At 56.8% G+C, this 54,251-nt stretch carries 59 protein-coding genes and 1 pseudogene; 53 read left to right on the plus strand and 7 right to left on the minus strand.

Annotated elements, in window-relative coordinates; translation table 11 throughout:
- The first annotated feature begins 39 nt into the window (after window positions 1–39).
- The 23 genes from rpsS to rplQ all read left to right on the plus strand — a co-directional run bounded on the left by rpsS (window position 40) and on the right by rplQ (window position 10,860).
- Window positions 40–315 carry a 30S ribosomal protein S19 gene (gene rpsS, locus ACESMK_RS17620; protein WP_007154011.1) on the plus strand — a complete coding sequence of 92 codons (276 nt, stop codon included), beginning with the start codon at window positions 40–42 and terminating at the stop codon, window positions 313–315.
- A gap of 16 nt (window positions 316–331) precedes the next feature.
- Window positions 332–664, plus strand: a complete 333-nt coding sequence (gene rplV / locus ACESMK_RS17625; protein WP_373001523.1) for a 50S ribosomal protein L22 — start codon at window positions 332–334, stop codon at window positions 662–664.
- 11 nt (window positions 665–675) lie between these two features.
- Window positions 676–1,359, plus strand: coding sequence for a 30S ribosomal protein S3 (gene rpsC / locus ACESMK_RS17630; protein WP_029655325.1), 684 nt, complete (start codon window positions 676–678; stop codon window positions 1,357–1,359).
- Between the two features lie 12 nt (window positions 1,360–1,371).
- Window positions 1,372–1,785, plus strand: a complete 414-nt coding sequence (gene rplP, locus ACESMK_RS17635; RefSeq protein ID WP_008174875.1) for a 50S ribosomal protein L16 — start codon at window positions 1,372–1,374, stop codon at window positions 1,783–1,785.
- Window positions 1,785–1,976 carry a 50S ribosomal protein L29 gene (gene rpmC, locus ACESMK_RS17640; RefSeq protein WP_008174877.1) on the plus strand — a complete coding sequence of 64 codons (192 nt, stop codon included), beginning with the start codon at window positions 1,785–1,787 and terminating at the stop codon, window positions 1,974–1,976. The genes rplP and rpmC overlap by 1 nt, the downstream gene beginning before the upstream one ends.
- A 1-nt stretch (window position 1,977) precedes the next feature.
- Window positions 1,978–2,244, plus strand: a complete 267-nt coding sequence (gene rpsQ, locus ACESMK_RS17645) for a 30S ribosomal protein S17 (RefSeq protein WP_008174879.1) — start codon at window positions 1,978–1,980, stop codon at window positions 2,242–2,244.
- A gap of 18 nt (window positions 2,245–2,262) precedes the next feature.
- The gene (gene rplN / locus ACESMK_RS17650) at window positions 2,263–2,631 is read left to right on the plus strand and encodes a 50S ribosomal protein L14 (RefSeq protein WP_007154005.1); all 369 of its coding nucleotides are present in this window, start codon (window positions 2,263–2,265) and stop codon (window positions 2,629–2,631) included.
- Window positions 2,632–2,648: 17 nt separating this feature from the next.
- Window positions 2,649–2,969 (plus strand): 50S ribosomal protein L24, encoded by a 321-nt coding sequence (gene rplX / locus ACESMK_RS17655; RefSeq protein ID WP_069185083.1) that lies wholly within the window; start codon window positions 2,649–2,651, stop codon window positions 2,967–2,969.
- Window positions 2,970–2,984: 15 nt separating this feature from the next.
- Window positions 2,985–3,524, plus strand: coding sequence for a 50S ribosomal protein L5 (gene rplE, locus ACESMK_RS17660; RefSeq protein ID WP_373001526.1), 540 nt, complete (start codon window positions 2,985–2,987; stop codon window positions 3,522–3,524).
- A 12-nt stretch (window positions 3,525–3,536) separates the two neighbouring features.
- Complete coding sequence (rpsN, locus tag ACESMK_RS17665) at window positions 3,537–3,842, plus strand: 30S ribosomal protein S14 (protein WP_008174884.1); 306 nt, start codon at window positions 3,537–3,539, stop codon at window positions 3,840–3,842.
- A gap of 88 nt (window positions 3,843–3,930) precedes the next feature.
- Window positions 3,931–4,323 carry a 30S ribosomal protein S8 gene (gene rpsH / locus ACESMK_RS17670; RefSeq protein WP_069185084.1) on the plus strand — a complete coding sequence of 131 codons (393 nt, stop codon included), beginning with the start codon at window positions 3,931–3,933 and terminating at the stop codon, window positions 4,321–4,323.
- Between the two features lie 9 nt (window positions 4,324–4,332).
- A complete protein-coding gene (gene rplF / locus ACESMK_RS17675) occupies window positions 4,333–4,866 on the plus strand; it encodes a 50S ribosomal protein L6 (RefSeq protein WP_117619475.1) in 534 nt (177 codons plus the stop codon).
- Window positions 4,867–4,875: 9 nt separating this feature from the next.
- A complete protein-coding gene (gene rplR / locus ACESMK_RS17680) occupies window positions 4,876–5,223 on the plus strand; it encodes a 50S ribosomal protein L18 (protein ID WP_373001528.1) in 348 nt (115 codons plus the stop codon).
- A 12-nt stretch (window positions 5,224–5,235) separates the two neighbouring features.
- Window positions 5,236–5,736, plus strand: coding sequence for a 30S ribosomal protein S5 (gene rpsE, locus ACESMK_RS17685; protein ID WP_008174892.1), 501 nt, complete (start codon window positions 5,236–5,238; stop codon window positions 5,734–5,736).
- Window positions 5,737–5,740: 4 nt separating this feature from the next.
- A complete protein-coding gene (gene rpmD / locus ACESMK_RS17690; RefSeq protein ID WP_012139786.1) occupies window positions 5,741–5,929 on the plus strand; it encodes a 50S ribosomal protein L30 in 189 nt (62 codons plus the stop codon).
- Between the two features lies 1 nt (window position 5,930).
- Window positions 5,931–6,365 carry a 50S ribosomal protein L15 gene (gene rplO / locus ACESMK_RS17695; RefSeq protein WP_088558160.1) on the plus strand — a complete coding sequence of 145 codons (435 nt, stop codon included), beginning with the start codon at window positions 5,931–5,933 and terminating at the stop codon, window positions 6,363–6,365.
- A 17-nt stretch (window positions 6,366–6,382) separates the two neighbouring features.
- Window positions 6,383–7,705 (plus strand): preprotein translocase subunit SecY, encoded by a 1,323-nt coding sequence (gene secY / locus ACESMK_RS17700; RefSeq protein WP_008174899.1) that lies wholly within the window; start codon window positions 6,383–6,385, stop codon window positions 7,703–7,705.
- Between the two features lie 30 nt (window positions 7,706–7,735).
- A complete protein-coding gene (rpmJ, locus tag ACESMK_RS17705) occupies window positions 7,736–7,849 on the plus strand; it encodes a 50S ribosomal protein L36 (RefSeq protein ID WP_008174902.1) in 114 nt (37 codons plus the stop codon).
- A gap of 140 nt (window positions 7,850–7,989) precedes the next feature.
- A complete protein-coding gene (rpsM, locus tag ACESMK_RS17710) occupies window positions 7,990–8,346 on the plus strand; it encodes a 30S ribosomal protein S13 (RefSeq protein WP_048497755.1) in 357 nt (118 codons plus the stop codon).
- 13 nt (window positions 8,347–8,359) lie between these two features.
- Window positions 8,360–8,749: a 30S ribosomal protein S11 gene (rpsK, locus tag ACESMK_RS17715; protein ID WP_007153992.1), complete on the plus strand. Its 390-nt coding sequence runs from the start codon at window positions 8,360–8,362 to the stop codon at window positions 8,747–8,749.
- Between the two features lie 18 nt (window positions 8,750–8,767).
- Entirely contained in the window at window positions 8,768–9,388 is a 621-nt protein-coding gene (rpsD, locus tag ACESMK_RS17720) for a 30S ribosomal protein S4 (RefSeq protein WP_053114301.1), read from the plus strand.
- Between the two features lie 35 nt (window positions 9,389–9,423).
- Window positions 9,424–10,428 carry a DNA-directed RNA polymerase subunit alpha gene (locus ACESMK_RS17725; protein ID WP_008174911.1) on the plus strand — a complete coding sequence of 335 codons (1,005 nt, stop codon included), beginning with the start codon at window positions 9,424–9,426 and terminating at the stop codon, window positions 10,426–10,428.
- A 33-nt stretch (window positions 10,429–10,461) separates the two neighbouring features.
- Window positions 10,462–10,860, plus strand: coding sequence for a 50S ribosomal protein L17 (gene rplQ / locus ACESMK_RS17730; protein WP_064230334.1), 399 nt, complete (start codon window positions 10,462–10,464; stop codon window positions 10,858–10,860).
- Between the two features lie 107 nt (window positions 10,861–10,967).
- Here rplQ and uvrA read toward each other — a convergent pair whose 3' ends face one another.
- Window positions 10,968–13,811 (minus strand): excinuclease ABC subunit UvrA, encoded by a 2,844-nt coding sequence (uvrA, locus tag ACESMK_RS17735; RefSeq protein ID WP_373001531.1) that lies wholly within the window; start codon window positions 13,809–13,811, stop codon window positions 10,968–10,970.
- 185 nt (window positions 13,812–13,996) lie between these two features.
- On the opposite strand from uvrA, the gene ACESMK_RS17740 reads away from it, so the two are divergent.
- From ACESMK_RS17740 to ACESMK_RS17830, 19 genes are all read left to right on the plus strand, one after another.
- Entirely contained in the window at window positions 13,997–15,367 is a 1,371-nt protein-coding gene (locus ACESMK_RS17740) for an MFS transporter (RefSeq protein ID WP_373001533.1), read from the plus strand.
- 57 nt (window positions 15,368–15,424) lie between these two features.
- On the plus strand, window positions 15,425–15,955 hold the full coding sequence (gene ssb, locus ACESMK_RS17745) for a single-stranded DNA-binding protein (protein ID WP_373001535.1): 531 nt from the start codon (window positions 15,425–15,427) through the stop codon (window positions 15,953–15,955).
- A 230-nt stretch (window positions 15,956–16,185) separates the two neighbouring features.
- On the plus strand, window positions 16,186–17,118 hold the full coding sequence (locus ACESMK_RS17750; protein WP_373001537.1) for a biogenesis protein MshI: 933 nt from the start codon (window positions 16,186–16,188) through the stop codon (window positions 17,116–17,118).
- Window positions 17,115–17,720: a PilN domain-containing protein gene (locus tag ACESMK_RS17755; protein WP_373001539.1), complete on the plus strand. Its 606-nt coding sequence runs from the start codon at window positions 17,115–17,117 to the stop codon at window positions 17,718–17,720. The genes ACESMK_RS17750 and ACESMK_RS17755 overlap by 4 nt, the downstream gene beginning before the upstream one ends.
- Window positions 17,720–18,409 carry an MSHA biogenesis protein MshJ gene (locus ACESMK_RS17760; RefSeq protein ID WP_373001541.1) on the plus strand — a complete coding sequence of 230 codons (690 nt, stop codon included), beginning with the start codon at window positions 17,720–17,722 and terminating at the stop codon, window positions 18,407–18,409. The genes ACESMK_RS17755 and ACESMK_RS17760 overlap by 1 nt, the downstream gene beginning before the upstream one ends.
- Window position 18,410: 1 nt before the next feature.
- On the plus strand, window positions 18,411–18,758 hold the full coding sequence (locus ACESMK_RS17765; protein ID WP_373001543.1) for a hypothetical protein: 348 nt from the start codon (window positions 18,411–18,413) through the stop codon (window positions 18,756–18,758).
- A 17-nt stretch (window positions 18,759–18,775) separates the two neighbouring features.
- Window positions 18,776–20,488: a pilus (MSHA type) biogenesis protein MshL gene (gene mshL, locus ACESMK_RS17770; RefSeq protein ID WP_373001545.1), complete on the plus strand. Its 1,713-nt coding sequence runs from the start codon at window positions 18,776–18,778 to the stop codon at window positions 20,486–20,488.
- 1 nt (window position 20,489) lies between these two features.
- Window positions 20,490–21,329 carry an ExeA family protein gene (locus ACESMK_RS17775; RefSeq protein ID WP_373001547.1) on the plus strand — a complete coding sequence of 280 codons (840 nt, stop codon included), beginning with the start codon at window positions 20,490–20,492 and terminating at the stop codon, window positions 21,327–21,329.
- The gene (locus ACESMK_RS17780; protein WP_373001549.1) at window positions 21,326–22,456 is read left to right on the plus strand and encodes an MSHA biogenesis protein MshN; all 1,131 of its coding nucleotides are present in this window, start codon (window positions 21,326–21,328) and stop codon (window positions 22,454–22,456) included. Before ACESMK_RS17775 ends, ACESMK_RS17780 begins: the two co-directional genes overlap by 4 nt.
- Window positions 22,456–24,225 carry a GspE/PulE family protein gene (locus tag ACESMK_RS17785; RefSeq protein ID WP_373001551.1) on the plus strand — a complete coding sequence of 590 codons (1,770 nt, stop codon included), beginning with the start codon at window positions 22,456–22,458 and terminating at the stop codon, window positions 24,223–24,225. Before ACESMK_RS17780 ends, ACESMK_RS17785 begins: the two co-directional genes overlap by 1 nt.
- Window positions 24,225–25,454 (plus strand): type II secretion system F family protein, encoded by a 1,230-nt coding sequence (locus tag ACESMK_RS17790; protein WP_373001553.1) that lies wholly within the window; start codon window positions 24,225–24,227, stop codon window positions 25,452–25,454. Before ACESMK_RS17785 ends, ACESMK_RS17790 begins: the two co-directional genes overlap by 1 nt.
- Window positions 25,455–26,036, plus strand: coding sequence for a hypothetical protein (locus ACESMK_RS17795; RefSeq protein WP_373001555.1), 582 nt, complete (start codon window positions 25,455–25,457; stop codon window positions 26,034–26,036).
- Between the two features lie 36 nt (window positions 26,037–26,072).
- A complete protein-coding gene (locus ACESMK_RS17800) occupies window positions 26,073–26,585 on the plus strand; it encodes a prepilin-type N-terminal cleavage/methylation domain-containing protein (RefSeq protein WP_373001557.1) in 513 nt (170 codons plus the stop codon).
- Window positions 26,586–26,626: 41 nt separating this feature from the next.
- Window positions 26,627–27,103: a type II secretion system protein gene (locus ACESMK_RS17805; protein WP_373001559.1), complete on the plus strand. Its 477-nt coding sequence runs from the start codon at window positions 26,627–26,629 to the stop codon at window positions 27,101–27,103.
- 75 nt (window positions 27,104–27,178) lie between these two features.
- Window positions 27,179–27,640: a Tfp pilus assembly protein FimT/FimU gene (locus ACESMK_RS17810; RefSeq protein ID WP_373001561.1), complete on the plus strand. Its 462-nt coding sequence runs from the start codon at window positions 27,179–27,181 to the stop codon at window positions 27,638–27,640.
- Window positions 27,637–28,128 carry a prepilin-type N-terminal cleavage/methylation domain-containing protein gene (locus ACESMK_RS17815; RefSeq protein WP_373001563.1) on the plus strand — a complete coding sequence of 164 codons (492 nt, stop codon included), beginning with the start codon at window positions 27,637–27,639 and terminating at the stop codon, window positions 28,126–28,128. The genes ACESMK_RS17810 and ACESMK_RS17815 overlap by 4 nt, the downstream gene beginning before the upstream one ends.
- Window positions 28,128–28,913, plus strand: coding sequence for a type II secretion system protein J (locus tag ACESMK_RS17820; protein ID WP_373001565.1), 786 nt, complete (start codon window positions 28,128–28,130; stop codon window positions 28,911–28,913). The genes ACESMK_RS17815 and ACESMK_RS17820 overlap by 1 nt, the downstream gene beginning before the upstream one ends.
- Window positions 28,903–29,316, plus strand: a complete 414-nt coding sequence (locus tag ACESMK_RS17825; protein ID WP_373001567.1) for a hypothetical protein — start codon at window positions 28,903–28,905, stop codon at window positions 29,314–29,316. The genes ACESMK_RS17820 and ACESMK_RS17825 overlap by 11 nt, the downstream gene beginning before the upstream one ends.
- Window positions 29,313–33,737: a DUF2341 domain-containing protein gene (locus ACESMK_RS17830; RefSeq protein WP_373001569.1), complete on the plus strand. Its 4,425-nt coding sequence runs from the start codon at window positions 29,313–29,315 to the stop codon at window positions 33,735–33,737. Before ACESMK_RS17825 ends, ACESMK_RS17830 begins: the two co-directional genes overlap by 4 nt.
- Before the next feature lie 63 nt (window positions 33,738–33,800).
- Here the strand turns inward: ACESMK_RS17830 and ntrC are convergent, their stop codons facing one another.
- The 4 genes from ntrC to glnA form a co-directional block, all read right to left on the minus strand.
- Entirely contained in the window at window positions 33,801–35,228 is a 1,428-nt protein-coding gene (ntrC, locus tag ACESMK_RS17835; protein WP_373001571.1) for a nitrogen regulation protein NR(I), read from the minus strand.
- Complete coding sequence (glnL, locus tag ACESMK_RS17840) at window positions 35,225–36,319, minus strand: nitrogen regulation protein NR(II) (RefSeq protein ID WP_373001573.1); 1,095 nt, start codon at window positions 36,317–36,319, stop codon at window positions 35,225–35,227. Before glnL ends, ntrC begins: the two co-directional genes overlap by 4 nt.
- Before the next feature lie 254 nt (window positions 36,320–36,573).
- A complete protein-coding gene (locus ACESMK_RS17845) occupies window positions 36,574–37,098 on the minus strand; it encodes a DUF4124 domain-containing protein (RefSeq protein WP_373001575.1) in 525 nt (174 codons plus the stop codon).
- A gap of 176 nt (window positions 37,099–37,274) precedes the next feature.
- The gene (gene glnA, locus ACESMK_RS17850; protein WP_373001577.1) at window positions 37,275–38,678 is read right to left on the minus strand and encodes a glutamate--ammonia ligase; all 1,404 of its coding nucleotides are present in this window, start codon (window positions 38,676–38,678) and stop codon (window positions 37,275–37,277) included.
- A gap of 560 nt (window positions 38,679–39,238) precedes the next feature.
- Here glnA and typA point away from each other — a divergent pair.
- The 5 genes from typA (at window position 39,239) to ACESMK_RS17875 (ending at window position 45,132) form a co-directional block, all read left to right on the plus strand.
- Complete coding sequence (gene typA / locus ACESMK_RS17855; RefSeq protein WP_373001579.1) at window positions 39,239–41,050, plus strand: translational GTPase TypA; 1,812 nt, start codon at window positions 39,239–39,241, stop codon at window positions 41,048–41,050.
- Between the two features lie 117 nt (window positions 41,051–41,167).
- Window positions 41,168–42,130, plus strand: coding sequence for a prolyl aminopeptidase (gene pip, locus ACESMK_RS17860; protein WP_373001581.1), 963 nt, complete (start codon window positions 41,168–41,170; stop codon window positions 42,128–42,130).
- Between the two features lie 92 nt (window positions 42,131–42,222).
- Window positions 42,223–42,681 (plus strand): D-aminoacyl-tRNA deacylase, encoded by a 459-nt coding sequence (gene dtd / locus ACESMK_RS17865; RefSeq protein WP_373001583.1) that lies wholly within the window; start codon window positions 42,223–42,225, stop codon window positions 42,679–42,681.
- Window positions 42,682–43,179: 498 nt separating this feature from the next.
- On the plus strand, window positions 43,180–44,172 hold the full coding sequence (locus tag ACESMK_RS17870; RefSeq protein WP_373001585.1) for a porin: 993 nt from the start codon (window positions 43,180–43,182) through the stop codon (window positions 44,170–44,172).
- Between the two features lie 93 nt (window positions 44,173–44,265).
- Window positions 44,266–45,132, plus strand: a complete 867-nt coding sequence (locus tag ACESMK_RS17875) for a CYTH domain-containing protein (RefSeq protein ID WP_373001587.1) — start codon at window positions 44,266–44,268, stop codon at window positions 45,130–45,132.
- A 26-nt stretch (window positions 45,133–45,158) separates the two neighbouring features.
- Here ACESMK_RS17875 and ACESMK_RS17880 read toward each other — a convergent pair whose 3' ends face one another.
- The gene (locus ACESMK_RS17880) at window positions 45,159–46,337 is read right to left on the minus strand and encodes an ion channel (protein WP_373001589.1); all 1,179 of its coding nucleotides are present in this window, start codon (window positions 46,335–46,337) and stop codon (window positions 45,159–45,161) included.
- Window positions 46,338–46,417: 80 nt separating this feature from the next.
- Between ACESMK_RS17880 and glnE the strand changes: the two genes are divergently transcribed.
- From glnE to ACESMK_RS17895, 3 genes are all read left to right on the plus strand, one after another.
- Window positions 46,418–49,324 carry a bifunctional [glutamate--ammonia ligase]-adenylyl-L-tyrosine phosphorylase/[glutamate--ammonia-ligase] adenylyltransferase gene (gene glnE / locus ACESMK_RS17885; protein ID WP_373001591.1) on the plus strand — a complete coding sequence of 969 codons (2,907 nt, stop codon included), beginning with the start codon at window positions 46,418–46,420 and terminating at the stop codon, window positions 49,322–49,324.
- A 76-nt stretch (window positions 49,325–49,400) separates the two neighbouring features.
- Window positions 49,401–50,327, plus strand: coding sequence for a branched-chain amino acid transaminase (locus tag ACESMK_RS17890; protein WP_373001593.1), 927 nt, complete (start codon window positions 49,401–49,403; stop codon window positions 50,325–50,327).
- 87 nt (window positions 50,328–50,414) lie between these two features.
- The gene (locus ACESMK_RS17895; protein WP_373001595.1) at window positions 50,415–50,822 is read left to right on the plus strand and encodes a DUF6165 family protein; all 408 of its coding nucleotides are present in this window, start codon (window positions 50,415–50,417) and stop codon (window positions 50,820–50,822) included.
- 44 nt (window positions 50,823–50,866) lie between these two features.
- On the opposite strand, the gene ACESMK_RS17900 is transcribed toward ACESMK_RS17895, so the two are convergent.
- Window positions 50,867–51,904, minus strand: a complete 1,038-nt coding sequence (locus ACESMK_RS17900) for a glycosyltransferase family 9 protein (protein ID WP_373001597.1) — start codon at window positions 51,902–51,904, stop codon at window positions 50,867–50,869.
- Between the two features lie 157 nt (window positions 51,905–52,061).
- On the opposite strand from ACESMK_RS17900, the gene ACESMK_RS17905 reads away from it, so the two are divergent.
- From ACESMK_RS17905 to ACESMK_RS17915, 3 genes and pseudogenes are all read left to right on the plus strand, one after another.
- A complete protein-coding gene (locus ACESMK_RS17905) occupies window positions 52,062–52,778 on the plus strand; it encodes a 3-deoxy-D-manno-octulosonic acid kinase (RefSeq protein WP_373001599.1) in 717 nt (238 codons plus the stop codon).
- Window positions 52,779–52,807: 29 nt separating this feature from the next.
- On the plus strand, window positions 52,808–53,920 hold the full coding sequence (locus ACESMK_RS17910) for a glycosyltransferase family 4 protein (RefSeq protein ID WP_373001601.1): 1,113 nt from the start codon (window positions 52,808–52,810) through the stop codon (window positions 53,918–53,920).
- Window positions 53,917–54,251 (plus strand): annotated as a pseudogene (locus tag ACESMK_RS17915) (CDP-glycerol--glycerophosphate glycerophosphotransferase); the annotation flags it as partial. The gene ACESMK_RS17910 and the pseudogene ACESMK_RS17915, both read left to right, overlap by 4 nt.

A 54,251-nucleotide genomic window follows, 5' to 3' on the forward strand; every position in this document is an offset into this window, starting at 1 on the left:
TCGTTCGGCCAAGTAAACGACTACATAGAGGTAATTGCTGTGCCACGTTCTTTGAAGAAAGGTCCTTTTATAGACCTGCATCTGTTGAAGAAGGTCGAGGCAGCTCTGGAAGCTAACGACAAGCGGCCGATCAAAACCTGGTCCCGCCGGTCGACAGTCTTTCCGGAGATGGTAGGCCTGACCATTGCAGTCCACAACGGCAAGCAGCACGTGCCGGTTTATGTCACCGAAGATATGGTTGGACATAAGCTGGGTGAGTTCGCGGCAACGCGTACTTATCGTGGTCATGCGGCCGACAAGAAAGCTAAACGCTGATTCTGAGGTAATCGAAATGGAAGTAGCAGCCAAGTATAAGGGCGCTCGCCTCTCAGCTCAGAAAGCACGTCTTGTCGCTGACCAAGTACGCGGCAAGGCTGTTGAGGACGCCCTGAACATTCTGACTTTCAGCCCGAAGAAGGCGGCGGGCGTGATCAAGAAAGCTCTTGAGTCCGCCATCGCCAACGCTGAGCATAACGAAGGTCTGGACGTTGACGAACTGCGGGTTTCCACCGTCATGGTGGATGAGGGTCCGACGCTCAAGCGAATCAAAGCTCGAGCCAAGGGGCGCGCTGACCGTATTTTCAAGCGCACCTGCCATATCACCGTCAAGGTCGCCGACAAGTAGGAGATGCTCAGATGGGTCATAAAGTAAATCCAACCGGCATTCGCCTGGGTGTGATCAAAGAGCACAACTCAGTCTGGTATGCCGACAAAAAGGAATATGCGAAAAACCTGTTGAACGACATTCAGGTTCGTGAATTCCTCGACAAGCGCCTGGTTAAGGCGTCTGTCAGCAAGATTGTGATCGAGCGCCCTGCTCAGAACGCCCGTATCACGATCCATACTGCCCGTCCCGGTATTGTTATCGGTAAGAAGGGTGAAGATGTTGATCGTCTGCGTCGCGAAGTCAGCGACATGATGGGTGTGCCTGTGCACATCAACATCGAAGAAGTCCGCAAGCCGGACCTCGATGCCCGCCTGGTAGCGCAAAACGTTGCCGGCCAGCTGGAGCGTCGTGTGATGTTCCGTCGCGCTATGAAGCGTGCGGTACAGAACGCCATGCGCCAGGGTGCCAAGGGTATCAAGATCCAGGTAGGCGGTCGTCTCGGGGGTGCTGAAATCGCGCGTTCCGAGTGGTATCGCGAAGGTCGTGTTCCTCTGCACACACTGCGTGCAGATATTGATTACGCAACCTACGAAGCGCATACCACTTACGGCGTAATCGGCGTCAAGGTATGGATCTTCAAAGGTGAGATTCTTGGTGGTATGGAGCAGGTCCGTGCTGACAAGAAAGCCTCTGGGAAGAAAGGTTCTAAGTAAAGGGGCACTCTTATGCTGCAACCAAAACGCACCAAATTCCGCAAGGTAATGAAAGGCCGTAACACCGGTCTTGCTCACCGCGCCAACAAGGTGAGCTTCGGTGAATACGGATTGAAGGCTACGAGCCGTGGGCGTATAACTGCGCGCCAGATTGAGGCAGCGCGTCGTACCATGACTCGTCGCATCAAGCGGGGCGGGAAGATCTGGATCCGGGTATTCCCGGACAAGCCGATCACCGGTAAGCCGCTTGAAGTTCGAATGGGTAAAGGTAAGGGTTCTGTCGAGTATTGGGTGGCTGAAATCCAGCCAGGCCGCATGCTCTACGAGATGGAAGGTGTTTCTGAGGAAATTGCTCGGGATGCGTTCACTCTCGCCGCGGCCAAACTGCCGGTACAGACCACCTTTGTAACGAGGACGGTGATGTGATGAAAGCAACAGAGCTGCGTGAAAAGTCAGTCGAGGAGCTGAACAAAGAGCTGATCGACCTCCTGAAGGAGCAGTTCAACCTGCGCATGCGTAAGGCGACAGGTCAGCTGAATCAGTCTCACCTTCTCGGCAAGGTGAAGCGCGATATCGCTCGCGTGAAAACAGTATTGAACGAAAAGGCAGGACAGTGACATGACCGAAGCTACCCAAACTGCCAGAACTCTGAGCGGCAAGGTCGTGAGCAACAAGATGGAGAAATCCATCGTGGTGTTGGTCGAGCGTCAGGTGAAACACCCGCTGTACGGTAAGTACATGAAGCGTTCAACCAAGATCCACGCTCACGATGAGAGCAATCAGTGCAACATTGGTGACACTGTGACCATTCAGGAAACCCGTCCGGTCTCCAAGACCAAGAGCTGGGCCCTGGTGGAAGTCACTGAACGTGCATCCAAGGTGTAATTCGCCCGGAGAACAACCATGATTCAGACTCAAACAATGCTTGAAGTCGCGGATAACAGCGGTGCGCGTCAGGTGATGTGCATCAAGGTCCTGGGCGGTTCACATCGGCGTTATGCCAGCGTAGGGGATATCATCAAGGTGACCGTAAAGGAAGCCATCCCCCGCGGTAAAGTGAAGAAAGGCCAGGTCCTGAAAGCTGTCGTGGTACGCACCCGCAAGGGTGTTCGCCGTCCCGACGGTTCGCTGATCCGTTTCGACGGAAACGCGGCAGTACTTCTGAACAATCAGGACGCTCCTATTGGTACCCGTATCTTCGGACCGGTTACCCGTGAACTGCGTAATGAAAAGTTCATGAAAATTATCTCACTGGCACCCGAAGTACTTTAAAGGACCAGAGGCCGGTTATGAAAAAGATCAAACGAGATGACGAAGTAATCGTCACCACGGGGAAAGATAAAGGCAAACGTGGTAAAGTTCTGAAGGTTCAGGACGATGGCCGTATGGTTGTTTCTGGTATCAATATGATCAAGAAGCACACCAAGCCGAACCCGATGCTGGGCACCCCAGGTGGCATCGTCGAAAAAGAAGCACCTATCCAGGCTTCCAACGTGGCTATTTTTAATCCGCAGACCGGCAAAGCCGATCGTGTAGGCTTCCAGATCAAGGAAGACGGCGCGAAAGTGCGGATCTTCAAGTCCACGAACGAAGCTGTCGATAACCAGTAAGCGGTGGTGGTTACGATGCTTAATATGAAAGAGCAGTACAGTAAGGAAGTGGTACCCGCCCTGCAGAAAGAGTTCGGCTACAAGAACATTATGCAGGTGCCGCGTATCGAAAAGATCACCCTTAACATGGGTGTCGGCGAAGCGGTTGGTGACAAGAAGCTGATTGAAAATGCCGTGGCGGATCTTGAGCGCCTGGCAGGCCAGAAAGTGGTTGTTACCAAGGCGCGTAAATCCGTTGCGGGTTTCAAGATCCGTGAGGGTTGGCCTATCGGTTGTAAGGTTACCCTCCGCGGCGAGCGTATGTGGGACTTCTTCGATCGCCTGGTTCACATTGCGGTTCCCCGCATTCGTGACTTCCGCGGTCTGAATCCCAAATCGTTCGACGGTCGCGGTAACTACAGCATGGGTGTGCGTGAGCAGATCATTTTCCCTGAGATCGAGTACGACAAGGTCGACAAGATCCGTGGTCTGGACATCACCATTACCACCACTGCCGGTACCGACGATGAAGGTCGTGAACTGTTGAAAGCCTTTGGCTTTCCGTTCAAGAAATAAGGAACGAGTGTAATGGCTAAGGTTTCCATGAAGAACCGTGAGCTGAAGCGCGAAAAGACCGTTGCGAAGTTTGCAGCGAAGCGCGCTGAACTCAAGGCGATTATCAAGAACCCGAATACCAGCGATGATGACCGTTGGGACGCACAGATGAAGCTGCAGCAGCTTCCTCGCGATGCTTCTCCTTCGCGTCTTCGTAATCGTTGCCAGGTGACTGGTCGTCCCCACGGCGTTTTGCGCAAGTTCGAGCTTTCACGGATCAAACTCCGTGAATACGGCATGCGTGGCGACGTTCCGGGCCTGACCAAGGCAAGCTGGTAAGATAGGCACCCTGACCTCGGTCAGGTGCCTGTTGGTAAGCGGTGCGGCAAGCCGCTGCACAACTAAAAAGATCAGGAGCCTCATACCAATGAGTATGCAAGACACGCTTGCGGATATGTTTACCCGTATCCGTAATGCACAGATGGCATCAAAAGCAGATGTTACGATGCCATCCTCAAAGATGAAGATCTCCGTAGCCCAGGTCCTGAAGGACGAAGGTTACGTTGACGATTTCTCCGTTTCAGCCGACGCGAAGCCCGAGCTGACGATCACCCTGAAATATTTCGGCGGTAAGCCGGTTATTGAAGAGATCAAACGGGTCAGCCGTCCGAGTCTGCGCCAGTATAAAGGCGCTGGGGAGCTGCCGAAGGTATCCGGTGGTCTGGGAGTCGCGATTGTCTCAACGTCCAAGGGCGTTATGACAGACCGCGCCGCACGTGCTGCTGGCGTGGGTGGCGAAGTCATCTGCACCGTATTCTAGGAGAACCACATGTCCAGGGTTGCCAATAATCCTGTCGTGCTGCCTTCCGGTGTTGAGGTTAAGCTGAACGGACAGGAAATTAATGTGAAGGGTTCCAAGGGAGCGCTTCAAATCACCATTCACCAGGCGGTTGAAGTAAAGCAGGAAGAAAATGTTCTGCGCTTTGCGGCCCGCGATGGTGCTAAACAGTCCCGCGCTCTTGCTGGTACTACTCGTGCACTGGTCAACAACATGGTGACCGGTGTTTCCACAGGCTGGGAGCGTAAACTCCAGCTGACGGGCGTAGGTTACCGTGCCCAGGCGCAAGGTAAGAAGCTCAATCTGACACTGGGTTTTTCACACCCGGTCGAGTATGAGCTGCCCGAGGGGATTACCGCAGAAACTCCGTCCAATACGGAAGTAGTGATTCGCGGTATCGACAAGCAACAGGTTGGCCAGGTCGCTGCGGAAGTCCGCGCGTTCCGTCCGCCCGAGCCTTATAAGGGCAAGGGTGTTCGTTATGCGGATGAGCAGGTCAGACGCAAAGAAGCCAAGAAGAAATAAGGCGGGACTATGAGCGCGAATAACGAAAGATTGCGTCGCGCACGCAAAGTGCGCATGAAGATCCGTGAGCTGGGTACCAATCGTCTGTGCGTTCATCGCACACCGCGTCACATGTACGCCCAGGTCACCACTGCAGATGGCAGCAAAGTGCTTGCCACTGCCTCCACGTTGGATAAGGAACTGCGCCAGGGTGCAACCGGTAACGTGGACGCTGCCAAAAAGGTCGGTCAGTTGATTGCTGAGCGTGCCAAGGCGGCAGGTGTTGAGCAGGTTGCTTTTGACCGCTCCGGTTACCGTTATCACGGCCGGGTTCAGGCTCTGGCCGACGCAGCCCGTGAAGCTGGCTTGCAATTCTAAGAGGTGGAGAAGATGAGCGTTAACGAACAGAAGGCGCCTGAGCTCCAGGAGAAGCTGGTTCAGGTCAATCGTGTCGCCAAGGTTGTCAAGGGTGGCCGTATTTTCGCCTTCACCGCACTGACTGTAGTGGGTGATGGTAAAGGTCGCGTTGGTTTCGGTCGTGGCAAGGCGCGTGAAGTGCCGGTCGCCATCCAGAAGGCCATGGAGGCTGCGCGCAAGAACATGGTAGAAGTTCCGCTTGACGGTACTACCCTGCAATACCCGGTCAAGGCTCAGCATGGCGGCTCCAAGGTTTACATGCAGCCAGCGTCCGAAGGTACTGGTATCATCGCCGGCGGTGCGATGCGTGCAGTACTGGAAGTGGCGGGTGTTCAGAACGTACTGTCCAAGTGTTACGGGTCTACTAACCCGGTGAACGTGGTACGTTCCACCATCAAGGGTCTCCAGGCGACACAGGCGCCTGAAGATATTGCAGCCAAGCGCGGTAAGACCGTGGAAGAGATTCTGGGTTGAAGTCATGGCGAACGCAAAAACGATCAAAGTAACTCTGACCCGCAGCCCCATCGGCTGCCAGCCCAAGCACAAGTTGTGTGTGAAGGGCCTGGGTCTTCGTAAAATCGGTCACACCGTGGAAGTGGAAGATACACCTTCTATCCGCGGCATGATCAACCGGGTTGATTACCTGGTTCGGGTTGAGGAGAACTAAGATGCGTCTGAACGAACTTAGTCCGGAGCCCGGTTCACGTCAGGCCCCCAAGCGGGTTGGTCGTGGTATCGGTAGCGGTCTCGGTAAAACCGGCGGTCGTGGTCATAAAGGTCTGAAAGCCCGTTCCGGTGGCAGCGTGGCGCCTGGTTTTGAGGGTGGCCAGCAGCCATTGGCCCGTCGTCTGCCGAAATTTGGCTTCACGTCTCGTCAGCAGCGTTACGTTGCTGAGATTCGCCTGAATGAACTGGCTAAGGTAGAAGGCGATGTGGTTGATCTGGAGGCTCTGAAGAAGGCGGATATCATTCGCGGAGAGATCCGTGAAGCCAAGGTTATCCTGTCCGGCGAACTGAGCCGTGCGGTAACCGTGAAGGGACTTCGGGTAACCAAAGGCGCGCGCGAGGCAATTTCTGCCGCGGGTGGTAAAGTCGAAGACTAAGGCGAGTCGAGGACTAAATGGCCAAGAACGCATCATTGCCTGCGGGCGCGGGTAAAGGACTGGCAGAGCTGCGATCGCGGCTCTGGTTTGTCTTCCTGGCATTGCTGGTGTACCGGATTGGTGCCCACATTCCGGTGCCGGGTATCAACCCCGACCGTCTGGCGGCACTGTTTGAACAGAACCAGGGCACAATCCTGAGCATGTTCAACATGTTTTCTGGTGGTGCGCTTGAGCGCATGAGTATCTTCGCTCTCGGTATCATGCCGTACATTTCGGCCTCCATTATCATGCAGCTCATGACTGCGGTGAGTCCGCAGCTTGAGCAGTTGAAGAAGGAAGGCGAAGCTGGCCGTCGAAAGATCAGTCAGTACACCCGGTATGGTACGGTTATCCTGGCCCTGGTTCAGGGCTTTGGTATTTCTGTCGGTCTGGCATCTCAGGGTGTCACCTTCAATGACAGCTTCAGCTTCCACTTCGTGGCGGTTGTGTCATTCGTAAGTGGCGCCGTGTTCATGATGTGGCTGGGTGAGCAGATCACTGAGCGAGGTGTCGGCAACGGCATTTCACTGCTGATCTTCGCCGGTATTGTGGCCGGGTTGCCCGGCGCTATCGGTCAGACGCTCGAACAGGCTCGTAACGGTGAGATGAGCCTGCTGGTCGTGCTCGGCATTGGCGTTCTGGCTGTTGCGGTCATTGGCTTCGTGGTGTTTATGGAGCGTGGTCAGCGTCGGTTGACGATCAACTACGCCAAGCGCCAACAGGGTCGCCGGGTGTTCGCCCAGCAATCCAGCCATCTGCCCCTGAAAGTGAATATGGCCGGTGTAATCCCGCCCATCTTTGCTTCGTCCATCCTGCTTTTCCCGGCATCGCTGGGTCAGTGGTTTGGTCAGGGCGAGGGCATGGAGTGGCTGAGCGATGTCTCCCAGGCTCTGGCGCCAAGCCAGCCGTTGTATATCATCCTGTTTGCGGCAGCAGTGGTTTTCTTCTGCTTCTTCTACACAGCGTTGATGTATAACCCGAAAGAAGTTGCGGATAACCTCAAGCGCTCTGGAGCGTTTATTCCGGGCATTCGTCCTGGTGATCAGACCGCCAAGTATATCGATGGTGTTCTGACGCGCCTGACGCTGTTCGGTGCAATGTACATTGCAGCAGTTTCCCTGTTCCCTCAGTTCCTGATGGTGGCCGGGAATGTTCCGTTCTATCTGGGCGGAACCTCTCTGCTGATTGTTGTAGTCGTGGTGATGGATTTCATGGCTCAGGTTCAGTCGCACCTGATGTCCCATCAGTATGAATCACTGATGAAGAAGTCCAATCTCAAGGGCTATGGTCGGAACGGTTAATCCCGTTCCCCTTGAAAACTGGAGTCGACAATGAAAGTACGCGCTTCGGTAAAGAAAATTTGCCGTAACTGCAAAGTAATTCGTCGCAATGGCTCGGTACGAGTCATTTGCTCGGAGCCTCGTCACAAGCAACGCCAGGGCTGATTCCGAAAGGAAGCCTTCCTGACATTGCAGGGTTTCGAAATGATGGCGCTTGACTCCATGCGGGGTCAGGCGCTATTATTTCGCGCCCTTTTTGTGGCGGAAAATTCACACAGCAAAGCTTTGAACGCGGAGTAATTTGGATGGCACGTATAGCCGGTGTCAATATACCCGATCACAAACATGCTGTTATCTCGCTGACCTATATCTTTGGTGTTGGCAAGACAACAGCCCAGAAGCTTTGCGATGCAACCGGCGTTAAGCCGGACGTCAAGGTCAAAGACCTTAGCGACGAGCAGCTTGAAGCACTTCGTACTGAAGTGGGCAAGGTGTCTGTCGAAGGCGATCTGCGTCGTGAAGTACAGATGAACATCAAGCGTTTGAAGGATCTCGGATGCCACCGTGGTCTGCGTCATCGTCATGGGCTTCCAGTCCGTGGCCAGCGCACCAAGACCAACGCACGCACCCGTAAAGGTCCACGCAAACCTATTCGTAAGTAACAGGTAGGCAAACATGGCAAAGCCAGGTACACGTACCCGTAAAAAGGTGAAAAAGACGGTTGTTGATGGCGTCGCGCACATTCACGCGTCCTTCAACAACACTATCGTGACCATTTCTGACCGTCAGGGCAACGTCCTGTCCTGGGCTACCTCTGGTGGTTCCGGTTTCCGTGGGTCACGCAAGAGTACACCTTTTGCTGCGCAGGTAGCAGCTGAAAGAGCCGGTAATGCGGCTGCTGAATACGGCCTTAAAAACCTGGACGTAGAGGTTAAGGGTCCTGGGCCCGGACGTGAGTCTGCAGTTCGCGCGCTGAATGCGTGTGGCTACAAGATCACCAACATCACAGATGTGACGCCGATTCCCCACAACGGCTGTCGTCCGCCCAAGAAGCGCCGCGTCTAACACAGGAGACAGTGAATTATGGCTCGTTATATAGGCCCGAAGTGCAAGCTGTCTCGTCGTGAAGGGACAGATCTTTTTCTGAAGAGCGGTGTTCGCGCGCTCGATTCAAAGTGCAACATCGAGACTCCGCCGGGTATGCACGGCGCGCGTCGCGGTCGTCTGTCCGAGTACGGCGTACAGCTGCGTGAAAAACAGAAAGTTCGTCGTATCTACGGCGTTCTGGAAAAGCAGTTCCGTAACTACTACAAAGAGGCAGCCCGAGGAAAAGGTGCAACCGGTGAAAACCTGCTGCAGCTCCTGGAAGGTCGTCTCGATAACGTTGTATATCGCATGGGCTTTGGTTCTACCCGTGCAGAAGCCCGTCAGCTCGTCTCTCACAAGGCGATCCTGGTCAACGACAAGACGGTAAACATTCCGTCCTACCAGGTCCGTCCGGGTGATGTTGTGAGCGTGCGTGAAAAGGCGAAGAACCAGCTGCGTGTTAAAGGCGCACTGGATCTGTCTGCAAGCCGTGCACCGGTGAGCTGGGTAGAGGTCGACGCCAACAAGATGTCCGGCGTTTACAAGTCAGTACCCGAGCGTACTGAACTGCCGGCCGACATCAACGAGAACCTCATCGTCGAGCTTTACTCCAAGTAAAGCCCAGTTAGCAACGATAGCAGATAGGGGCGTCTATGCAGCGTTCAGTACATGAGTTATTGACACCTCGTACCATTGACGTGAAGGAATCAAGCGCCACACGTGCCAAGGTTACGCTTGAGCCTCTTGAAAGGGGCTTTGGCCACACCCTGGGCAGCGCATTGCGCCGGATTCTCTTGTCTTCGATGCCGGGCTGCGCCGTGACTGAAGCGCAGATTGACGGTGTCCTGCACGAGTACAGCGCCATTGAGGGTGTCCAGGAAGATGTCATTGAGATTCTGCTGAATCTCAAAGGCGTCGCCGTAAAAATGAACGGTCGGGACGATGCCGAGCTCACGCTCAGCAAAAAAGGCCCGGGCGTTGTGACAGCCGGTGATATCAAGCTGGATCATGACGTCGAGATTGCCAACCCGGAGCACGTGATCTGTCACCTGAGCGAGAATGGTGAAGTGAACATGCGTCTCCGTGTTGCCCGCGGTCGCGGCTATGAGCCGGCAGACCAGCGTGGTCTTGACGAGGACGAAACTCGCGCCATCGGACGCCTGCAGCTGGATGCAACATTCAGCCCGGTTCGCCGCGTGGCTTACGCCGTGGAAAGTGCACGGGTAGAGCAGCGGACCGATCTGGACAAGCTGGTTATTGATCTGGAGACCAATGGCACCATCGACCCGGAAGAAGCAATTCGCCGGGCGGCCACCATCCTCCAGCAGCAACTGGCGGTGTTTGTTGATTTCGATCATGAGAAAGAGCCCGAGCGCGTTGAGGAAGAGGAAGAAATCGATCCGATCCTTTTGCGTCCGGTTGATGATCTGGAATTGACAGTGCGTTCAGCTAACTGCTTGAAGGCTGAGAACATTTACTACATCGGCGATCTTATCCAGCGCACAGAAGTTGAGCTGTTGAAGACGCCTAACCTTGGTAAAAAGTCGCTGACCGAGATCAAGGACGTTCTGGCGTCCCGTGGTCTGTCACTGGGCATGCGTCTTGATAACTGGCCGCCGGCTAGCCTTCGTGGCGACGACCGGGTTCTGGGCGGTTAATCGCCGATTAGTTTAAGGTAAGGAATCAGAGCAATGCGTCATCGTAAGAGTGGTCGTAAGTTCAGCAGGACCAGTGCGCATCGCAAGGCCATGTTCCGTAACATGACTGCGTCACTGGTTGAACACGAGCTGATCAAAACAACGCTGCCGAAAGCCAAAGAGCTTCGTCGTGTAGCTGAGCCTTTGATCACGCTCTCCAAGAATGATTCGGTCGCGAATCGTCGTCTGGCGTTCTCACGCCTGCGTGACGATGCAGCGGTTGCCAAGCTGTTTGATGAGCTTGGTCCCCGTTACAGCGAGCGTCCGGGTGGATACCTTCGTATCCTGAAGTGCGGCTTCCGTGCCGGCGACAACGCCCCTATGGCGTTTGTTGAGCTGGTTGGTCGTCCGCTGGATATCGAAGCCGAAGAGGTGGACGAAGACGAGGATTAATCGCCTCGGATTCGCCCCTGAAAAAACCGGGTTCCGAAAGGTACCCGGTTTTTTTGTGCCTGGAGTTAAACTTGGGGGCAGGAGAAAGCTTTCTTCTGACCCCGTGTTCAGGTCTGAGGCTTCAATTTACCTTTTCCCAGCATCGGCTTGAGATAGCGGCCGGTATGGGATGACGGGTTGTTCGCAACCTCCTCCGGTGTGCCCTCAGCGATGATCTGACCGCCCCCGGAGCCGCCTTCCGGGCCCAGGTCGATAATCCAGTCTGCGGTCTTGATGACATCCAGGTTGTGTTCGATCACCACAATGGTATTGCCGTGATCTCGTAACCGCTCCAAGACGTTCAGCAGTTGCTGGATGTCGTAGAAGTGCAGGCCGGTGGTGGGCTCGTCCAGAATATAGAGCGTCTTGCCGGTATCCCGCTTGGACAGTTCCTTGGCCAGTTTGACCCGCTGGGCTTCGCCCCCGGAAAGTGTCACGGCGCTCTGGCCCAGGCGAATGTAGGAGAGGCCCACGTCGATCAGTGTCTGGAGTTTACGGGCCAGGAAAGGAACGGCGTCGAAGAACTCGCGCCCCTCCTCAACGGTCATTTCCAGCACTTCGTTGATGTTCTTGCCCTTGTAGCGCACTTCCAGAGTCTCACGGTTATAGCGCTTGCCCTTGCAGACATCGCAGGGAACGTAGACATCCGGCAGGAAGTGCATTTCCACCTTGATCACGCCGTCGCCCTGGCAGGCTTCGCACCGGCCACCTTTGACGTTGAAGGAAAAACGCCCGGGCTTGTAGCCGCGGGAGCGTGCCTCCTGGGTGCCCGCGAAGAGTTCGCGGATCGGGGTGAACAGGCCGGTATAGGTGGCCGGGTTTGAGCGTGGGGTGCGGCCGATAGGGCTCTGGTCAATGTCGATGACCTTGTCCAGGTTATCCAGCCCCTTGAGTGATTGATAGGGCGCATGGTTAAGGCTGGTCGCCTTGTTGAGTTTGGCTGCGGCGACCGGATAGAGGGTGCTGTTGATCAGAGTCGACTTGCCGGACCCGGACACGCCGGTGATGCAGGTCATGATGCCCAAAGGCAGGTTCAGGGTCACGTCTTTCAGGTTGTTGCCCGTGGCGCCAGCCAGTGTTACCGACTTCCCGCTGCCCTTGTTTCGCTGCTTGGGGATCGCTATCTCCCGGGACCCATTCAGATACTGGCCGGTAAGAGAGTCGGGGTTTTCGATGATCTGTTGTGGCGTTCCCTGGCCGATAATGTGGCCGCCGTGGACCCCGGCGCCCGGACCGATATCAATCACATGATCGGCGGCGCGGATGGCGTCCTCATCGTGCTCGACAACAATCACCGTGTTGCCCAGGTCCCGCAGGTGGGTGAGGGTGGCCAGCAGCCGGTCATTGTCCCGCTGGTGTAGCCCGATGGACGGTTCGTCCAGAATGTACATAACGCCCACCAGCCCGGCGCCAATCTGGCTTGCCAGGCGAATGCGCTGCGCCTCGCCGCCGGAGAGGGTATCGGCGCTGCGCTCAAGAGTCAGGTATTCGAGGCCGACGTTTACCAGGAACTGAAGCCTCTGGCGTACTTCCTTCAGGATTTTCTCGGCAATTTCGCCTTTTCGGCCCGGGAGCGCCAGGGTTTCGAAGTAATTGTGGGCCTCGCCAACCGGCAAGTGGGTAACATCAGAAATATTGTTTTCTTCAATAAAGACATGGCGGGCGCTTCGGCGCAGTCGGGACCCTCCGCACTCCTTGCACGGTTGGGTGCTCAGGTTCCGAGCCAGTTCCTCCCGCATGCTCTGTGAGTCGGTCTCACGGTAGCGCCGCTCAAGGTTGGGCAGAATGCCCTCGAACGGATGAGCCTTCTCCATGATATGGCCACGGGAGTTCACGTAGCGAAAAGGAATGTCTTCATCGCCTGAGCCAAACAACAGTACGTTGCGGAAGTCCTCGGGTAGGTCCACCCACGGCGTTTCCAGGTCAATACCGTAATGGTCTGCCACGCTGCCCAGCATCTGGAAGTAGTAGACGGCCCGGCGGTCCCAGCCCTTGATGGCCCCGGATGCCAGGGTTGCCTCGGGATGGTGGACAATTTTCTCGGGATCGAAGAACTGTTTGACGCCCAGACCGTCGCAGGTAGGGCAGGCGCCTGCGGGATTGTTAAAGGAAAACAGTTTTGGCTCGAGTTCGCTCAGGGCGTAGCCGCATTGGGTGCAGGCGTAACGGGCGGAGAAGGTGTGTTCTTCCCCTTCGCCGGTCATAGGCGCGACCAGGGCAATACCGTCTGCGAGTTGCAGGGCGGTTTCGAAACTCTCTGCCAGCCGCTGCTCCAGGCCCGGCTTGACCTTGAACCGATCAACGACCACATCAATCTGGTGCTTGCGTTTCTTGTCCAGGTCCGGCACATCGTCAATGTCGTAAACCGTTCCATCCACTCGCAGGCGGATGAAGCCCTGGCTGCGCATGGTTTCAATGACTTGCAGATGCTCGCCCTTCCGGTCCCGGATCACCGGAGCCAGGATCATCAGCTTGCTGTCCTCTGGCATGGCGACCACCTGGTCTACCATCTGGCTGATGGTCTGCGCCTCCAGGGGTTGCCCATGGTCGGGGCATCGGGGCTCGCCGGCCCGGGCAAAGAGCAGGCGCAGGTAATCGTAGATTTCGGTGATGGTGCCTACGGTGGAGCGGGGGTTGTGGGAGGTGGACTTCTGCTCGATGGAGATGGCCGGCGACAGGCCTTCGATGTGGTCCACATCCGGCTTCTCCATCATCGAGAGAAACTGGCGGGCATAGGTGGACAACGACTCCACGTAGCGGCGCTGACCTTCGGCATAGAGTGTATCGAACGCAAGGGACGATTTGCCGGAACCAGAGAGGCCGGTGATTACGATGAGTTTGTCCCTTGGCATATCCAGGTCGATGTTCTTCAGGTTGTGGGTTCGCGCCCCTTTGATCTGGATATGGTCCATAACACCTCGCTCGGATAAAAACGAAAATTATACCGCGTTGGGCCCGCTGCGGCGAAAATGATGGCGGATCAGGCGCTTCGTGATCGGTCCCCCGTTTCGGAACCTTCTGCTACAATGCGCCGCCTGCGAGGGATATGTGCCCTCAATCTGACCGCTTTCAACCCCGGCTGAGGTACGTACTTGCCATGAATGCGCTGGAAAAACGCTCCGTTTCGGCCCTGGCGTCTGTCTACGCCATGCGCATGCTCGGACTGTTCATGGTCATGCCGGTGTTCATGCTGCTCGGAGAAGACCTGAAAGGTGCCACGCCGGCCCTGCTTGGCTTCGCCATTGGCGCCTACGGGCTCAGTCAGGCCCTGTTACAGATTCCCTTCGGCATGCTGTCTGACCGGGTTGGCCGCAAGCGAATGATTTACATCGGCCTTGTGCTCTTTGCTGCCGGCAGTCTTCTGGCCGGGGCCACGGATTCCATATACGTTGTGATTGCCGGTCGGATTCTTCAGGGCGCCGGTGCGATCGCCAGTGTCCTGATGGCGCTTCTCAGTGACTTGACCCGGGAAGAAGAGCGAACCAAGGCCATGGCGTCCGTGGGCATCACCATTGGCTTGTCGTTTTCTGTCTCACTGGTGCTTGGGCCTCTTCTTGGCGCCTGGTGGGGATTGTCTGGTATTTTCTATGTGACGGCGGCGCTGGCCGTGCTGGCTCTGGTAATTGTTCATCGCCTGGTTCCGACCCCTCATCAACACAAAACCAGCGCCGATACTCATCCCGCCAGGGAGATGCTGGGTCGCGTGCTTTCGGACGGCCGCCTGTTGCGTCTTGATTTCGGAATTTTCGCGCTACATCTCGTTCTGACGGCTTTGTTTCTGGTGTTTCCTTCAATGTTACAGGAGCAGTTTGGTCTGGCCACCGGTTCCCATTGGTGGTTCTACCTGAGCGTGATGGTGACGTCGTTCTTTGCCATGGTGCCCTTTATCATCATCGGGGAGAAAAAACGCAAGATGAAGCCAGTGCTGTGCGGGGCGATTGCGCTGCTGACACTGGCTACCGCCGGGTTTGCTGGTGTATCTGGTAGTCTGATGGCGGCCTGGGGCGTGCTGTTTTTCTTCTTCATGGCCTTCAATCTGCTTGAGGCCAGTCTGCCGTCACTGATCAGCAAGGAAGCGCCTGCCGCCAGCAAAGGGACCGCCATGGGTGTCTATTCCACCTCCCAGTTCATGGGCGCATTCCTCGGTGGCGCGTTGGGTGGTTTCCTGCTGGAGGTGGCAGGCATCCAGGCTGTGCTCTGGTTTATGGTGGCGGTGCTTGGCCTCTGGTTGCTGGTGGCGCTTACCATGCCGGCACCCGGCTATACCGCCAGTTTCGTGGTACAGTTGCACCAGGTTATGAGCGGGCAGTACGACGATATTGATGACAATCTCCGTCGCCTTCCAGGCGTGCAGGACGTGGTGATTGTGGAAGAGGCTGGCACCGCCTATCTTAAGGTGGATCGGCAGCAATTTGATGAAGCGTTACTTGCGGACTTTTCCTTTGTCCGGCAGGCTAGCAATTCTTGAAATCCGGAAGCCCGCACGGAACGCGGGCATCCCTGAAAACAGAGTCAGGAGCAGAACATGGCACGAGGCGTTAATAAAGTAATTCTAATCGGTAATCTGGGACAGGACCCGGATACCCGCTACACCCCCAACGGCAATGCCGTGGTGAACCTGAATCTTGCAACCGACGAAAGCTACAAGGATCGTCAGACCGGTCAGCTGGTTCCAAAAACGGAATGGCACCGGGTGGTTCTGTTCGGGAAAGTGGCAGAGGTGGCGGGCCAGTACCTGCGCAAGGGCTCCAAGGTTTACATTGAGGGCAAACTTCAGACCCGCAAATGGCAGAACAAGGAAGGGCAGGATGTATACACCACCGAGGTTGTGGTGGATATCAGCGGCCAGATGCAGATGCTGGACAGCCGTGGAGGCGAAGGCGGGATGAACCAGGGTGCCCCGGCGGGCCGCCCGCAGCAGTCCGGCTACAACGCGCCGGCCGGCCAGCAGAACAATCCGCCACCACAGTCGCAGTCCGGGGGCTATAGCAACCAGTCGTCACAGGGCAGCATGCCAGAGCCGGTTGACGATTTTGATGATGACATCCCCTTCTGATGGAAACTTCCTCAGGATCTGGATATCCGAAGTGAATAAGGCCTCCGCCATGCGGGGGCTTTATTGTTACGGACTTGCAAAAACGATGTGAAATCAGCCAAAAAAACGTGGAGTTACGTTCACTTTCTCATCTATCATGTAATCGATTGTAAAAAGCGCCTGTTTTTTAGGCAGCATAATAACGACTTGAGGCCGGCGAGTGGCCTCCGGATCCTTCTCTAGCGGACTCCATGACAAAGACATCAATGCTCAGAAAACTGACCGGTCTGTTCGGGCACCCCGGAGCACGTCTGCGGGTGTGTCTTGAGATTCGCCCGGACGGCATCGCCTGGTCGGAATCCGGCGGTCCCGGAGCCGGGCGGTCAGGCTTTGCCGATTGTCTGCCAGCGAAGCGCCAGGCGGCCCTGCTCGGGTTGGTGGACGATCACGGCTGGTCAGGTGCTGCAACCACGCTTGTTTTGCCCCTTGATCAGTATCAGGTATTCCAGATGGATCGTCCGGAGGGCATCGAAGAGTCGGAGCTGAGCGATGCCTTGAAGTGGAAATTGAAGGATTTTCTCGATTTCACCCCCTCTGAGGCGGTTTCCGATGTGTTTCCATTTCCCAAGGATGCGTCCCGCGGCCGTGGCGAGCTGGTGAATGTTGTTGCGGCCAGAAAATCTCTGGTTTCAGAGTTGGTGGCGCTGGTTCAGGACGCTGGCCTGGAGCTGGAGCGCATTGATATTGCTGAACTCGCGTTGCGTAATCTGGTGTGCAGGCTGGATGACAACAAGCGAGGTGCCGCGCTGGTGCATCTCAAAGAGGGCTATGGCCAGATGGTGATCTGTAAAGACGATACCCTGTATCTGTCCCGCCGCCTCGATGTTACCTCCGAGGATCTCCGGGATGCGGCCCGGCAGGAATCTGCGGTACAGTCTCTGGCCCTGGAAATGCAGCGCTCCCTGGATTATTACGAGAGCCAGCTGGGCCAGGTGCCGCCAGCGATGATTCGTCTCGTCGCCCGTGACAGCGTACTGCCGCTTGCCTCGATGCTTTCTTCCTATGTCGCCGCCGGTATTGAAACCCTCGATTGGCGTGCCCTTGGTCTGGAGTCTGATCTGGACAGTCGATGCCTGCCGGCCTGGAGTGCGGCGCTGCCGATGCCGGAGGATGGTCGCCGATGATCCAGCAGGTCAACCTCTACACTGAGGAGCTTCGGCCTCGCAGGGAAAGGCTCCAGGCGGGCACGGCGTTGGGTATTCTTGTATTGGGACTGATCATGGTTGTCTCGGTGGCTGGCCTGTTTGCCTACAAGAATGCCTCGTTGGCAACCGAGGTCTCGAACCTGGAGCGTCAGAATGAACGGCTCGAGCAGGCGGTGGCCGAACTCAGGTCGGCCGTGCAGGCCCGTCAGCCGGATTCGGAAGTCGAAGAGGCGCTGGATCGGGTTACCCAGACCATTGCCCGTCGTCAGCGTTTGCTTGAAAAAGTGGAGAATCTCGTGCTGTCCGAAGGTCGCCATTTCTCACCGCAGATGGCGGCCCTTGCGAGACAGATTCCCGAAGATGTCTGGTTAACAGGCGTTATTCTGGACTCGGGGTCTGACAAGGTTACCATTGAAGGCCGCAGCCGTGCCGGGGCCCAGGTACCCGTCTACCTCGAAAATCTGGGTGAGGAACCCGCGTTCACCGGACGAACCTTTGGCGTGTTCAGATTGTCACGGCCCGACGAAGGCCGCTGGATTGATTTTCACGTCTCCACCAAACCAGACGGGGAGGGGCGCTGATGGCAAATGTGTCGTCAGGTTCCTTTGCCCGGGCTGCAGACTGGTATAACCAGCGCCCCATCCGTGAGCGGGCGCTGATCCTGCTGACGGCCCTGGTGCTTGTTCTGTTTGTGGCCTGGGAGCTCGCTGTTACACCATTGCTGCAGAAGAACGGGAGCCTGGAAAGTCGTCTTCAATTACTCTCCAGCAGCCGGGACGATCTGCTGGCGCAGCAACAGATGCTTGATGAGCAGCTTGCCACGGATCCTTCCCGGGAATTGCGGAACCGGTTGAACACCCGTCAGCAGAGGCTGGAGCGACTCAACCGGCAAATCGCCGACACCACCGGGCAATTGATTGCGCCCAAGGCCATGGTGGTGCTGTTACGTGACATTCTGGCAGCCCAGGAATCACTGGAGTTGCAGGCACTGGAACTCCAGACCCCGACCCCGGTTTTTTCCCCGGAACGGGCCGAACAATCCTCGCAAGAGCAACCGGAATCACCAGAGCCACTGCTCTATGCACACGATGTCGAGCTCCACATCAAGGGGAGCTACCTCAATGTGCTGAACTATCTGGAGAGGCTTGAGGCGATGGACGAACGTCTCGGGTGGATCCGGCTTGAATACAGCGCTGGTGACTGGCCTTCCGGTGAGGCCGTTATCCGGGTTCGGACACTGAGCCTGGATCAGGCCTGGCTGGGGGTGTGAGATGAGCAAGCGTTTGGGTGCGTTAACACACCGGTGGGTTTTACTGGCAGCGTGTACGCTGGTTCTTTTGCCCGGTGCGTCCCATGGGCTGCAGGATCCGACCAGGCCGCCAGGCCTTGAAGAAACTGCTGCCAAGCCAGCGCCAGAACGCGCTCTGGCACTGGATTCAATTCTTTTCAGCAAGGACAGGCGTGTCGCCGTTATCGAAGGTGAGGCCCTCAGGGAAGGCCAGGGTTTTGACAACGTGCGGGTTATCCGGATTTATGCCAATCGTGTTCTGGTAACGGATAACGGCCGCGAACGGGTGTTGTACCTGGAGAGACTTCCGCAGGTTCGGGGAACTCAATGACAGATAATCGGATTTTCATGACAACGATTAAAATCACCGGTGCACTGGCTCTGAGCCTGGTGTTGACGGCATGCAGTAACAATCCATTGATGCGCTCGGCAACGGCTACATCAACCGACGCCGCCGATGCGATTGATCAGAGCCTCGAAGAGGCTGGGCGGGCAGAGGCAACAAACCCCAAAGCGAAACCGGCTCCTGCGTCATTGCCTGCCGATGTGAGCGCCGCATTGCTCCCGCCGCTCTCCGACGGCGCCGATCTGGACGAGCGCTTTGACGTCAACGCTCGTGGCGTGCCTGCGGCAAGCTTTTTTGAATCGCTGGTGGACGGAACCCGCTACAACGTGGTGGTTCACCCCGATGTCAGCGCCAGTATCGACCTGCGGCTGGGGGATGTAACCGTTCCGGAGGTGATGGATATTGCAGGGGAGCTCTATGGGCTGGATATCCACCGCAATGGTCGGCTTTTCCGTGTTCGGGCTGATCAGGTGCAGACCCGGCTGTTCCCGATCGATTACCTGCATTTCAAACGCAAGGGCGGCTCGGAGACCCGGGTCAGCTCGGGCCAGGTGACCGGTGCTCGTGGCGGCAGTTCCGGCGGATCTGATAGCAGTGGCGATAGCACCGGTTCCGGTGAGACCCGCAACCTGGTGGGAACAACCATTTCCACGGAAACGGCTTCGGATTTCTGGCAGGACATTCAAACCGCGCTGAGCATGATTGTCGGTGGCAATGATGGCCAACAGGTCATCGTTAATCCGGGCGCAGGTCTGGTGATGGTCCGTGCCGGTTCCGAGGATTTGCGGATGGTTGAGGAGTATCTGCGCCGCACCGAGCTGATCATGCAGCGCCAGGTGATCCTGGAAGCCAAGATCCTGGAGATCGCGCTCAACGAGGGCTATCAGCAGGGAATCAACTGGTCGGATATCCAGAGCGCGTCGAGTATTACCGCCTCGGATGGTCTGCCGGAGGATTTTACCGCACAGGCACTGGCCGGCCAGGTGATTCAGACGTCGGATATCGGGGGGCTGTTTTCTGCCAGCGTGCGGGCCGGCGACTTTACCGGGCTCATCGAGCTGCTTGGTGAGCAGGGCAACGTGCAGATTCTCTCCAGCCCCCGAATTTCAACGGTGAATAACCAGAAAGCCGTGATCAAGGTGGGTACTGACGAGTTCTTCGTCACAGATATTGATTTTGATGATAACAACTCCGCCGTGACAGCCACCGATTCAACATCGACCTCTGTGGAACTGACGCCGTTTTTCTCCGGGATTTCCCTCGATGTCACTCCGCAGATTTCCGAGAGTGGCGTGATTACACTGCATGTTCATCCCTCTGTCAGTGAAGTGACCGATCAGGAAAAGGTGATTACCATCGGCGAGCGTGATGTGACACTGCCCCTGGCCAGCAGCACGGTGCGTGAAACTGACAGCGTTATTCGGGCCGAGAGCGGGCAGATTGTCGTGATCGGCGGTCTGATCCAGAACTCCAGTGAAGACAATAACTCCGCAGTGCCTTTCTTCAGCGACATCCCGCTGGTGGGAGAGCTGTTCAAGCAGCGTCGCTTCCAGTCGCGCAAGAGCGAGCTGGTGATCCTTTTACGGCCAGTTGTGGCCGGAACGCCAGAGATGAACGCCGATGTCTCTGCCAGCCGGGAGCGCATGAATGTGCTGCGCGAGTTGCTGCAATCGTCTGAATCCGTCACACCGGAACCGGAGAAAGCCGTTCGATAGCATGTACGAAGCCCATTTCGGACTGCAGGAAGCACCGTTTGCATTGACGCCCAATACCCGCTATTTCCTGCGGGCGCCCAGCCATGGTGATGCGCTGGAGTTGCTTTTGGTGGCGCTGAAAGAGCGGGAAGGCTTTATCAAGATCTCTGGCGAGGTGGGCACCGGTAAAACGCTGTTGTGCCGGTTGCTGCTTAATGAGCTGGAGCAGATTGCCCATACCGCCTACATTCCGAATCCGCACCTTACGCCGGAAACCCTTTACGAAGCGGTGGCCGAGGAGCTGGGTGTGGATATGTCAGGGTGTGCCAATGCCCATCAGGTTCTCAAGGCCATCAACGAACGGTTGATTGCCCACGCCATGGAACAGAAGCCGGTGGTCCTCGTGATTGATGAGGCCCAGGCAATGCCGGAGGAGACCATTGAGGCGTTGCGCCTGCTCACGAACCTCGAGACCGAAAGTATCCGGCTGTTGCAGGTGGTCCTGTTTGGCCAGCCGGAGCTGGATGTGCTGCTTCAGAAGCAGAGCCTGAGGCAACTGAATCAACGCATCACCTTCCACTATCGCCTTGCTCCACTGGACCGCGACTCCGTTGCCCAGTATCTGCGGCATCGTCTGGCACAGGCAGGATACAACGGTGCCGATCTGTTTGCGCCGGGTGCCTTGCGCCTGATCACCCGGGCTTCTGGCGGTATTCCCAGGCTGGTCAATATTCTTGCTCACAAGTCCATGCTGGCGGCCTGGGGTCGGGGCGATCGCCTGATTGAGCGCGGCCATGCCCTGCAGGCTATCCGCGATACCGATAGCGTACGGTCTCCGGGCCTGATCGGGAGGTGGTTATGAGCCTCCTGAATGACGCCCTGCGGGCCGCTGAACAGCGGCAGAACCGGCCTGAGGTGGCTGCGGCCTATGCTGGTCACGCCCATTCGCGTGGGCACCGGCGGTCGGGGCTATGGGCAATGGTGCTGCTGCTAGCGGCTGGCTTGATTGGCGCTTCTGCTTTCTGGTTCATGACCCGGAACAGCGGTGAAGAAATGCCAGCCGAGGCCAGCATCGAGCCAGTGTCTGAAACCATTCCGGAGCCTGAAGCAGGCGCAGGCGAGGTGAGCGAGATCAATCTTGCCGATTCACAGCCAGCGGACAGCGTCCAGGTAGTCGCTGAGCCAGTCATGACCGAGGTGGAAAATGAGCCGGTCAGCGAGCCGCCACCTGCCCCCAAGCCAGACACGGCGGCCCCGCCAGAAGCGACAGCTCAGGAAGTCGCCAAGGCGCGTGAGCCCGAGCCAGTGAGCGTCGAGGCCTCCGAACCGGAAACCGCCGCCAGTGAGCCGGTGGTGGCAGAGAACCAGCCAGCCCAGGAAGCAGAGACGCCAACGCCGCCGGTGAAGCAGGCACGTGAGACGCCGGAAGCCATCGACCGCCGAGTCAGTCGGGAGCTGTCGTCATTACTCCGAAGCGGTGAAACCCGAGAGGCTGAGCAGCGGTTGCAGGAGCTGGCGTCTACTCAGGTAGCCACGGCCAGTCGGGAAGTCTTTGCCCGTCAGATGCTGGTCCAGGGTATGGCCGACCGGGCACTGGCGTGGTTGCCGGAGTCCGTCACCGAGAGCGATGCCGGGCTGCGTTTGCTCAGAGCCAGGGCGCTGCATGCCAGCGGCAAGCTGCCTGCAGCACTGGCTACCCTTGAGAGCGCTGTGCCTGCGGTGGATCAGCACGCGGAGTATCGGGTGACCCTGGCCACCTTGTTGCAACAGGCGGGCCGCAATACCGATGCTGCGCGACACTGGTCAGCCCTGATCGCCGAGGATGACAGCCGCGCGGCCTGGTGGGTGGGCCTGGCGATTGCCCTGGAAACAGGCGGCGAAATCAATAGCGCGGTTCGTGCCTACAGCCAGGCCGCACAGTTACCCGGTCTTTCGCCGTCCCTGGTGGACTACGTTCGTGAACGACTGAAATCCTTGCAGGCGGGATGATGACAACAGAGCCCAAAAAGAAAGTCCGGTTAGGCGACCTGCTGGTTCAGAATGATGTCATTACTGAGCAGCAACTGATGACAGCCCTGCGCGAGCAGAAAAGCACGGGGCGGAAACTTGGCAAGACCCTGACCGACCTCGGCTATGTGGACGAGGATAGCCTGCTCAATATCCTGTCCCGGCAGTTGGACGTGCCCTTCGTTCAGTTGCGCCATTACCAGTTCAACAACGAGCTGGTAAAGAAGCTGCCGGAAGCCATGGCCCGACGGTTCCGCAGCATTGTACTCGCGGAGCAAGGTGGCGAACTGCTGGTGGGCATGGCCGATCCCCTGGACATTTTTGCCTACGACGAGCTGGTCCGCATTCTCAAACAGCCCATCAAACAGGCGGTGGTGCGTGAAAGCGAGCTGCTGAACACGCTGGATCTGGTGTACCGACGCACGGATGAGATCGCATCGCTGGCGGAAGAGCTGGAAGACGAACTGGGCGACGATGCCTTCGACCTCGCCGATCTGTCCGCCGAATCCGAAAGCGCTGAGGCGCCGGTGGTCAAGCTGCTGCAAACGCTGTTCGAGGACGCGGTTCAGGCCCGAAGCTCGGACATTCACATCGAGCCGGACGAGACAGTCGTCCGCATCCGGCAGCGGGTGGATGGCGTGCTCCAGGAACAGGTGATGAAGGAAAAGCGGGTCAATGCCGCACTGGTTCTTCGCCTGAAGCTGATGGCTGGTCTGAACATCTCCGAGAAGCGAATGCCCCAGGACGGGCGCTTCAATGTTCGGGTGAAGGGCCGCAGTATCGACGTGCGGGTATCCACCATGCCGGTACAGTACGGCGAATCGGTGGTCATGCGTCTGCTGGACCAGAGCCAGGGCATGTTGAACCTCGACGGCACCGGGATGCCGTCTCAATTGCTGGAACGGTTCCGCAGGATGATCAAAAAGCCCCACGGCATGATTCTGGTGACCGGGCCCACCGGTAGCGGTAAAACCACCACGCTCTATGGCGCGTTGACGGAACTGAACCGTCCAGAAGTGAAAATCATCACCGCCGAGGACCCGGTGGAATACCGCCTGCCCCGGATTACCCAGGTCCAGGTGAACCCGAAAATCGGGCTGGAGTTCGCCAATGTACTCCGGGCCGCGCTGCGTCAGGATCCGGACGTCATCCTGGTGGGTGAAATGCGGGACCGTGAAACCGTTGAAATCGGCCTGCGGGCGGCCATGACCGGTCACCTGGTGCTCTCTACCCTGCACACCAACGATTCCATCAGCAGTGCCATGCGACTGATTGATATGGGTGCGGAGCCCTTCCTGGTGGCCAGTTCCCTGCTGGGCGTTGTGGCCCAGCGACTGGTTCGGCGGGTCTGCGATAACTGCGCCGAGGCCTACGCGCCCACAGAGCAGGAAATGGTCTGGCTGCGCAGCTTTGATCTCGATCCGCTGGATATGGAAGCCGGGTTCGTGCATGGCCGCGGGTGTTACCAGTGCAGTAACACGGGCTATAAAGGCCGGATTGGCGTCTACGAAATGCTGGAAATGAACGAGGCCATGCTGGATGCCCTGCGCCGGCAGGATGTCTCTGAGTTCACCAAAGCCGCCCGGCTGAGCCCTCTCTACCGGCCCCTTGGACAGTGCGCGATGGATTTTGCGTTGCAGGGGACAACCACGCTGGACGAGGTGGCCCGGGTAGCGGCTACCTCTGAGGGCGAGTTCTCACCGGAAGATGAAGTTCCCCTGCCGGATGAGCCGATCGGGGGAGGTGCCTGATGCAGTTCAGCTACCGGGGCAAGGATAATCGAGGCAGTGTCCAGCAGGGTTTGCTGGGCGCGCCCAATGCCGATGCCGCTGCCACCGAACTGATGCGTCGGGGTATTACCCCGCTCGCCATCCGCGAGGTTCAGGAAACGGAATCGGTGGTTGATCGATTGAACCGGCTGCCGATCTTCCGGAAGAAGGTCACCCTCGATGAGCTGATTGTGTTTTGCCGACAGATGCATGCCCTGACCAAGGCAGGCATTCCCCTGATTCGAACCATGCGTGGCCTTGCGGAGACCACTCGCTCGCCGGTGCTGGCAGAAGTTCTGGAGGATGTGACCACCCGGCTTGAAGGCGGCACAACCATGGCAACGGCCATGCAGGCGCACCCGAAGGTCTTCTCCGAGCTGTTCATTGCCATGATCCATGTGGGTGAGAACACCGGGATGCTGGACGACGCCTTCCGCCGCCTGTCAGAAATTCTCGAACTTGAGAGAGATACCAAGCGGCGTCTGAAGCAGGCCATGCGCTACCCGACATTCGTCATCATTGCGCTGTTGTCGGCTCTGATGGTCGTGAACTTCCTGGTCATCCCGAAGTTTGCCTCGGTGTTCAACAAGCTGGGGGCCGATCTGCCGTTCCTGACCCAGGTATTGGTTGGAACTTCCAATTTCCTCCTGGCCTACTGGTACGTAATGTTGTTCGCTGCTGCCGCTGGCGGACTGTTGCTTAGGCAGTGGAAGCAGACGGAACAGGGCCGACTGACCTGGGACCGCTACAAACTCAGGTTGCCGATTATCGGACCGTTGCTGGAATTGATCACGCTCAGTCGGTTCGCGAGGAACTTTGCTACCATGCTGTCCGCCGGCATGCCCGTAACAACCGCATTAACCGTGGTGGCTGACACCACGGATAACGCCTGGATCTCGACCCACATAAAGGATATGCGCGCCGGCATCGAGCGGGGCGAGAGCCTGCTCAGAACTGCCCGGCACAGCGAAATGTTCACCCCGCTGATTCTGCAGATGATTGCAGTGGGCGAGGAAACCGGTTCCGTGGACGACATGCTCAACAACGTGGCCGACTTTTACGATGAAGACGTGGATTACGGCCTTAAACGGCTGGCGGAATCCATCGAACCGATACTGATTGTGGCCATGGGCATCCTGGTGTTGATTCTGGCGCTGGGCGTGTTCCTCCCGATCTGGGATCTGGGGGCCGCCGCCATGGGGCGGGGCTGAGTGCCAGCGGCAAGGTTGTCGGATGCCAGCGGGCTTGCGCTTTCCCGCAAGTTTCGTCTGGCGGTCGTGGTTTTGGTGCTGGGTGTTCTGTGGTGGTTCCTGCTGGGCGTACTGGAGCGGGAAACCCGAAACGCCGAAGAACGGGCTGCCAATATGGTGGTCGGGCAGTTGAAATCGGCACTGGTGATCAAGGGCGCCGAGGTAATGCTGAGCCGAGACGGACGCCTTACGGAGCACCATGGCATCAACCCGTTCGAGCTGGTGGAACACCAGTGGGGCAATTACGCAGGGCGATGCCAGCCCGAACAACTGGCACCTGCAACCTGGTGTTTTCGGGTTGTTGAACAAAAAGAAACAGAAAACGGGCCCAAAGGCTGGTTAATTTATAACCCGGGGCAGCCGATAACCATAGACAGTCGGCAAGCCAATGAAGAGCAGCCTCTGGCCTGGGCAGTGACCACGGAATTTGCAGACCGCAACGGCAATGGCGTGCGGGAGCAGGAAGAACGGCTGACGGGGTTAAAACTGGCTCCGGTGTCGTTGACAGAAGAAGCAGCGCAAACGCAGGATGCCCAACGCTGACCAGACGGATGAACACAACCGTAACGAGGCCGACCTATGAAGTGGGAAACAGATACACGAAAACAGCAGGGGTTCACCCTGATTGAGCTGGTGGTCGTCATTGCCATCCTGGCAATTCTTGCCGCCTTCGCTCTGCCACGATTTGCCCAGCTTTCCGAGCAGGCGCATCAATCCAGTATTCGGGCAACTGCGGGGGCTCTGGCAGCGGGTGTTGCCTTGGCAAAAACCCAGTGGGTATCCAATGGTTTCACTGCAGCAGAAACGGATGTGGTGGGCTTTGGTAACGACAACGTGGATGTCAGTGATGACGGCTGGCCAACATCCGTTGATTCAGATGACACAACGACTGCCATGAACGCGACCAAGTGTCAGGAAGTCTGGCTGGGCGTGTTGCAGTCAAATGCACCGACGGTGGGTACCGCTGGCACGCCCGAATATCTCATTACTATTGATAACGGTGATTGTGTGTTCACCTATCAGGCTGATAACCAGGGCAGCACCATCGAGTATGACGCGGATACTGGCGAAATAAACACAACGATTAATTAATCAATCTGAAAGCCAACTGGCGATAAAAACGGAGTAGTACTATGAAAGCGATGACAGCCATTGCAGCAAGAAAAGAGAAAGGTTTCACCTTGATCGAACTGGTTATGGTGATTGTAATTCTGGGGATTCTGGCGGCGTTTGCTTTGCCGAGGTTTGCGGATTTTGGGGGAGATGCTGAAAAAGCCGCTAGAGCCGGTGTTGTGGGAGCTATGAAATCAGCTGTTGGTATTACCCGTGCCCGCTGTTTGGCGAGCTCTAGTTGTGATCAGTCGGCGGCAACTGGCGAGACTGTTGAGCTCGAGGGAGTAACGATTGATCTGGCTTATGGATACCCTAATGCAACGGATGACGGGATCGTTGCGGCGGCGCAGATTGATGCTGGAACAATAGGCCACAATAGTGGCGTTACAACTATTACTTTAGACTCTGACTGCACTATTGAGTATCAAGAAGCGGAAGATGATGGTAGTGGTAATATCACGCCTCCTCAATATGCTGGAACCACCACCTGTAATTAAGGTTTGAGTCTAAGGGTGATAGTCAGGACTGCCTAAGCTTAGTTTTGGGTGCCATTTTCGGTAATCGGGAGGGACATGGGATTAGAGAGCAAGTCTAAGATCTCGGGCTTCACCCTCGTTGAGCTGGTGATGGTCATCATCCTGATCGGAGTCCTCTCCGCTCTGGGCATTGGTCTGTTCGCCAGCCGCTCGGCCTTCTCCCCCTTGCTGGCCACCCAGCAACTTGCCTCCGCCACGCTGCTTGCGCAACAGGCAGCGCTGGCGGGGAATCCCGCCAATACCCTGACCATTGAGCAGGGTGGCGACAACTTCCGGTTTATTGTGGGCGCTGGTTCCGGCAATTCGAGAATTTTCGAAATAGCCCGGGAAGGCACCAGTCTGTCAGCGCCGGGTGGGTTGCCATTGACTCTGACCTTTGACAAAAAAGGTGCGCCATCAAGCGGCACCAATCTGCAATTCACCTTTTCCGGTGACAGTACGTTTCAAACCTGCCTCAGTTCCCTGGGCGCTGTGTACGTCGGGAGCTGTCAGTCATGAGGTCAACTCACAATGGCGCAACTCTGGTAGAACTGGTCATTACGATCGTGATTATCAGTGTTGCCATCGCCGGTGTGGTTGGTGCGTTTTCGCTGATAGCGGGGCGGAGCGCGGATCCTCTTAACCAGGCTCGCGCCGTCAAGCTCGCGCAGCTCTATATGGATGAGATTCTGAGCCAGAAGTACGATGACCAGACGCCTCAGGGCGGTTTTCCCAAGTATACCGGGCTCTGCACCATCGGCGCCGAGGGTTCTGAAGATCGAGCGACCTTCGACGATGTGGATGATTACGACGGTCTTAGCGGTGCGCCGTCAACGGCTACCGGTGCTGCACTGAGTGGCTACTCCGGGTTTTCGATTTCAATCGCTGTATCCTGTGCCGGAACAGAGGTGGGCCTGCCTGCGGCGGAAGCCAAGCGGATTGATCTCGATATCACAGCGCCCGGAAACCAGTCGTTTTCTTTCACGGCATACAGGGCCAACTTCTGATGCTCCGGGCCCGCGGTTTCACCCTCGTGGAGCTGGTTATGGTCATCGTGTTGTTGGCCATCGTGGCAACCATTTCGGTCCGCTTCGTCAGCCTGTCCACCCAAGGTGCACTGGATGTCAGCGCCCGGCAACAGCGTTCCCTGGCCGGCGTTGTTATCAGCGAGCAGATCAGCCGTGAGGTGCGGGAAGCACTGCCTACCTCAATCAGAACCAATGCCGCTGGAAACTGTCTCGAGTGGATGCCCATTCTGGCAGCGTCGAACTACCTGGATCTCCCACGAGGGGGCAATCCGGACTCCTTTCAGGCTGTCCCCCTGGCGAACGGAGCTTCTGCTGCCGGCCGGGTGGTGGTCTATGGGTATGGCTCCGACGTCTACAATCCTGGTAGCCCGGGGCCGATTTCGCCACCGGCGACTTTGCCTTCCGGTGCTTCCCCTGTGACTGTCATCTTCGATTCAGGCGCAACCCACCGGTTCTCGGCGCAGTCGCCTGAACGTCGTTTCTACATCGTGGGCGAGCCGGTTTCCGTGTGTCAGGTGGGTGCGTTTCTTTATCGCTACCGGAACTACGGCATCAACACATCGCCGTCGACCGGGTTACCCTCAAACTACCCGGATCGGGAAGTGATGGCAGCGACACTGGCCAACAATTCCCTCGATTTTCAGGTAACACCCCCGAGCCTGCAGCGTGCCGCGGTGGTGTCATTCAGCTTTGTGCTGGCCGACCCGGATTCCGGAGAGACCACAACTATCAGCCAGGAGGTCCAGATTCGCAATGTGCCCTGAACCTCGAAGTCTGGACCGTCAGGGCGGCGCCGGGCTGCCCGTTGCCCTGTTCATTATCACTGTGTTGGCCCTGCTGGTGATTGGCATGGCGCAACTGCAGCAGATGAGTGGCGAGTCTATCAGTCTCCAGATCCAGTCCCAGAGGGCATTTTATGCAGCGGAAAGCGGCGCCCAGGTAGCCGTGAGGGACGTGCTGGAGGCAGGCAGTTGCAGTGCTTTGACAACGCCTCTGTCTTTCTCTGCATCAGCCCTCAATGGCTGCAGCGCAGCCCTCAGCTGTGAATCAGTGACAGAGAACATCAATGGCCCCGGTGGCAACACGGTTTTTTCAATCGCCAGTACAGGGCAGTGTGGTAGTGGGCCTGATCAGGCTGTCCGGATAATCGAGGTGCGCGTCAGATGAAGTGGATCAGAATCAACCGCCCGATGTCCGGTGTGCTCTCCATGCTGGCTTTAATGGCCTGGACAACCGTGTCCGAGGCCGCCTGGTTTGATCAGGACTGGAATTACCGCAAGGCGATTCAGATCCAGGCCAGTCAGGTGGTGGGCGACCAGGCGGATTTTGCGGTTATGTTCAGAGCGACAGACGCAGATCTGGCCAATTCCGCACAAGCCGACGGCGATGACATTGTTTTCGCTCTTGAGGATGGAACCAAGCTTGATCATGAGCTAGAGCGATATGATGGAAATACTGGTGAGCTCGTTGCCTGGATCAGGATTCCGACCCTGTTGGCATCCGCTAATACCAATCTCTTCCTTTACTACGGAAATCCGTCAGCTGGCAATCAGGAAGAAGCGTTCGATACCTGGGATGACGATTTTCAGATGGTTCACCATCTGGAAGAGCCGGGAGGCGATGGGACCGACCTTTTCGACTCGACAAGAAATGGACACGATGGTGAAGTGTTCGGCCGTGGAAATAATGTGCCAACGTACCTTTCCGGCGGTATTGCCAACGGTGCAAGGTCCCACACCGGTCAGCTGTCACCCGGGAATTCGCCTGATTCACTTGTGGGTTTCTCAGATTTCGGAGACCCGGGTTTATCATCGAGCTTTACTGCCGAGGCCTGGGCAAGGGTATCGGCGAATCAGTCCGGAAACGATCATCACCCGATCTTCTGGAAGGGCAACGTCATCGGCTGGGGCGCCAACTACTTTTTTCGAATTGCCGTCAGGCAGAACAACGGCATTACGTGGGGAGTTACCTGCGGCAACACCGAGGCCTGGTTCGATGGAGGCAGTGCCAGTACAGGTTGGGCCCACTATGCCATCAGTTTCGACGGCACTACGACCCGTGCCTACATCAACGGCCAGCAGGTCGCGTCCGATAATGACTGCGCGGGCAGAAGCCTGAACGTAACCTCCCAGCCATACAGATCTGGCTACGGCATTGTGCAGGGCAACGGTGAAACCGTTCTCAATGGCGATGTTGATGAGGTCCGGATCTCCTCCCGGGCCCGTTCCGGTGGCTGGCTCAGGACCCACTACAACAACCTGTCTGATCCGGGAACCTTCTTTGTTATCGGCAATGAGGAGACCGGCGGGTTCTGCAGCACAGTGACGGCCCTTTTCTGCGACGATTTCGAACGCGGCTCTCTTGGGCCCGATTGGTCTGTGGTAACAGCGTCCGGCGGTAATGCCGGTATCAGTGCGCAAACCAGCAAGAGTCCCGTTCGCTCTCTGTATACCTCCAGCGGCTTTGCCGAGGTTACGCTTGCGCCTCTCGATCTTTCCGGGCTGACATCCGGCACCGTCGCCTATTGGTGGAGGCGGGGCGACGATGCCTTCAGTGAAGATCCGGATGGCGGTGAAGACCTTCGGGTTGAGTATCTTGATGATGCCGGCAACTGGGAACTGATTGACCGATATCCCGGTAACGGGACCACCGGCGAGTCTGGTGACGTAGTCTTCACTCTCCCGCCTGATGCATTCCATAACAATTTCCGGATGCGTTTTGTTCAGGAATCCGGCAACACCGGTAACTTTGATTTCTGGCACATCGACGATGTCGTCATTGATGGCTCCTCGTCGCCGCTGACTTGTGCAGGTGATACCTTTGGAACCGGCACGCTTTCGCCCGATGACTGGATTACGAATGTATCCAGCGGCAGCTTTACACCGGGTATTGTCAATGGTCGCCTTCGTATGACAGAGGCCTCTGGCAATCAGGCGACAGCCGCAACGTTTCAGAATCTGATCCCCGGAGCGGACAACTACGTTCGACTGGAATTCGACTATTTTGCGTACGGTGGTAATGGCGCCGATGGCCTGACGGTTGTGCTGTCGGATGCGTCTGTTACGCCTCAGCCTGGTAGCTTCGGGGGATCGCTCGGCTATGCCCAGCGCAATAATGGCGATCCCGGATTCGCGGGTGGCTGGCTTGGTATTGGTCTGGACGAATTCGGAAACTTTTCCAATGCCACCGAAGGGCGCGTGGGTGGTATCGGCTTTGTCAGGGATGCAGTTGCAATTCGTGGTGCTGCCCAGAGTAACTACCAATACCTTGGGGGAACCGGTTCCCTGAGTCCGGGAATCGATCAGCCCGGCAATAATCCAACGCCTCACCGTTATCGGATTATTGTTGATTCGAGGGGAGGTGTCGGTCCGATTGTTTCCGTCGAGCGGGATGTTTCAGGTACAGGTAATAACTTCCAGCAACTGGTTCAGCTGGACTTGAGCAGTTTTCCGGATCAGCCGGCGACTCCTCAGAACTTCTACTTGTCATTGACTGGCTCAACGGGCGGATCCACAAACATTCACGAGCTTGATAACCTGCAGCTTTGTGCCGAAAAGCTGAATCCTGTCGGGAAGCTGGTTGATCACTTCGAGTTTGTGCACGACGGTACTGCGCTGACATGTCAGCCGGAGACGGTCACGGTCAGGGCCTGTGAAAATGCCGATTGCAGTGTGCTGTTCACGGATCCGGTCGATGTGACGCTGAGCCCTTCGGGTTGGGTCGGCGGCGACAGTTTCACTTTCAGTGGTGGTCAGGCCACGCGGCAGTTGCAGAATACGACTGCCGGGACGGCTACCTTGGCCATCGCATCGTCAGATCCTTCGACGAAGGCGTTCACACAGACTCTTTGTGATAATGGGAGTGGCAACGTTACCGCAGCCGCGTGTGAACTACCGTTTTTCGATGCCGGCCTGGCCTTTGATATACCCGATCTGACCTCACACCAACCAGCAAACTCAGTGCAGATAAGTGCGGTGCGTCGAGACAACCAGACTGGCGCATGCGTTCCGGCTTTTGAAAATGTCCAACGGGAAGTCAGTTTCTGGTCAACTTATGTCGATCCGGGGCCAAACGGTCGTCCCGAGAGCCGCCCGGTAATCGTGGAGAATACAGCGGTCGGTTCTGGTCAGGCCAACGCTACACCGATTGATCTTCAATTCGGGCCGGGCGGCATTGCGGAAGTGGATGTGGTCTACCCCGACGCAGGTCTCCTCAACCTGGATGCCCTCTACCTTGGTTCGGCAGCCACCGATGATGATGGCTTGCAAATGCCGGGAGCGGACAGTTTTGTCAGCGTGCCAGCCGGGTTCTGTGTGACATCGGCGGGGGATTGTCCGGCCGGTGATTCGACCTGTCCTGCCTTCCGGAAAGCCGGACAGCCGTTTGATCTTTCGATTACTGCGGTAGGCTGGCAGCAGAACGGCGACAGTGACCTGTGCCAGGGTAATCCGGTGACGCCGAATTTCCGACTGCTCGACATCCCTTTATCGGCAACGCTGATTCAACCTGCAGGTGGCGCATCGGGGTCCGTGACACCCGTCAGTTATTCCCACACCAGATCCGCCTCCGCAGTGGAGACTGTTTCGACAGAGATGTCAGAGGTAGGTGTTTTTCAATTTGAAGTATCTCCGAGGCCAGGGAGCTATCTCGGGCGAGATGTTCCTGATGGCCGCAGTGCGCCAATAGGGCGCTTCTATCCGGATCGTTTCAGGGTATCGGTGGATCCGGGCGAGTTTGAAGCGCAATGCACGACGGGCTCCCCTTTTGTTTATACGGGTCAGGAGTTCGAATGGCTGGTCACGCCATCTCTGACGATTGAGCCTTTGTCAGCACGGGGAACGCGAACCCTGAATTATACATTCAGTGGCTTCCAGAAACTGGTGGCATCGGATATTGATCGCTCATACCCACTCGCGGACAGTTCGGCTGTTGATCAGGCTGGCGGGCCCATGGCGCTTATCCCAACCGAGGTTGGGGGCAGTCTTTCGGCCCCGGTGTCAGTGCTGGGCAATGGACTGATGCGATACGATTTCTCTGCGTCTGACAGCTTTGCCTACAGCAAAACCTCAGCTTCCCTGATAGCGCCGTTCACTCCTCAACTGGAATTTGCCATCACCAGCGTGATTGACTCGGACGGCGTTGACGCCTCTGCTGCTCCCTACCTGTTTACACCTGCCGCCGTGTTCGATGTCCGGTTTGGCCGTTTTTTGTTGGAGAACGTGTATGGACCGGAGAACATTGCTTCACTCGAGATGCCGTTCAGGCTGGAGTATTGGGACGGCGCCCGCTTCGTGACTCATGCGGACGACAGTTGTACAGCCTGGAGTACGTCTGACCTTACCAACTCGGCAAACCATCATTCCATTGATTCCAGTGCGCCCTCGAGCGGGGTGTTCTCAATGGGGCAGGCCGCGCCGCTGGCGCTCGTGCCCGATGGAACCCGCGGTACCGATACGCTGGTTTGGAACGTCGACTCCTGGCTGGAATTTGATTGGAACGATGATGGCGTGCTCGAGGACCCTACAGGCCTCGCAACTTTCGGAGTCTACCGGGGGCATGACAGGGTGATTCACTGGCAGGAGCGATAAAAAAAGGGGCAAGACTCGGGTCTTGCCCCCAAAAATCAACGAACCCCGGCGGCTCGCCAATCGTCAATCCTCTTCATGCTCCGGATGATCCATCCCCAGTTCATTGATCTTCCGGGTCAACGTATTCCGCCCCCAGCCGAGCAGAATTGAGGCGTCGCGGCGTCGACCGCCAGTGTGCTTCAGTGCCGTCTCGATCATGATCTTCTCGAACTCCGGCACTGCGGTATCGAGAATCCCTTTCTTGCCCCGCTTGAGTTCCTGTTCCGCCCAGTTTTTCAGGCCTTCCTGCCAGGTCGTCCCGGTGGTTGGAGCCTCTGCCTGGTGCAGTAGTTCAGGGGGCAGGTCATCTATGTGAATCTCCCGGCCACTGGCCATAACCGTCAGCCAACGGCAGGTGTTCTCCAGCTGGCGGACGTTGCCGGGCCAGGGCAGGGTGGTGAGGTATTCTTCAGCTTCTTCGCGCAGGATCTTGGGCTCTACGGCCAACTCTTTCGCTGCGCGCTTCAGGAAATGCTGCATCAGCCGTGGGATATCCTCCCGACGCTCGGCCAGCTTGGGCAGATGTACGCGAATCACGTTCAGGCGGTGGAACAGGTCTTCCCGGAAGGTGCCAGCCTGCACCAGTTTTTCCAGATCCTGGTGTGTGGCAGCGATGATCCGTACGTCCACCTTGATGGGCGTTGTACCACCCACCCGGTAAAACTCGCCATCGGCCAGAACCCGCAGCAGCCGGGTCTGGGTGTCCGCGGGCATGTCGCCGATTTCATCGAGGAACAGGGTGCCGCCGTTGGCCTGTTCGAAACGACCCTGCCGGGCGGCGCCGGCGCCTGTGAACGCGCCTTTCTCGTGGCCAAACAGCTCGGATTCAATCAGATCCTTCGGGATGGCGGCCATGTTCAGGGCAATGAACGGATGGTTCGCCCTGGGGCTGTGATTATGCAGCGCCTGGGCCACCAGTTCCTTGCCCGTGCCGCTTTCGCCGTTGATCAGAACGGTGATGTTGGAGTGAGAAAGCCGGCCGATCGCCCGGAAGACTTCCTGCATGGCCGGTGCTTCGCCAATGATTTCGGCGTTGCGCTGGGCCATCTCGGCCTGGGGTTCAGCACTGGCCCGCTTTTCGTGGCTGTGGGCAATGGCGCGTTTGACCAGTGCTACGGCATCATCCACATCGAACGGTTTGGGCAGGTATTCGAAGGCACCGGTCTGATAGCTGGTTACCGCACTTTCGAGATCGGAGTGGGCGGTCATGATGATGACGGGCACGTCCGGGTGAACGTCCACTATCTGGGAAAGCAGGGTGATGCCGTCGACGCCTGGCATCCGGATATCGCTCACGATGGCATCCGGCTGTTCGTGTTCCAGCCGCATCATGATGCTTTCACCACTGTCAAAAACTCGGGGCTGCATACCGGCCTGGTTAAGGGCGCGCTCCAGCACCCAGCGAATACTGCGGTCGTCGTCTATGATCCAGACGTTCGCCGGTTGGCTCATGGGGTGTCCTCCAGAGGCAGGAAGATGATGAAATCAGTTCGGCCTGGCTCGCTCTCGCATTCAACCAGTCCACGGTGTTGGCCGATGATGCTCTGGGTAATGGACAGGCCCAGGCCTGTGCCGCTGGCACGACCACTGATCATCGGATAGAAAATATTCTGTACGAGCTCCGGCGGAATGCCTGGGCCGTTGTCGATTACGTCGACCCGACACACCAGCCGATGGCGCCGGTTACCAATCGTGAACTGACGCAGAGTGCGGGTTCGGAAGGTGATCGTCGGCGGCTCCTCGGAATGGTGGCTCGCCTGGTTTTCAAAGGCAGCTTCCATGGCGTTTCTGGCAATGTTCAGGAACGCCTGGATCAGTTGCTCCTTATCACCTTTGAATTCTGGGATGCTTGGGTCGTAGTCGCGTTCGAAATTCAGTCGACCTTTGCTTTCTGCCTCAAGTAGCGTGCCCACGCGTTCCAGAACCTCATGGATATTGGTTGGTGCTAGCTTCAGTGCCTTGTTTGGACCCAGCATCCGGTCGACAAGGCTTCTCAGGCGATCTGCTTCGTCGATGATGACGCGGGTGTATTCCCGCTGGTCTTCACTGTTGAGTTCCCGGTCAAGAAGCTGCGCCGCGCCGCGTATGCCGCCAAGCGGATTCTTGATCTCATGGGCCATGCCCCGGACCAGGATGCGGGTGGTCTCCTGCTGGGAGATGATGTCTTCTTCACGGCTGATCCGCATCAGCCGGTCTCTCGGCTGGATTTCGATCAGCAGTTCCGTCGGTTCCAGACTGATCGGCGTAACCGAGTAGTCGACGGTCAGTCGCGAGCCGCTGGTCAGAAGAAACTCGGCTTCCCGGCGAGTGTACGATTGCCCGTTCCGGACGGCGGCAAACAGTGTTTTCAGGGCGTCTTCGGATTCGACCAGAATGTCCTGGAAGGGCTGGCCCTGGCTTCGGGTCATGCTGGTTTCGAACAGGCTTTCGGCGGCCGGATTGAGATACTGGATGGTCAGGTTATCCTCAAGTACCAGGACGGCCGTGGTGAGGCTGTCGAGTATACTTTTGTATCCGGTTTGCTGGGCCGAAGGCAGTGCCATGCTTGAATCCCGTTGGTTCGACAAAGTGTGACCTCCGGAGTTTTGCAAAAAGCGAACCACTTTGGGCCGGGTTCACAAATGAATGGGCAAAGTGCGGGCAGAAGGGCGCAATGGCGTTGAAACGTGCCGTAAGCTGGTGCAAATGGGAGGAGGCGCTCCGACCAGCCTGGAAAGTTCGCCCTGTTGCTGATCAGAGTATGGCTTTTTTCTGGTGCGCGCGCACCATAATAGTGCGCATTGTTTTCCGGGTATGCCTAGTTTGCCACGGACGGGCGATGAACGGTGAACGTGATCGGTGAGCCGGATTTAACCTGAACTCCGTTCTCATCGACGATATGAACCTGGGCTTCGTGGGTTCCGCGGAAGACGTTATTGACGGTGATAGAACCAGAGGTGCTCTGCCCAACCGGCTGACCGTCCAGGGTTACCTCGTATTTATGGCCGGACTGGAGGCCGGGCGTACTGCGAACTTCAAACTGGACGTCACCGCTGCCGCTGTGGAAAGCCTGATCGTCGTCCGGAGAGGAAAAGGAAACGCTCTCATAGGCTGCGCCCTCTCTCTGAACCTCCTCGAGCAGCTTCTCGGTTTCCTGCACAGCCTCAGGCTTGGGCAGGGTGATTGTCGTGACCGGCTTGACCTCGACTGTTTCAGAACCGTCGCTGGGCTCATCAGAATAGGTCACGTTGCCGTGGGCATCGACATTGCGGTAAACCTCCGCGGAGACCGGAGACGCCAGGAGAAACAGAAGGCCGGTCACCAATCCAGACTTTGGATTCATAAGCTCACCTGTTATTGGGTTTTCCCGATTATCGGTGGCGCCCAGAGTCTTTTCAACGTCTGTAGCACCGGATGTTGGTTACATATCGTTAAGGGCTGCAGGCACTGTGCTTTTGCTCACAAAAAAGCCCCGCACTGAGGCGGGGCTTTGCTGCTTGTCCTCTCGTGAGAGAGGTTTTAGCAGGAGTAGTACAGCTCGAACTCGACCGGGTGAGTGGTCATGTTCAGTTTCTCGACTTCACCGCGCTTCAGATCCACGTAACCTGCGATCATGTCTTCGGTGAATACGCCACCACGAGTCAGGAACTCGTGATCTGCTTCCAGGCAATCCAGGGCTTCAGACAGGGTTTCGGCGACTTTCGGAATGCTCAGCGCTTCTTCCTTCGGAAGGTCGTACAGATCCTTGTCCATGGCATCGCCCGGGTGGATCTTGTTCTGGATACCGTCCAGGCCGGCCATCATCAGCGCCGCGAAAGCGAGGTACGGGTTGGCCGCCGGGTCAGGGAAGCGTACTTCAATCCGGCGCGCTTTCGGGCTGTTCACGTACGGAATACGGATGGAGGCGGAACGGTTACGGGCAGAGTAAGCCAGCATTACCGGTGCTTCGAAGCCGGGAACCAGGCGCTTGTAGCTGTTGGTCGCCGGGTTGGTGAAGGCGTTGATGGCCTTGGCATGCTTGATGACACCACCGATGTAGTAAAGAGCCGCTTCGCTCAGGCCGGCATAGCTGTCGCCTGCGAACAGGTTCTTGCCGTCTTTGCTCAGGGACATGTGTACGTGCATGCCGGAGCCGTTATCACCTACGACCGGCTTGGGCATGAAGGTTGCCGTCTTGCCATAGGCGTGAGCTACGTTGTGAACGCAGTACTTGAGGATCTGTACTTCGTCAGCCTTGCGGGTCAGGGTGTTGGCGCCAACGCCGATTTCACACTGGCCAGCGGTGCCCACTTCGTGGTGGTGTACTTCAATTTCCAGGCCCATGGACTCCATGGCGGCACACATGGCGCCACGCAGGTCGTGCAGGCTGTCTACCGGCGGAACCGGGAAATAGCCGCCTTTGACGCCCGGGCGGTGACCAATGTTGTTGCGATCGAAATCTTCGCCGGATACCCAGGCAGCTTCTTCAGAGTGAATGCTATAGGAAGCGCCTTGCATGTCCACGTTCCACTTGACGGAATCAAACACGAAGAATTCCGGCTCCGGGCCAAACAGGGCACCATCGGCGATGCCGGTGGACTTGAGGTATTCCTCTGCGCGACGGGCAACGGAACGCGGGTCTCGCTCGTAACCCTGCATGGTAGAAGGTTCTACGATGTTGCAGGTGATGTTTACAGTGGTTTCTTCGGTGAACGGATCGAGTACGGAAGTCTCGTCGTCCGGCATCAGGATCATGTCGGATTCGTTGATGCCTTTCCAGCCGGCGATGGAGGAGCCGTCAAACATTTTGCCGTCGGCAAAAAAGTCTTCATCCACTTCGGTGGCGGGCAGCGTCACGTGCTGCTCTTTGCCGCGGCTGTCAGTGAAGCGCAGGTCAACCCATTTGACTTCGTGTTCTTTGATCAAATCAACTGTCTTGGACATTGTGCATGCTCCGTAAGTTATACCGCACAGGCGGCTGTATTCATGTTCGTGGTGCCGGATCGCCCGGGTTAACGGGTTCCGATCTGTTTCTCAGGTTCGCGCAGCTTAGCAAATGCCAGTGCGTCTTACCTGCAAATTTCGGCTGATTTCGATAAAGCAAGGCGCTTGCCAATTTTTAGGGCATGCTCCAGAACGGCGCAACTGCAAGGGTTTGGGGCATATTCAAAGGAAATTAGTCACTCTGCAGGTGTAACTTGCACTTAATTGGTGCACTGTGTTGGTGCGTTTATTGAGTGATTGCCCCAATTGAGTGCGGCTGCCTTGAATAAAGAATAGGCGTTTTTCTTCATATTAACGACACAGACTTTTCGATATACTGCGCGCCGCTTCATTTTTTACCCTGTCATTTTCAGATCCCGGATCGGAAAGCACCGTGCAGGGTGCCGGGCAGCCAGCTCCGGTGAATGAGTTCATTTTACGGATTTGAGACGGCATGTGCTGGGATTCCCCCTGCGAACGACCTTCTCAGGTCATTGAGTGCATGCCGCAGGACTATTTTTGTGATTGAAAAACTTCGTAATATCGCCATCATCGCCCACGTTGACCATGGTAAAACCACCCTCGTCGACAAGCTTCTTCGCCAGTCCGGTACGCTGGACCGGAAAGAGCTCGAGAACGAGCGGGTCATGGATTCCAATGACCAGGAAAAAGAGCGGGGCATTACCATCCTGGCGAAAAACACCGCCCTGAAATGGAACGGCTACGACATCAATATTGTCGACACCCCGGGCCACGCTGATTTCGGCGGTGAGGTTGAGCGGGTGATGAGTATGGTGGACTGTGTGCTGCTGGTGGTTGATTCCATCGACGGCCCCATGCCCCAGACCCGGTTCGTTACCCAGAAGGCGTTTGCCGCGGGCCTGCGCCCGATCGTGGTCGTCAACAAGATTGACCGTCCGGGCGCCCGTCCGGATTGGGTTGTGGATCAGGTATTCGACCTGTTTGACAACCTGGGTGCGACGGACGAGCAGCTGGATTTCCCGATTGTCTATGCCAGCGCGCTGAACGGCATTGCCGGAATGGATCATGAAAACCTGGATGACAACATGGATGCCGTGTTCCAGGCGATTGTTGATCACGTGCCTGCACCGAACGTGGACCCTGACGGTCCGTTCCAGATGCAGATCTCCCAGCTGGACTACAACAGCTTCCTGGGTGTGATCGGTATTGGGCGTATCATGCGGGGCAAGATCAAGACCAATTCACCGGTCACCGCCATTGGCGCCAACGGCAAGAAGCGCAATGGTCGTATCCTCAAGATCATGGGGCATTCCGGTCTGCAGCGTGTTGAAGTGGACGAGGCCCAGGCTGGTGACATCGTCTGTGTCAGCGGGATGGATGAGCTGTTCATCTCCGATACCCTTTGTGATCAGGCCAACGTTGAGGCGCTGCCCGCGCTGACGGTGGATGAGCCGACCGTATCCATGACGTTCCAGGTTAACGATTCGCCCTTCGCTGGCAAGGAAGGCAAGTACGTGACCAGCCGGAACATCAAGGAGCGCCTCGAGAAGGAGCTGCTGCACAACGTGGCGTTGCGCGTTGAAGAAGGCGAGTCGGCGGACAAGTTCAAGGTGTCTGGTCGTGGTGAGCTGCACCTGTCGGTACTGATCGAGAACATGCGCCGCGAGAATTTTGAGCTGGCCGTTGGCCGCCCGGAAGTGGTTATCAAGGAAGTGGATGGCGTAAAGCAGGAGCCGTACGAAAGCGTTATCGTCGACATCGAGGAGCAGCACCAGGGCCCGATCATGGAACAGATGGGCCTGCGTAAGGGCGATCTGACCAACATGGTGCCGGATGGCAAGGGGCGGATGCGCCTTGAGTACACTATTCCTGCTCGCGGCCTGATCGGTTTCCGGAACACCTTCCTGACCATGACATCAGGTACTGGCATCCTGACCTCGACTTTCAGCCACTATGGCCCGATCAAAGTCGGCGATGTAACCAGCCGTCAGAACGGCGTCATTGTGTCCATGGCCACAGGTACAGCCCTGACTTACTCGCTGGAAACCCTGCAGAGCCGCGGCAAACTGTTCCTGGATCCTGGCCAGGAAATTTATGAAGGGCAGCTGTGTGGGATTCACAGTCGGGATAATGACCTGGTGGTTAACCCCACCAAGGGCAAGAAACTCGACAACATGCGCGCATCCGGCAAGGATGAGGTCATCGGGCTGGTGCCGCCCATCAAGTTCACGCTTGAGCAGGCGCTGGAGTTTATTGACGATGACGAGCTGGTGGAAGTGACACCGAAATCCATCCGGCTGCGCAAGAAGCTCCTGACTGAAAACGAGCGTAAGCGAGCCAACAAGAAGTAATGTGAATATAGGGGCGGATGAAAGCTTTCATCTGCCCCTTTTTCATCACCTCCTCTCTATGCCCCTTTCCGTTTGCTTAAGCTAAACTCCGGTTAAATCCTCTAAACGGAGCGCTACATGCTCACTCTGTACCCGGAAATCAAACCTAACGCCCAGCACCGTATTGCCGTTGATCCGCCCCACGAACTCTACGTCGAGGAAAGCGGGAACCCGGAAGGGATACCGGTTCTTGTGGTCCATGGCGGCCCTGGTGGTGGTTGTGAGGATTACCACCGGAGGTTCTTTGATGCTGAGAGGTTCCGGATCATTCTGATGGATCAGCGAGGCGCGGGAAGGTCTACTCCGCTGGCAGAGCTTGAAGGCAACAGCACGGACAAGCTGGTTGAAGATATGGAGGCGGTACGTTCGTTCCTGGGTATCGACAGGTGGCTTCTGTTCGGCGGCAGTTGGGGGTCGACTCTCAGCCTTGTCTATGCCCAGACGCATCCGGAGCGGGTCTCAGGTCTGGTGTTGCGCGGGATCTTCCTCTGCCGTCCCCGGGATATTCAGTGGTTTTATCAGGACGGTGCCAGCCGGGTGTTCCCGGACTACTGGGCTGACTTCGAGGCGCAGGTTCCGGAGGCTGAGCGGGATGACATGGTCGCGGCTTACTACCGAAAACTGACCAGTGCCAACGAACTGGAGCAGATTCAGGCGGCCAAGGCCTGGTCGATCTGGGAGGGGCGGTGTGCGACCCTGCACCCGAACCCCAGGGTGGTTGAGCATTTCGGCCATCCGCACGTTGCTATCGCCCTGGCCCGCATCGAATGTCACTATTTCATGAACTCCGCATTTCTCCAGCCCGATCAGATTCTGCGGAATGCGGGCCGCCTGGCGAACATTCCCGGAGTTATCGTCCACGGTCGATACGATATGGTTTGCCCGCTGGAGAATGCCCTGGTTCTGAGTAAAGCCTGGCCAGAGGCGGAATTCCAGATTATCCGGGATGCGGGTCACTCGGCCTCTGAGCCTGCCATCATCGATGCACTGATTCGTGGCGTGGAGTCTGTTGTCGCGAAAACCGAGAAAAGTGCTGGCTGAATTCCGTTTTCGGGGTTGCGGCCCGTAATCGGCATGGATACACTCTTGCCCCATCTTAATGTATGCCTGTTCAACCGTCCCCAGGGCAGTTAATGAAAGGATTGATCCAGCGAGTGTCGCACGCCAGTGTTACCGTGGACGGTGAGCAAATAGCCTCGATAGACGCAGGGCTTTTGATGCTGCTGGGCGTTGAAAAGGGAGATGGCGAGCGCGAGGCAAGGGAACTTTGCCGAAAAATTCTCACTTACCGTGTGTTTCCCGATGACGCAGGGCGGATGAACCGCAGTCTGCTGGATGTCGGTAGTTCCCTCCTTGTTGTTCCTCAGTTTACTTTGGCAGCCGATACGTCTTCCGGAACAAGGCCCGGGTTTTCGCTTGCAGCGAGCCCTGAGGACGCAAACCGGTTATATCGGTTGTTTCTGGCCGAAGCACGTGCCGGCCTGGGTGTGGAGAAAGTCGGGGAAGGGCGGTTCGGTGCGGATATGAAAGTCGGCCTGTTAAATGATGGCCCTGTAACGTTCATGCTTGAGATTGGGCAAAGTGGCAGGTAAGTAGTTGCACTAGTATTGGGCATCTTGCCAGTTGGTGAGTTCTGATGGTGCAGAAACGAGCTGGAATCAGGGTTTGCTTGCTCCGATGTGTTGTTTTTATAGGTGTAGACGTCTGATTTTAAAGGGTTTAATCCAATCTGGCCTCGGAATTGAAACGTTACTGAAACAGTGCCGGTGCGCACTTTAGTGCATAAACAGTTGCGTTTCTGCTGCTAAAAGGGCTAAAAATGCACCGGCAAAAATTTGCAAAATGAGAATGATTGTATTAAAACAGTTTCATCATCCAGAGCTTTAAGAAAGCTCTGTAAGTGTTTGAGCTGCATAAATCTGGAATCTGTCAGATTTATTCGAAAAAGAAGAAAAGTTATTCCTTTGTCATAAAACTGACATAGGGGTAATGCAGAATCGGCCTCATCCAGCCTGACTGGTGAAGCCTTACAAAATCGGGATAAGAACCCGTCGCTAAAACCTGAGTTAACTCAAAAAGGAAGACGCAACATGAAAAAAACGCTCCTCGCATCTGCTATCGCAGTCGCAACCTTCTCTGGCGCTGCCGCTGCACAGACTACCGCTACTGCTTCTGAGCTGGCTGCCAAGATGGATTCCATGCCGACCGTATACGGCAACATTCAGTACGTACTGAAGCATACCAACGTAGACGGCGGCGGCTCTGAGCTGGAGCACGCTGACAACGGTTCTACCCTGGGTATCAAGCATGACCATGAAATCGCTCCGGGCATCACCGGTTTCTTCAAGCTCGAGCTTGAAGGTATCAATGCCGACGACAAGAGCAACAGTAGTGGTATCGACAAGCTGGACGAAGCTTACATCGGTATCAAGGGCGACAGCTTTGGACAGATCTGGATCGGTTCTGACGACTCTACCTACGAGCGCGCGGTAGACGAAGTGGCCCAGTTCCACGAAGTAGGTTCTGATATCGGCTTCAATTACGACACTGGTGAAGGTGATCTCATCCAGTACGCGTCTCCGTCTTTTGGTGGCCTGACCGTTGGTGCGGCTGTTCAAGTTAATGGCGATGCAGAAGGTGAAAAGTCCTATCCGTTCCAGCTGGCAGCCATGTATGAAATGGACGCTCTGGAGCTGGCTTTTGCCGTTGACTCCAACGATGGTGCTGACGGTGTAAACAACGAAAACTCCTATGGTCTTCGTGGTAGCTATAACCTCGATAACCTGCGTCTGACTGCCTCCTACGAAACCCGTAAAGACGTTGCTGACGTAATCGGCCTGATGGGTGTTTACACCATGGGCGCCAACCAGTTCGCGCTGTCTTACCAGATGCTGGACGATGACGCTTCAGGCGACCAGAACGACACCATCATTCTGCAGGCTCTGCATAACGTGTCTGACCACATGTACGTTTACTTCGAAGGCTACCTGTCAGGTGCCGACGCAGCAAACCAGTACACCGTGGAAGGTACTTCCGGTGACGAGCAGTCCATCGCTTCTGTTGGTGCTGTTTACTACTTCTGATCAGCCAACCGGCTAATCCTGTAGTATGAAAACCGGCGACCCTTGGGTCGCCGGTTTTTGCATTTCTGGATCCTGAAGAATAAGGCGGATGGCATGGCAACCGAACTGGAAATCAAGCTCAGTGTTTCTGAAGCTGCGCAGAAGATGGCTTTCGAGTGGCTGTCCGCTCTCCCTGCTGTGCGCCCCGGAAAAACGAAGAAGCTGATCAATCGCTATTTCGACACGCCCCACGCAGACCTGAACCGGGTCAAGGCTGCCCTGAGGGTTCGCAAAGCGGGTGATGATTATATCCAGACTCTGAAAACCCGGGGTGAATTCGTGGATGGCGCTCATCGCCGCGAAGAGTGGGAGTGGCCTATAGCCGGTCCGGAACTGGACTTGTCGTTATTGGAAGAAACGCCGCTGAAAGCCGATCTGGACCTTCAAAGTCTTCAGGTGGTGTTTGAGACCAATTTCCAGCGGCGGGTCCTCTGGCTGGAGGAGGCGCAGACTGCCATTGAGATAGCATTTGATAGAGGCCGTGTGTCTGGCAATGATGCCAGTTGGCCTCTGCATGAGGTGGAGTTTGAACTGAAAAGCGGGGACGCCGGAAAGCTGGTGGCCTGGGCACTTGCCCTGGCCAGAAAGGTGCCCGTATTTCTGAACCTGGTCAGCAAGGCCGAGCAGGGTTATTTTCTTGCCGGTCTCTATCGACCGGGCATTGGGCCCAAAGGCGAACTGCCCTCGGTCATCGAGTTTCTGCACAGGCTGAGCGTGTGTTGGCTGCTCGAAAAGCCATTCCCGGTAAGCGATTATGACCTGTCGGTCGTCGCGAGGGCGGCTGAAATCGCAGGATGCAGCGAGCTTTGGGAGCGTGTGACCTCAGAACTGGCTACGGGAGTGGATGTTCGCGACCTCGCCAACGGTTCCACTGAGCTGGGGGTTCTCCAGTTGCAGCTAGCCGCAGTGGCAGACCGCTAAAGGGCCATTACATCAAGGCGACGATATTAATCGCCGGAGCCGTTTTGTGCTGGCTCCGCGTCGCCGGTCTTTTCGGCGGCGGAATGATCGCGCCACTGCTTCAGGAATGCCCGGTAACGCTCAAGCGCTTCCTCCACAACGGAAACTTCTGGCGTTTCATCGGATTTAACCAGCACTATCAGCCCCTTGCCTTCAATTTCTTCGTTGGTTGGCGGGTGGCAGATAACCTCATTGTCGTTGTCAATGTAGGCAAGGGCCGTACCTATGCCGTGGCGCACGAGGGCGCTCACGATATCGGCCCAGTTCAGGTCATCCAGTTTCAGGTCGTATCGGTGAGGGTGGTCATGCTCGTAGTTGAACAGGTCTTCCAGGACTTTCTCCGAGCCGGGCGCCACGACTGAACGCACCATGATTTCAGGGTAGGTTCGGACCGGTCGAAGGATCGTTCGGACCCCGAGCGCCTTGAAGCGACCGCGATTCTCATCATTCACGCATTCAACAATGGTGCGGCCCCCGAGATTCAGTTCTGCCAATCGATGAGCGATGTCAAAGGTCAGGCTGTCGGAGGATGGGTCCGCCTCGTCGGCAGCAAGTACGATGATATGTCTCGCACTCCCGGCATGCACCGCTTTCAGAGCTTCCGGATCAAAGCCCGCGCCATGGTAGTGCACGACGCCAACATCTGAGAGTTCGGTTGGAAGGCCCATGGGAAACTGGCGTGTCAGGATCATGATAGGAACCGTATCGTAGCCCGGAATCGCCCGAATCTGGGACGCGAACCGCATGAAGTACTTTTCGCCGCCATGTTGGGGGGTGTTCACAATGATGATGTGCTCGTTCATTTTGTAGATCCATCTGCCTGACAGAATACGTTCCCGGCGATAGAACCGGTACTCGATGTAGTCACTGACAATCAGTGTCAGCAATGTTATTGAGGTGATAAACATCAACACGATGGTGCTGAAGCGACCGATCATTGTCTGGGGCGCGTAGTCACCGTAACCCACCGTGACCAGTGTGGTCATGGTGAGCCAGGCCGACTCGAAAAGGGACAGGTCTTCCACTGTCCAGATGATCAGAATCTGGATGGAAAGCAGCGCCCCAAGAATCGCAAACAGTCGCTTGATCCGGTTCCGGATCAGCCCCCCCATGGGCAGGTGGGTTCGTTGATGCTCCGGATTCAGGGGGCGGCGGTTTCGTTGCATCCGTGTCGGCGGCCTGTTCAGTTGCGGGTGAGTTCGTTATACAGTACCGGAAATATAACAGAGAGACAGGGGTTTGCATTATGTCTGAGCCTTGGCACAGCCTTCCGAAACTGCTGGCCGATGATGTGTCCGGTTGCTGGCAGTCGATGTTCCCGGACGGGGTACCAGGCTGGCTTACCTCTTCGGAAGGCATGAATGATGCCGTGGTGGCCGCCGCGTTGTCTCGCAGCCTGTTTCTTCGCCAGACGCTGGAACGTCACCCCGGGCAGGTTCAGGCCTTGCTTGCATCGCGTTTGCTCACCGAGCCCACTACCCCCGAGTACCTTGAGAGCCGATGGCAGGATTATCTGGCAGACATCGACGGCGAGCCGTCGTTGCATTCAGCACTCCGACGATTTCGTATGGAATCGCAATTCCGGATTATCTGGCGCGACCTGATGCGGTGGGCCGACCTGGCCGAAACGATGGCGGCCACCAGTGCCTTTGCTGATATCTGCATCGATGGCGCGCTGGACTGGTTGTACCAGGATGCCTGCGAACAATACGGCACGCCTCGCGGTGCGGACCCGGTTACCGGCCAGGATGCCGACCAGAAAATGGTCGTTCTGGGCATGGGCAAGTTGGGCGGCCGGGAGCTGAACGTATCCTCGGACATTGACCTGATCTTTGCCTTCCCGAGCAAGGGCGAAACCGTGGGCGGGCGCCGGTCACTGGACAACCAGCAGTTTTTTGTCCGATTGGGGCAGCGGCTGATCCAGGCGCTGGACCAGATAACGGCGGATGGTTTCGTGTTCCGGGTGGACATGCGGCTGCGCCCCTACGGCCAGAGCGGTGCACTGGCCCTGAGCTTTGCTGCGTTGGAAACCTACTACCAGGACCAGGGCCGGGACTGGGAGCGCTACGCCATGGTCAAGGCTCGTGTGGTGGCTGGCGATCAAAGGGCGGGAGCCGTGCTCATGGAGAGTCTGCGCCCCTTTGTCTATCGCAAGTACATCGATTTCAGTGCGTTCGAATCCCTTCGCAGCATGAAGGCCATGATCGGCCGGGAAGTGCGTCGCAAGGGTCTGGAAAACAACATCAAGCTGGGCAGTGGCGGTATCCGGGAGATTGAGTTCGTGGTCCAGGCCTTCCAGCTCATTCGAGGCGGCCGGGACCGGGAGCTCCAGCAGCGGGAATTGCTGGTCATTCTGAAGGAGCTTGAAGAGCTTGAGCTATTGCCTTCACCGGTGGTTCGTGAACTTCGTGAGGCCTATGTGTTCCTGAGAAATCTGGAACATGCGCTTCAGGGCATGGAAGACAAGCAGACCCAGTTGTTGCCTGAGGACGAGCTCTCCCAATCACGTGTGGCCACTATCATGGGTTTTGAGAGCTGGCAGGCCTGTGAGCAGAGCCTCAGGGAGCATCGGGAGAGGGTGGCCACCCATTTTGCCAACATCATTGCCACCGAGGACGATGAGGACGAAAGTCAGGAGTCGCTTGAAGAAGGCTGGTTTGAAATCTGGCTGGCGGAAATGGAGGAAGGTGCAGCCCTGGAATGGCTGAAATCCCGGGGCTACGAGAATCCGGAGGGAACCGTTGCCGAGTTGGCGGACCTGCGTGATAACCGGACCGTGCAGACGCTCCAGACCCAGGGCAGGAAACGACTCAATCAGTTCATGCCCATGCTGCTGGAGGCCCTCACCCAGGTGGATAATCCCTCGGAGACCCTGTCCCGGGTGCTGCAGCTGGTAGAGGCGATTCTGCGTCGAACGGCTTACATGGTGTTGCTGCTGGAGAACCCCGGTGCCTGCACCCAACTGGTCCGTTTGTGCAGTGAAAGTCCCTGGATTGCCCGGCAGCTGGCGGAAACGCCGTTGCTGCTGGATGAGCTGCTGAACGCCGAGAGCCTCTATCATCCGCCGGCCAAGGCTGAGTTGCAGGACGATCTGCGCCAGCAGATGCTGCGGATTCCGTTTGAGGATCTGGAAGACCAGATGGAATCCCTCCGCCACTTCAAGAAAGCTCACATTCTGCGGGTAGCCGCCTCCGAGCTCAAAGGTACCTTGCCTCTGATGAAGGTCAGTGACTACCTGACCTGGATCGCCGAGGTTGTCCTCGACCACGTAGTGGATGTGGCCTTTGCCAATCTGGTCAGTCGCCACGGTTATCCGCGTAGGGAAGATGGGTCTGCCTGTGAAACCGATTTCGCCATCATTGGTTACGGCAAGCTGGGCGGGATCGAGCTGGGGTATACCTCCGACCTCGACCTGGTGTTTGTTCACAAGGCCGATCCGGAACTGGCTACCGATGGCGAGAAGCCCATCGATAATGCGGTGTTCTACACCCGCCTGGGGCAGCGGATTGTCCATATCCTCAATACCCAGACGCCATCCGGGCAACTCTACGAGGTGGATATGCGTTTGCGACCGTCCGGTAACTCGGGCCTGCTTGTGAGCACTCTGCAGGCGTTCGATAAATACCAGCGTGAGGATGCCTGGACCTGGGAGCATCAGGCACTGGCCCGTGCCCGGGGTGTCGCTGGATGCGAGGAAACGCTTGAAGCGTTCGAAACCATACGCCATGACATCCTTTGCCAGCCTCGGGACCGTAACAAGCTTCGTACCGAGGTGGTCCAGATGCGGGAAAAAATGCGGGCCAGCCTGGGTACACCGGAGAGCCGGCAGGCCGAGGTGTTCCACATCAAGCATGACACCGGTGGCATCATCGATATCGAGTTCATGGTCCAATACCTGATGCTGGCCTGGTGCGCCGAGCACCCCGAGTTGACCCAGTGGTCCGACAATATCCGCCAGATGGAAGAGCTGGGCAGGGCAGGCGTGATGGCGGTGGAAGACACTGAAAAGCTGAGGAAAACCTTCATAACCCTTCGTTCCACAATCCACCGCCGGGCGCTACAGAACCTCAACAGCCAGGTTGAGGGCGACGCCTTCCCAGACGAGCGTGACTACATTCGCGCCATGTGGAAAAAAGTGATGATGGATACGTAAGGCAAATTCAATTCCGGCAGATTTTCCTGCTAGAATGCCGGTTCCCCGAAAAACGCTTTTTTAGGAGCAATGAAGAATGTCGATGGCTGATCGCGATGGCGTTATCTGGCTGGACGGTGAAATGGTTCCCTGGCGGGAAGCCAAGACTCACGTCCTGACTCACACCCTGCACTACGGCCTGGGCTGTTTTGAAGGTGTGCGGGCCTACAATACCGCGAACGGTCCGGCTATTTTCCGCCTGAAAGAGCATACCGATCGACTGTTCCGTTCCGCCCACATTCTGAACATGAAAATGCCGTTCAGTAAGGACGAGCTGAATGAGGCGCAGTGTGCGGCGGTTCGCGAGAACAACCTCGACGAAGCGTATCTCCGCCCGATGGCGTTTCTAGGTTCCGAGGGCATGGGGCTGCGGGCCGATAATCTAAAGGTGCACGTGATGGTAGCTGCCTGGAGCTGGCCGTCGTACATGTCTCCGGAAGCGAAGGAAATGGGGATCAAGGTACGCACCTCCTCTTACACCCGCCACCACGTCAACATCACCATGTGCAAGGCCAAGGCGAACGGCAACTACATCAACTCGATGCTGGCTCTGAACGAGGCCATTTCCGGCGGAGCCGAAGAAGCCCTGCTGCTCGACAACGAAGGCTACGTTGCCGAAGGTTCCGGGGAGAATATTTTTATCATGCGTGATGGTGTGCTGCACACGCCAGAGCTCACCTCCTGCCTGGAAGGGATAACCCGTGCCACGATCCTGGATTTTGCCCGCGAGCTGAATATTCCGGTCAAGGAGCGCAGAATCACCCGGGATGAAGTGTATATTGCTGATGAAGCCTTCTTTACCGGCACAGCCGCTGAAGTACTGCCGATCCGTGAACTGGATGGCCGAATCATCGGTGCGGGCAAGCGTGGTCCGGTGACCGAGAAGCTTCAGGGCATGTACTTCGATGCGGTCAAGGGAAAGCTGCCTGAGCACAGCGGCTGGCTGACTCACGTAAAAGGCTGATCCCAGACGAGTCTCAAGCCGCCGTTGACTGCTTCAGCCCGGCGGCTTTGTTATTGAATACACCCTGTTTACTGACGGAACGAGCACATGGCAGACGTAATCAAGGTACCGGTCTCCTTCGGTGAGGTGCTGGACAAGATCACCATTCTTGAAATCAAATCCGAGCGAATCAAGGATGAAGCAAAGCTCAAAAACGTTCGGCTTGAACTGGACGAGCTCAGTGCCATATGGGACGAGGCGGTAAAGGGCAAGGCGGCTGAAATCGCTGATCTTCGCAGGCAGCTGAAGGCGGTCAACGAGGAGCTGTGGGTGATTGAGGACGATATTCGTGATCAGGAAGCAGCCCAGGACTTTGGCCCGAGATTCATTGAGCTGGCCCGTGCTGTTTACGTGACCAACGACAAACGCGCCGCCATCAAGAAAGAGGTCAATCTGGCCCTGGGGTCGCGTTTCGTGGAAGAGAAGTCCTATCAGGATTACACCGCCCGGAAGTGAAAGTCGGGGTCAGATGAACGCTTTCATCTGACCCCTTTTTCAGCTTAGCCCAGTGGGTGAGCTTCCACCCACCGATCCAGCATCCCCGTTGCATCGGCCACCGTAATCAGCTCCATCGCCCCTTCAAACTCTGCTTTCGTCCCCCATCGTGCCTGCTCCACGGTTTTTCCGGTAAACTTTTCCAGCGCTTCCGGGTAACGGTTCACACACCAAGCCAGAGAATTGAAGGGTCCTGAACGGTAGGGGTTGCTCGCCGCGAACAACCCAAGCACATCGGTACCCATCGCACTGGCGATATGGGCCGGCCCGGTATCGGGGGCTACCACCAGATCGGCGTGGGTCATCAGCGCTGTCAGTTGTTTGAGGGTGTCCTTGCCGCAGATGTTGTGGGCTACTTCCTTCATGCCGGCTTCAATGGCAGCGCAATACTCGGCCTCAAACGGGGCAGGGCTGCCCACCAGAATGACCTTCATTCCATGTTTCTGAACGGCATGATCGGCTAACCAGGCGTAGCGCTCTGCAGGCCAGTTGCGCAGTTTGTGGCTGGCGCAAGGACTGATAACAAGGTTCCTGCGATCGCTTGCCAGGTGCGCTCTGGCAAACTCATGGTCTGAGTCGCTCAGGGGAATCTGCCAGTGCGGTGGCGCCGCCTCAAGGCCCAGCGGTTCAAGGAAACTGGCGAGGCAGTCGCGAACATGCTGCTGCGGGGCCGGTTTGATGCGACGGTTAATGAACAGGCTGTGAAGATCCTTGCTCCGGGCCTTGTCATAGCCAATCCTGACCCGGGCGGGAATGCAGGCAGCTGCCAGGTTGGCGCGAAAGGCCACCTGCATGTGTAGCAATGCGTCGAACTTGCGGCCCTGCATCTGTTTACGGAGTTCGGCGTAGCCTTGTCGACCGGCCTTTTTATCAAAAACAATGAACTCGACACCGGGCAGATCGCCGATCAGTTTGGCCTCGATCTTGCCGATGACCCAGGTGATCTTCACGCCGGGGATCTGATCCTGGAGGCTAAGAACGACAGGTATCACATGAGTGACGTCGCCGATGGCGGACAGGCGAAGTATGCAGATGGAGTTCATCGGTTATTGATCCGCTTCAGGTTGTGGCCTGGGGCTGTGGAGCTTTGTCGGCAATCATTGGTAAACTGGCGGCCATTCTAACGTACTCGCACCTGTCCGTCCCGGCATGTGTGGATGAGGCGCGTTTTCTTTCACTTTCGGTGACCAGGTACCCAGCATGGCGGAGTCTGAAATCTGTATTCGGGAAAGGGCTTCGGCAATGCTGATTCACCCCGATTACAAAGGCAGGGTTACCGAAGAATGGTTCGACGCCGATGCCTGGGGTAAGCAGGCGCGCCCGGTGAGCAGCGGCGGTCGGGGCGGGGCCTGGTTTTTAAGGGCTGGAGCGGACAGGCTGGTTCTGCGGGAGTATCGTCGAGGCGGGTTGGTCGCTAAGGTTTCCCTGTCGGCGTATCTGTATACCCGTGAATCCGAGGTCCGTTCCTTCGCAGAATTCAGGTTGCTGAATCAGCTGGTGTCCCTTGGTCTTCCGGTACCTCGCCCTGTGGCCGCCTGGTATCGCAAACTCTCTCCTCTGCAGTACCGGGCTGCGATTATTATTGAGCAGCTTGAAGGCACAACGCCCCTGGCTGATTTATTTCAGACGATGGCCAGTGATGCCTGGGCATTACTTGGCGCTACAATCCGTCAGTTTCATGATGCGGGTGTAAGGCACGCGGATCTGAACTGTTTCAACGTTCTGGTTCGTGGTGATGAGTTTTTCCTGATCGATTTCGACAAGGGTGACATCAGGCGAGCAGATTCGGGCCCTGGCTGGAAGGCGCAGAATCTTTCAAGGCTCCGACGCTCGTTGGTGAAGGTCAGTGGTGGAGAGAGTGAAGCTCTGCAGCAACGCTGGCAATCGTTTCTCGATGGCTACGGCCATACCTCCTGAACCTATTCTCTTTTTTCTGACAGGCAACGATGACTTCAAACAGAAAAACGCCGGTTGTGCTGTGTATTACAGACTCGTGTGATTTGCCCGAATCTGAATTGTTTATCGGGCTCCATAGAGCGGGACTGGCAATAGAGGTAATGGCGAATCCCAAAGGGCGAAACTACCAGCGGATTGAGGCAGCGGGTGTTCCGGTTTCCCCGATTGCCCTGAGAGGCCGGTTTGACCGGGAAGGGACGGCTCAAATCCGCGAGAAGTTGAAAACCCGGCGTTTCACTGTGGTGCAATCCTTCAATCCGCGGGCTCTGGCTTGTTCTCTTCGGGCCTCCCGGGGAATGGACGTCAAAATCGTGGTCTACCGGGGAGTGATTGGCAATGTGGGCGTCTGGAGCCCTGAATCCTGGATAACGTTCCTTCACCCTCGCGTGGATCGGATCATGTGTGTCTCGGACGCCGTAAAAGACTATTTTCTCGACATCCGCTTTCTTGGTAAAAGAATTCCGCCCCACAAGATTATTCGCATCTACAAGGGGCATAACCTTGAGTGGTACACCGCGCCACCGGCCGACATTTCTGAATTTGGCTTCCCGGCCGGTTCTTTCGTCTTTTGTTGTACCGGTCGTGATCGTCCCGGGAAGGGATTTGCAACGTTGATTGATGCCATGGAGTATCTTGAGGAGGATTCGCCGGTTCACCTCCTGCTGGTGGGGGATCTCCTGGAAAACCAGGAACTGGTAGCCAGGATCCGGCAATCAAGGCACGCTGATCGTATCAAGTTGGCAGGATTCCGTTCGGATGCCCCACAGGTGGCCGCGGCCTGTGACGGTCTGGTGCTGCCCTCGGAAAGTGAAGGTCTGCCCCGGGTTGTGATTGAGGCCATGGCCTACCGAAGGCCAGTGGTTGTAACCCAGGCAGGCGGTATGCCGGAGCTTGTAAGGGACGGCGTAGACGGGCTGGTGGTCCCGGTAAGAGATTCCGAGGCCCTGGCGGGGGCACTGGACCGGATTGCCCGTGACCCCGAGCTGGCAACGACGTTCGGCAGGCATGGCCATCAGCGCATCAGTACAGATTTCAATACCGACACGACCGTACAGCAGACACTTGAGCTCTATCAGGAGCTGACCGACGAGCTTCACGCATGAAAAAATATCTCTTCTTCGTTAACCAGCCTTACTCCTATTCCATTCTTCGTCCGTTGCAGGACGAAATTAGGAAGCGCGGTGATGAGGTCGCGTGGTTTGTTGCAGGCTGTACTGCCGCCCCTCTTAGACCGGACGAAAAGCACCTGAAAACGGTGGCAGAGGTTATGGAGTACAACGCCATTGCGACCTTTGTCCCCGGCGACTGGGTGCCTTATTTCTTCCCGGGAATCAAAGTCGAAGTTTTCCATGGTATGGCCCGAAACAAACGGGGCCACAGCAGCGAGGATGAAAGCGACCATTATCGCATTCGAGGCTGGTTCGATCTGTACTG

The sequence above is a fragment of the Marinobacter sp. genome, assembly GCF_041687235.1.
Taxonomy (GTDB): Bacteria; Pseudomonadota; Gammaproteobacteria; order Pseudomonadales; family Oleiphilaceae; genus Marinobacter.

Excerpts from the sequence above, each read along its gene's own strand:
- rplV (WP_373001523.1), top strand. The coding sequence starts at position 332 with ATGGAAGTAGCAGCCAAGTATAAGGGCGCTCGCCTCTCAGCTCAGAAA.
- rpsC (WP_029655325.1), top strand. The coding sequence starts at position 676 with ATGGGTCATAAAGTAAATCCAACCGGCATTCGCCTGGGTGTGATCAAA.
- rplP (WP_008174875.1), top strand. The coding sequence starts at position 1,372 with ATGCTGCAACCAAAACGCACCAAATTCCGCAAGGTAATGAAAGGCCGT.
- rpmC (WP_008174877.1), top strand. The coding sequence starts at position 1,785 with ATGAAAGCAACAGAGCTGCGTGAAAAGTCAGTCGAGGAGCTGAACAAA.
- rpsQ (WP_008174879.1), top strand. The coding sequence starts at position 1,978 with ATGACCGAAGCTACCCAAACTGCCAGAACTCTGAGCGGCAAGGTCGTG.
- rplN (WP_007154005.1), top strand. The coding sequence starts at position 2,263 with ATGATTCAGACTCAAACAATGCTTGAAGTCGCGGATAACAGCGGTGCG.
- rplX (WP_069185083.1), top strand. The coding sequence starts at position 2,649 with ATGAAAAAGATCAAACGAGATGACGAAGTAATCGTCACCACGGGGAAA.
- rplE (WP_373001526.1), top strand. The coding sequence starts at position 2,985 with ATGCTTAATATGAAAGAGCAGTACAGTAAGGAAGTGGTACCCGCCCTG.
- rpsN (WP_008174884.1), top strand. The coding sequence starts at position 3,537 with ATGGCTAAGGTTTCCATGAAGAACCGTGAGCTGAAGCGCGAAAAGACC.
- rpsH (WP_069185084.1), top strand. The coding sequence starts at position 3,931 with ATGAGTATGCAAGACACGCTTGCGGATATGTTTACCCGTATCCGTAAT.
- rplF (WP_117619475.1), top strand. The coding sequence starts at position 4,333 with ATGTCCAGGGTTGCCAATAATCCTGTCGTGCTGCCTTCCGGTGTTGAG.
- rplR (WP_373001528.1), top strand. The coding sequence starts at position 4,876 with ATGAGCGCGAATAACGAAAGATTGCGTCGCGCACGCAAAGTGCGCATG.
- rpsE (WP_008174892.1), top strand. The coding sequence starts at position 5,236 with ATGAGCGTTAACGAACAGAAGGCGCCTGAGCTCCAGGAGAAGCTGGTT.
- rpmD (WP_012139786.1), top strand. The coding sequence starts at position 5,741 with ATGGCGAACGCAAAAACGATCAAAGTAACTCTGACCCGCAGCCCCATC.
- rplO (WP_088558160.1), top strand. The coding sequence starts at position 5,931 with ATGCGTCTGAACGAACTTAGTCCGGAGCCCGGTTCACGTCAGGCCCCC.
- secY (WP_008174899.1), top strand. The coding sequence starts at position 6,383 with ATGGCCAAGAACGCATCATTGCCTGCGGGCGCGGGTAAAGGACTGGCA.
- rpmJ (WP_008174902.1), top strand. The coding sequence starts at position 7,736 with ATGAAAGTACGCGCTTCGGTAAAGAAAATTTGCCGTAACTGCAAAGTA.
- rpsM (WP_048497755.1), top strand. The coding sequence starts at position 7,990 with ATGGCACGTATAGCCGGTGTCAATATACCCGATCACAAACATGCTGTT.
- rpsK (WP_007153992.1), top strand. The coding sequence starts at position 8,360 with ATGGCAAAGCCAGGTACACGTACCCGTAAAAAGGTGAAAAAGACGGTT.
- rpsD (WP_053114301.1), top strand. The coding sequence starts at position 8,768 with ATGGCTCGTTATATAGGCCCGAAGTGCAAGCTGTCTCGTCGTGAAGGG.
- ACESMK_RS17725 (WP_008174911.1), top strand. The coding sequence starts at position 9,424 with ATGCAGCGTTCAGTACATGAGTTATTGACACCTCGTACCATTGACGTG.
- rplQ (WP_064230334.1), top strand. The coding sequence starts at position 10,462 with ATGCGTCATCGTAAGAGTGGTCGTAAGTTCAGCAGGACCAGTGCGCAT.
- uvrA (WP_373001531.1), bottom strand. The coding sequence starts at position 13,811 with ATGGACCATATCCAGATCAAAGGGGCGCGAACCCACAACCTGAAGAAC.
- ACESMK_RS17740 (WP_373001533.1), top strand. The coding sequence starts at position 13,997 with ATGAATGCGCTGGAAAAACGCTCCGTTTCGGCCCTGGCGTCTGTCTAC.
- ssb (WP_373001535.1), top strand. The coding sequence starts at position 15,425 with ATGGCACGAGGCGTTAATAAAGTAATTCTAATCGGTAATCTGGGACAG.
- ACESMK_RS17750 (WP_373001537.1), top strand. The coding sequence starts at position 16,186 with ATGACAAAGACATCAATGCTCAGAAAACTGACCGGTCTGTTCGGGCAC.
- ACESMK_RS17755 (WP_373001539.1), top strand. The coding sequence starts at position 17,115 with ATGATCCAGCAGGTCAACCTCTACACTGAGGAGCTTCGGCCTCGCAGG.
- ACESMK_RS17760 (WP_373001541.1), top strand. The coding sequence starts at position 17,720 with ATGGCAAATGTGTCGTCAGGTTCCTTTGCCCGGGCTGCAGACTGGTAT.
- ACESMK_RS17765 (WP_373001543.1), top strand. The coding sequence starts at position 18,411 with ATGAGCAAGCGTTTGGGTGCGTTAACACACCGGTGGGTTTTACTGGCA.
- mshL (WP_373001545.1), top strand. The coding sequence starts at position 18,776 with ATGACAACGATTAAAATCACCGGTGCACTGGCTCTGAGCCTGGTGTTG.
- ACESMK_RS17775 (WP_373001547.1), top strand. The coding sequence starts at position 20,490 with ATGTACGAAGCCCATTTCGGACTGCAGGAAGCACCGTTTGCATTGACG.
- ACESMK_RS17780 (WP_373001549.1), top strand. The coding sequence starts at position 21,326 with ATGAGCCTCCTGAATGACGCCCTGCGGGCCGCTGAACAGCGGCAGAAC.
- ACESMK_RS17785 (WP_373001551.1), top strand. The coding sequence starts at position 22,456 with ATGACAACAGAGCCCAAAAAGAAAGTCCGGTTAGGCGACCTGCTGGTT.
- ACESMK_RS17790 (WP_373001553.1), top strand. The coding sequence starts at position 24,225 with ATGCAGTTCAGCTACCGGGGCAAGGATAATCGAGGCAGTGTCCAGCAG.
- ACESMK_RS17800 (WP_373001557.1), top strand. The coding sequence starts at position 26,073 with ATGAAGTGGGAAACAGATACACGAAAACAGCAGGGGTTCACCCTGATT.
- ACESMK_RS17805 (WP_373001559.1), top strand. The coding sequence starts at position 26,627 with ATGAAAGCGATGACAGCCATTGCAGCAAGAAAAGAGAAAGGTTTCACC.
- ACESMK_RS17810 (WP_373001561.1), top strand. The coding sequence starts at position 27,179 with ATGGGATTAGAGAGCAAGTCTAAGATCTCGGGCTTCACCCTCGTTGAG.
- ACESMK_RS17815 (WP_373001563.1), top strand. The coding sequence starts at position 27,637 with ATGAGGTCAACTCACAATGGCGCAACTCTGGTAGAACTGGTCATTACG.
- ACESMK_RS17820 (WP_373001565.1), top strand. The coding sequence starts at position 28,128 with ATGCTCCGGGCCCGCGGTTTCACCCTCGTGGAGCTGGTTATGGTCATC.
- ACESMK_RS17825 (WP_373001567.1), top strand. The coding sequence starts at position 28,903 with ATGTGCCCTGAACCTCGAAGTCTGGACCGTCAGGGCGGCGCCGGGCTG.
- ACESMK_RS17830 (WP_373001569.1), top strand. The coding sequence starts at position 29,313 with ATGAAGTGGATCAGAATCAACCGCCCGATGTCCGGTGTGCTCTCCATG.
- ntrC (WP_373001571.1), bottom strand. The coding sequence starts at position 35,228 with ATGAGCCAACCGGCGAACGTCTGGATCATAGACGACGACCGCAGTATT.
- glnL (WP_373001573.1), bottom strand. The coding sequence starts at position 36,319 with ATGGCACTGCCTTCGGCCCAGCAAACCGGATACAAAAGTATACTCGAC.
- ACESMK_RS17845 (WP_373001575.1), bottom strand. The coding sequence starts at position 37,098 with ATGAATCCAAAGTCTGGATTGGTGACCGGCCTTCTGTTTCTCCTGGCG.
- glnA (WP_373001577.1), bottom strand. The coding sequence starts at position 38,678 with ATGTCCAAGACAGTTGATTTGATCAAAGAACACGAAGTCAAATGGGTT.
- pip (WP_373001581.1), top strand. The coding sequence starts at position 41,168 with ATGCTCACTCTGTACCCGGAAATCAAACCTAACGCCCAGCACCGTATT.
- dtd (WP_373001583.1), top strand. The coding sequence starts at position 42,223 with ATGAAAGGATTGATCCAGCGAGTGTCGCACGCCAGTGTTACCGTGGAC.
- ACESMK_RS17870 (WP_373001585.1), top strand. The coding sequence starts at position 43,180 with ATGAAAAAAACGCTCCTCGCATCTGCTATCGCAGTCGCAACCTTCTCT.
- ACESMK_RS17875 (WP_373001587.1), top strand. The coding sequence starts at position 44,266 with ATGGCAACCGAACTGGAAATCAAGCTCAGTGTTTCTGAAGCTGCGCAG.
- ACESMK_RS17880 (WP_373001589.1), bottom strand. The coding sequence starts at position 46,337 with ATGCAACGAAACCGCCGCCCCCTGAATCCGGAGCATCAACGAACCCAC.
- glnE (WP_373001591.1), top strand. The coding sequence starts at position 46,418 with ATGTCTGAGCCTTGGCACAGCCTTCCGAAACTGCTGGCCGATGATGTG.
- ACESMK_RS17890 (WP_373001593.1), top strand. The coding sequence starts at position 49,401 with ATGTCGATGGCTGATCGCGATGGCGTTATCTGGCTGGACGGTGAAATG.
- ACESMK_RS17895 (WP_373001595.1), top strand. The coding sequence starts at position 50,415 with ATGGCAGACGTAATCAAGGTACCGGTCTCCTTCGGTGAGGTGCTGGAC.
- ACESMK_RS17900 (WP_373001597.1), bottom strand. The coding sequence starts at position 51,904 with ATGAACTCCATCTGCATACTTCGCCTGTCCGCCATCGGCGACGTCACT.
- ACESMK_RS17905 (WP_373001599.1), top strand. The coding sequence starts at position 52,062 with ATGGCGGAGTCTGAAATCTGTATTCGGGAAAGGGCTTCGGCAATGCTG.
- ACESMK_RS17910 (WP_373001601.1), top strand. The coding sequence starts at position 52,808 with ATGACTTCAAACAGAAAAACGCCGGTTGTGCTGTGTATTACAGACTCG.